Source organism: Bradyrhizobium sp. SHOUNA76 (assembly GCF_023006445.1).
Taxonomy (GTDB): Bacteria; Pseudomonadota; Alphaproteobacteria; order Rhizobiales; family Xanthobacteraceae; genus Bradyrhizobium.
The window spans coordinates 1-57,671 of record NZ_JALBHA010000006.1 but is presented as its reverse complement, the minus strand read 5'-3'; the positions used below and the strand labels follow the sequence as shown (position 1 = coordinate 57,671).

At 59.4% G+C, this 57,671-nt stretch carries 51 protein-coding genes and 3 pseudogenes; 35 read left to right on the top strand and 19 right to left on the bottom strand.

Features of this window, described 5'->3' with window-relative positions; translation table 11 throughout:
- Positions 1–137 precede the first annotated feature (137 nt).
- Genes MOV74_RS02205 through MOV74_RS02185 form a run of 5 tightly spaced genes read left to right on the top strand, consistent with a single transcriptional unit; the run spans position 138 to position 4,053 of the window.
- On the top strand, positions 138–905 hold the full coding sequence (locus MOV74_RS02205) for an SDR family oxidoreductase (RefSeq protein WP_246917298.1): 768 nt from the start codon (positions 138–140) through the stop codon (positions 903–905).
- 13 nt (positions 906–918) lie between these two features.
- Complete coding sequence (locus MOV74_RS02200) at positions 919–1,620, top strand: amino acid ABC transporter permease (RefSeq protein WP_246917296.1); 702 nt, start codon at positions 919–921, stop codon at positions 1,618–1,620.
- A gap of 1 nt (position 1,621) precedes the next feature.
- Positions 1,622–2,386, top strand: a complete 765-nt coding sequence (locus tag MOV74_RS02195) for an amino acid ABC transporter permease (protein WP_246917293.1) — start codon at positions 1,622–1,624, stop codon at positions 2,384–2,386.
- 2 nt (positions 2,387–2,388) lie between these two features.
- Positions 2,389–3,159 carry an amino acid ABC transporter ATP-binding protein gene (locus tag MOV74_RS02190; protein ID WP_404979101.1) on the top strand — a complete coding sequence of 257 codons (771 nt, stop codon included), beginning with the start codon at positions 2,389–2,391 and terminating at the stop codon, positions 3,157–3,159.
- A gap of 36 nt (positions 3,160–3,195) precedes the next feature.
- Entirely contained in the window at positions 3,196–4,053 is an 858-nt protein-coding gene (locus MOV74_RS02185; protein WP_246917290.1) for an ABC transporter substrate-binding protein, read from the top strand.
- Between the two features lie 220 nt (positions 4,054–4,273).
- Here the strand turns inward: MOV74_RS02185 and MOV74_RS02180 are convergent.
- Positions 4,274–4,731: pseudogene (locus MOV74_RS02180) on the bottom strand (LysR substrate-binding domain-containing protein); the annotation flags it as partial.
- Positions 4,732–5,053: 322 nt separating this feature from the next.
- Here MOV74_RS02180 and MOV74_RS02175 point away from each other — a divergent pair.
- Genes MOV74_RS02175 through MOV74_RS02165 form a run of 3 tightly spaced genes read left to right on the top strand, consistent with a single transcriptional unit; the run spans position 5,054 to position 6,104 of the window.
- Entirely contained in the window at positions 5,054–5,515 is a 462-nt protein-coding gene (locus tag MOV74_RS02175; RefSeq protein WP_246917286.1) for a helix-turn-helix domain-containing protein, read from the top strand.
- Between the two features lie 2 nt (positions 5,516–5,517).
- Positions 5,518–5,853 (top strand): hypothetical protein, encoded by a 336-nt coding sequence (locus MOV74_RS02170; protein ID WP_246917284.1) that lies wholly within the window; start codon positions 5,518–5,520, stop codon positions 5,851–5,853.
- Positions 5,850–6,104, top strand: a complete 255-nt coding sequence (locus MOV74_RS02165) for a hypothetical protein (protein WP_246917281.1) — start codon at positions 5,850–5,852, stop codon at positions 6,102–6,104. The genes MOV74_RS02170 and MOV74_RS02165 overlap by 4 nt, the downstream gene beginning before the upstream one ends.
- Positions 6,105–6,447: 343 nt before the next feature.
- On the opposite strand, the gene MOV74_RS02160 is transcribed toward MOV74_RS02165, so the two are convergent.
- From MOV74_RS02160 to MOV74_RS02140, 5 genes are all read right to left on the bottom strand, one after another.
- Positions 6,448–6,702, bottom strand: a complete 255-nt coding sequence (locus MOV74_RS02160) for a hypothetical protein (RefSeq protein ID WP_246917279.1) — start codon at positions 6,700–6,702, stop codon at positions 6,448–6,450.
- A gap of 191 nt (positions 6,703–6,893) precedes the next feature.
- Positions 6,894–8,348, bottom strand: a complete 1,455-nt coding sequence (locus MOV74_RS02155) for an NAD(P)/FAD-dependent oxidoreductase (protein WP_246917277.1) — start codon at positions 8,346–8,348, stop codon at positions 6,894–6,896.
- Positions 8,349–8,420: 72 nt separating this feature from the next.
- Complete coding sequence (locus MOV74_RS02150) at positions 8,421–10,043, bottom strand: AMP-binding protein (RefSeq protein WP_258719483.1); 1,623 nt, start codon at positions 10,041–10,043, stop codon at positions 8,421–8,423.
- A gap of 70 nt (positions 10,044–10,113) precedes the next feature.
- Complete coding sequence (locus tag MOV74_RS02145; protein WP_246917273.1) at positions 10,114–10,908, bottom strand: SDR family NAD(P)-dependent oxidoreductase; 795 nt, start codon at positions 10,906–10,908, stop codon at positions 10,114–10,116.
- A gap of 84 nt (positions 10,909–10,992) precedes the next feature.
- Positions 10,993–12,252 (bottom strand): ABC transporter substrate-binding protein, encoded by a 1,260-nt coding sequence (locus MOV74_RS02140; protein WP_246917271.1) that lies wholly within the window; start codon positions 12,250–12,252, stop codon positions 10,993–10,995.
- A gap of 223 nt (positions 12,253–12,475) precedes the next feature.
- On the opposite strand from MOV74_RS02140, the gene MOV74_RS02135 reads away from it, so the two are divergent.
- Complete coding sequence (locus MOV74_RS02135) at positions 12,476–13,687, top strand: ABC transporter substrate-binding protein (protein WP_246917269.1); 1,212 nt, start codon at positions 12,476–12,478, stop codon at positions 13,685–13,687.
- A 115-nt stretch (positions 13,688–13,802) separates the two neighbouring features.
- Here the strand turns inward: MOV74_RS02135 and MOV74_RS02130 are convergent, their stop codons facing one another.
- From MOV74_RS02130 to MOV74_RS02120, 3 genes are all read right to left on the bottom strand, one after another.
- Positions 13,803–15,431, bottom strand: a complete 1,629-nt coding sequence (locus MOV74_RS02130) for an AMP-binding protein (RefSeq protein ID WP_246917267.1) — start codon at positions 15,429–15,431, stop codon at positions 13,803–13,805.
- Between the two features lie 103 nt (positions 15,432–15,534).
- Complete coding sequence (locus tag MOV74_RS02125; protein ID WP_246917264.1) at positions 15,535–16,293, bottom strand: glucose 1-dehydrogenase; 759 nt, start codon at positions 16,291–16,293, stop codon at positions 15,535–15,537.
- 11 nt (positions 16,294–16,304) lie between these two features.
- Positions 16,305–17,087: an alpha/beta hydrolase gene (locus tag MOV74_RS02120; protein ID WP_246917261.1), complete on the bottom strand. Its 783-nt coding sequence runs from the start codon at positions 17,085–17,087 to the stop codon at positions 16,305–16,307.
- Positions 17,088–17,304: 217 nt separating this feature from the next.
- On the opposite strand from MOV74_RS02120, the gene MOV74_RS02115 reads away from it, so the two are divergent.
- From MOV74_RS02115 to MOV74_RS40950, 3 genes and pseudogenes are all read left to right on the top strand, one after another.
- Complete coding sequence (locus MOV74_RS02115) at positions 17,305–18,075, top strand: LuxR family transcriptional regulator (RefSeq protein WP_246917258.1); 771 nt, start codon at positions 17,305–17,307, stop codon at positions 18,073–18,075.
- 421 nt (positions 18,076–18,496) lie between these two features.
- On the top strand, positions 18,497–18,745 hold the full coding sequence (locus tag MOV74_RS02110; protein WP_246917256.1) for a hypothetical protein: 249 nt from the start codon (positions 18,497–18,499) through the stop codon (positions 18,743–18,745).
- 162 nt (positions 18,746–18,907) lie between these two features.
- Positions 18,908–19,144, top strand: a pseudogene (locus MOV74_RS40950) (ABC transporter substrate-binding protein); the annotation flags it as partial.
- A gap of 512 nt (positions 19,145–19,656) precedes the next feature.
- Here the strand turns inward: MOV74_RS40950 and MOV74_RS02105 are convergent.
- From MOV74_RS02105 to MOV74_RS02095, 3 genes are all read right to left on the bottom strand, one after another.
- Complete coding sequence (locus tag MOV74_RS02105; protein ID WP_246917253.1) at positions 19,657–19,980, bottom strand: hypothetical protein; 324 nt, start codon at positions 19,978–19,980, stop codon at positions 19,657–19,659.
- 564 nt (positions 19,981–20,544) lie between these two features.
- Positions 20,545–20,934: a hypothetical protein gene (locus tag MOV74_RS02100; protein WP_246917250.1), complete on the bottom strand. Its 390-nt coding sequence runs from the start codon at positions 20,932–20,934 to the stop codon at positions 20,545–20,547.
- A 200-nt stretch (positions 20,935–21,134) separates the two neighbouring features.
- On the bottom strand, positions 21,135–22,817 hold the full coding sequence (locus tag MOV74_RS02095) for a tannase/feruloyl esterase family alpha/beta hydrolase (protein WP_246917247.1): 1,683 nt from the start codon (positions 22,815–22,817) through the stop codon (positions 21,135–21,137).
- Between the two features lie 375 nt (positions 22,818–23,192).
- On the opposite strand from MOV74_RS02095, the gene MOV74_RS02090 reads away from it, so the two are divergent.
- From MOV74_RS02090 to MOV74_RS02075, 4 genes are all read left to right on the top strand, one after another.
- Complete coding sequence (locus MOV74_RS02090) at positions 23,193–25,115, top strand: AMP-binding protein (protein WP_246917244.1); 1,923 nt, start codon at positions 23,193–23,195, stop codon at positions 25,113–25,115.
- 273 nt (positions 25,116–25,388) lie between these two features.
- Positions 25,389–26,288, top strand: coding sequence for a LysR substrate-binding domain-containing protein (locus MOV74_RS02085; RefSeq protein WP_246917241.1), 900 nt, complete (start codon positions 25,389–25,391; stop codon positions 26,286–26,288).
- A 245-nt stretch (positions 26,289–26,533) separates the two neighbouring features.
- Positions 26,534–27,409 (top strand): tripartite tricarboxylate transporter substrate binding protein, encoded by an 876-nt coding sequence (locus tag MOV74_RS02080; RefSeq protein ID WP_246917238.1) that lies wholly within the window; start codon positions 26,534–26,536, stop codon positions 27,407–27,409.
- A gap of 60 nt (positions 27,410–27,469) precedes the next feature.
- Complete coding sequence (locus tag MOV74_RS02075) at positions 27,470–28,441, top strand: tripartite tricarboxylate transporter substrate binding protein (RefSeq protein ID WP_246917236.1); 972 nt, start codon at positions 27,470–27,472, stop codon at positions 28,439–28,441.
- Positions 28,442–28,486: 45 nt separating this feature from the next.
- On the opposite strand, the gene MOV74_RS02070 is transcribed toward MOV74_RS02075, so the two are convergent.
- Positions 28,487–29,257: an SDR family oxidoreductase gene (locus tag MOV74_RS02070; protein WP_246917234.1), complete on the bottom strand. Its 771-nt coding sequence runs from the start codon at positions 29,255–29,257 to the stop codon at positions 28,487–28,489.
- A 359-nt stretch (positions 29,258–29,616) separates the two neighbouring features.
- Here MOV74_RS02070 and MOV74_RS02065 point away from each other — a divergent pair, with 359 nt between their 5' ends.
- Genes MOV74_RS02065 through MOV74_RS02040 form a run of 6 tightly spaced genes read left to right on the top strand, consistent with a single transcriptional unit; the run spans position 29,617 to position 35,008 of the window.
- Positions 29,617–30,876, top strand: coding sequence for a Rieske 2Fe-2S domain-containing protein (locus MOV74_RS02065; protein ID WP_246917232.1), 1,260 nt, complete (start codon positions 29,617–29,619; stop codon positions 30,874–30,876).
- A gap of 11 nt (positions 30,877–30,887) precedes the next feature.
- Complete coding sequence (locus MOV74_RS02060) at positions 30,888–31,394, top strand: aromatic-ring-hydroxylating dioxygenase subunit beta (RefSeq protein ID WP_246917230.1); 507 nt, start codon at positions 30,888–30,890, stop codon at positions 31,392–31,394.
- 5 nt (positions 31,395–31,399) lie between these two features.
- Positions 31,400–31,807: a rhodanese-like domain-containing protein gene (locus tag MOV74_RS02055; protein ID WP_258719482.1), complete on the top strand. Its 408-nt coding sequence runs from the start codon at positions 31,400–31,402 to the stop codon at positions 31,805–31,807.
- Positions 31,808–31,861: 54 nt separating this feature from the next.
- The gene (locus MOV74_RS02050; protein ID WP_246917225.1) at positions 31,862–33,031 is read left to right on the top strand and encodes a thiolase family protein; all 1,170 of its coding nucleotides are present in this window, start codon (positions 31,862–31,864) and stop codon (positions 33,029–33,031) included.
- Between the two features lie 2 nt (positions 33,032–33,033).
- Positions 33,034–33,450, top strand: a complete 417-nt coding sequence (locus MOV74_RS02045; protein ID WP_246917222.1) for a Zn-ribbon domain-containing OB-fold protein — start codon at positions 33,034–33,036, stop codon at positions 33,448–33,450.
- Positions 33,451–33,457: 7 nt separating this feature from the next.
- The gene (locus tag MOV74_RS02040) at positions 33,458–35,008 is read left to right on the top strand and encodes a class I adenylate-forming enzyme family protein (RefSeq protein ID WP_246917219.1); all 1,551 of its coding nucleotides are present in this window, start codon (positions 33,458–33,460) and stop codon (positions 35,006–35,008) included.
- A gap of 246 nt (positions 35,009–35,254) precedes the next feature.
- On the opposite strand, the gene MOV74_RS02035 is transcribed toward MOV74_RS02040, so the two are convergent.
- Positions 35,255–36,046 carry an SDR family oxidoreductase gene (locus tag MOV74_RS02035; RefSeq protein WP_246917216.1) on the bottom strand — a complete coding sequence of 264 codons (792 nt, stop codon included), beginning with the start codon at positions 36,044–36,046 and terminating at the stop codon, positions 35,255–35,257.
- 237 nt (positions 36,047–36,283) lie between these two features.
- Between MOV74_RS02035 and MOV74_RS02030 the strand changes: the two genes are divergently transcribed.
- Positions 36,284–37,459 carry a trans-acting enoyl reductase family protein gene (locus MOV74_RS02030; RefSeq protein WP_246917213.1) on the top strand — a complete coding sequence of 392 codons (1,176 nt, stop codon included), beginning with the start codon at positions 36,284–36,286 and terminating at the stop codon, positions 37,457–37,459.
- A 434-nt stretch (positions 37,460–37,893) separates the two neighbouring features.
- On the opposite strand, the gene MOV74_RS02025 is transcribed toward MOV74_RS02030, so the two are convergent.
- From MOV74_RS02025 to MOV74_RS02015, 3 genes are all read right to left on the bottom strand, one after another.
- The gene (locus tag MOV74_RS02025) at positions 37,894–38,877 is read right to left on the bottom strand and encodes an NAD(P)H-binding protein (protein WP_246917209.1); all 984 of its coding nucleotides are present in this window, start codon (positions 38,875–38,877) and stop codon (positions 37,894–37,896) included.
- Between the two features lie 254 nt (positions 38,878–39,131).
- Positions 39,132–39,839, bottom strand: a complete 708-nt coding sequence (locus MOV74_RS02020) for an SDR family NAD(P)-dependent oxidoreductase (protein WP_246917206.1) — start codon at positions 39,837–39,839, stop codon at positions 39,132–39,134.
- Entirely contained in the window at positions 39,836–40,435 is a 600-nt protein-coding gene (locus MOV74_RS02015) for a 2-hydroxychromene-2-carboxylate isomerase (protein ID WP_246917203.1), read from the bottom strand. Before MOV74_RS02015 ends, MOV74_RS02020 begins: the two co-directional genes overlap by 4 nt.
- Positions 40,436–40,652: 217 nt before the next feature.
- Between MOV74_RS02015 and MOV74_RS02010 the strand changes: the two genes are divergently transcribed.
- The 9 genes from MOV74_RS02010 to MOV74_RS01970 all read left to right on the top strand — a co-directional run bounded on the left by MOV74_RS02010 (position 40,653) and on the right by MOV74_RS01970 (position 50,840).
- Positions 40,653–41,501, top strand: a complete 849-nt coding sequence (locus tag MOV74_RS02010; RefSeq protein ID WP_246917200.1) for a TetR/AcrR family transcriptional regulator — start codon at positions 40,653–40,655, stop codon at positions 41,499–41,501.
- A gap of 34 nt (positions 41,502–41,535) precedes the next feature.
- Positions 41,536–42,492: a Phenylacetic acid catabolic protein gene (locus MOV74_RS02005; RefSeq protein ID WP_246917197.1), complete on the top strand. Its 957-nt coding sequence runs from the start codon at positions 41,536–41,538 to the stop codon at positions 42,490–42,492.
- Entirely contained in the window at positions 42,489–42,800 is a 312-nt protein-coding gene (locus tag MOV74_RS02000; RefSeq protein WP_246917194.1) for a metal-sulfur cluster assembly factor, read from the top strand. The genes MOV74_RS02005 and MOV74_RS02000 overlap by 4 nt, the downstream gene beginning before the upstream one ends.
- Positions 42,801–42,810: 10 nt before the next feature.
- The gene (locus tag MOV74_RS01995; RefSeq protein ID WP_246917191.1) at positions 42,811–43,065 is read left to right on the top strand and encodes a phenylacetic acid degradation b; all 255 of its coding nucleotides are present in this window, start codon (positions 42,811–42,813) and stop codon (positions 43,063–43,065) included.
- Positions 43,065–43,835: a Phenylacetic acid catabolic protein gene (locus MOV74_RS01990; RefSeq protein ID WP_246917188.1), complete on the top strand. Its 771-nt coding sequence runs from the start codon at positions 43,065–43,067 to the stop codon at positions 43,833–43,835. Before MOV74_RS01995 ends, MOV74_RS01990 begins: the two co-directional genes overlap by 1 nt.
- A 241-nt stretch (positions 43,836–44,076) precedes the next feature.
- Positions 44,077–45,660: a class I adenylate-forming enzyme family protein gene (locus MOV74_RS01985; protein WP_246917185.1), complete on the top strand. Its 1,584-nt coding sequence runs from the start codon at positions 44,077–44,079 to the stop codon at positions 45,658–45,660.
- 73 nt (positions 45,661–45,733) lie between these two features.
- Positions 45,734–46,936, top strand: a complete 1,203-nt coding sequence (locus MOV74_RS01980; protein ID WP_246917181.1) for an ABC transporter substrate-binding protein — start codon at positions 45,734–45,736, stop codon at positions 46,934–46,936.
- Positions 46,937–47,295: 359 nt separating this feature from the next.
- Positions 47,296–48,504: an acetyl-CoA C-acetyltransferase gene (locus MOV74_RS01975; RefSeq protein ID WP_246917178.1), complete on the top strand. Its 1,209-nt coding sequence runs from the start codon at positions 47,296–47,298 to the stop codon at positions 48,502–48,504.
- A 119-nt stretch (positions 48,505–48,623) separates the two neighbouring features.
- The gene (locus tag MOV74_RS01970; protein WP_246917175.1) at positions 48,624–50,840 is read left to right on the top strand and encodes a 3-hydroxyacyl-CoA dehydrogenase NAD-binding domain-containing protein; all 2,217 of its coding nucleotides are present in this window, start codon (positions 48,624–48,626) and stop codon (positions 50,838–50,840) included.
- Positions 50,841–51,007: 167 nt separating this feature from the next.
- On the opposite strand, the gene MOV74_RS01965 is transcribed toward MOV74_RS01970, so the two are convergent.
- Complete coding sequence (locus MOV74_RS01965) at positions 51,008–52,114, bottom strand: AraC family transcriptional regulator (RefSeq protein ID WP_246917172.1); 1,107 nt, start codon at positions 52,112–52,114, stop codon at positions 51,008–51,010.
- Positions 52,115–52,890: 776 nt separating this feature from the next.
- Positions 52,891–53,298, bottom strand: coding sequence for a tautomerase family protein (locus MOV74_RS01960; RefSeq protein ID WP_246917169.1), 408 nt, complete (start codon positions 53,296–53,298; stop codon positions 52,891–52,893).
- A gap of 215 nt (positions 53,299–53,513) precedes the next feature.
- Here MOV74_RS01960 and MOV74_RS01955 point away from each other — a divergent pair.
- From MOV74_RS01955 to MOV74_RS01945, 3 genes and pseudogenes are all read left to right on the top strand, one after another.
- Positions 53,514–55,136, top strand: a pseudogene (locus tag MOV74_RS01955) (long-chain-fatty-acid--CoA ligase); the annotation flags it as partial.
- Between the two features lie 260 nt (positions 55,137–55,396).
- Positions 55,397–56,269: a 3-methyl-2-oxobutanoate hydroxymethyltransferase gene (panB, locus tag MOV74_RS01950; RefSeq protein ID WP_246917163.1), complete on the top strand. Its 873-nt coding sequence runs from the start codon at positions 55,397–55,399 to the stop codon at positions 56,267–56,269.
- A gap of 414 nt (positions 56,270–56,683) precedes the next feature.
- Positions 56,684–57,487, top strand: coding sequence for a glutathione S-transferase (locus MOV74_RS01945; protein ID WP_246917158.1), 804 nt, complete (start codon positions 56,684–56,686; stop codon positions 57,485–57,487).
- Positions 57,488–57,671 lie beyond the last annotated feature (184 nt).

Below are 57,671 nucleotides of genomic sequence, written 5' to 3'. Positions count from 1 at the left end.
ATCGCGCCGGTGTCGCGGCTGATCACCGACGGCCCCGGGCGTGGCCCATCATAAGCGCACCTTATCCCGCCAAAGTGATTCCATCTTGGCGGCGGAACTGCTCCATCGGTAGCCTCTGGAGAACAGCGAGGAGTCAGATGCCATTTTCCGACTACAGGACGGCTCTCGTCACCGGCGCCTCGTCAGGCATCGGCCTCGCCGTCGTTGAGCGCCTGGCGCGCGAGGGGTTGCAGGTGCACGCGCTGGCGCGCAGCGCCGATCCGCTGAAGGCGCTGGCAGAGCGCGTCGGCTGCATTCCCCATGCCATCGACGTTCGCGACCTGCCCGCCATCACCAAGCTCGCCAGCAGCGTCGAATTCGACGTCCTCGTCAACTGCGCCGGCGTCGACCGGCCCAAGAAATTCCTGCAGGCCGATGCCGAGGATATCGAGCTGCTGCTCGACGTGAATCTGCGCGCCGTCCTGCATCTGTGCCGCCTCGTCGTGCCCGGCATGGTGGCGCGCGACCGCGGTCACGTCGTGAACATCACTTCGATCGCCGGCGCCTATAATTTCGGCGGCAACTCGACCTACCACGCCACCAAGGCGGCGGTCAGCATGCTGTCCCGTCAGCTCCGGATCGATGCCTTCGGCAAGCGCGTTCGCGTCACCGAGATCTGTCCGGGGCGGGTCGCGACCGATATCTTCGCCCACGTCCACGGCGACTCCGCCGCCACCCGCGCCGCCTTCATCGAGGGATTCGAGCTGCCCGCGCCGGAGGACATCGCCGACGCGATCGCCTTCGCCATTGCCGCACCGGTGGCGGTGAACATCGGCCATATCGAGATCACGCCGACCCTGCAGGTGCCCGGCGGACTGTCGACGGTCCGTCCCGAGCGCCCCGCCAGCCCTCCAGCCGTCACCTAGAACGGAGGCCGCGATGAAGGGCTTCGACCTCATGGCGATCCTGCTGAACCCCGAGTTCAGCCGCATGCTCGTCCACGGGGTGAAGATGACCTTCATCATCTTCGCAGCCTCCTGGCTGCTCGCCATGAGCCTCGGCATCATCCTCCTCGCCATCCGAATGCTGCCAAGCCGGATCGCCGACGCCCTGGTCGAGGCCTACGTTGCCTATCACCGCAACGTGCCGACGCTGGTGCAGCTGATGCTCTGGTACTTCGGCGTCTCCAGCCTGTTGCCCGAGCGGCTACAGGTCTGGCTGTCCGATCAGAACGGCGAGGCAATCTTCGCGGTGATCGCGCTCGGGCTGTGTCAGGCCGCGTATTTCAGCGAAGACCATCGGTCGGGCTTGCGCGCCGTGCCAAAGGGTCAGTGGGAGGCCGCCCGCGCGCTGGGTCACAGCTATCTTGGCGCGATGGCTTACATTCTGCTGCCGCAGGCGGTCCGCAACGCTATGCCGGCGCTGGTGAACCATACGGTGTCGCTGTTCAAGAACAGCAGTCTTGCCATGGCGATCGGCGTCACCGAACTCACGCATGCGGTGAAGGAGGTCGAAAACCAGAGCTTCCGCGCTTTCGAGACCTACCTGATCGCGACCGTCTTCTACCTCGCGTGCTCGCTGCTCCTGATGTGGCTTGGCTATTATTTCGAGCGGCGCAGCCGCATGGCGGGAGCGCTCTGACATGACGCTCCTGTTCAACATGATAGGCATCGTCAGCGACAACTGGCTGCTGCTGCTGGTCGGTCAGTTTCCGAACGGTCCGCTCGGCGGAATTGCCGCGACCCTGATCCTGTCGATTCTCGGCATCGCGCTGGCGTTCCCGCTCAGCGTGGCGATGGCGCTTGCTCGTTTGTCGCCCTGGCTCGTGCTGCGCTGGCCGGCGACGGCGCTGGTCTACGTCGTTCGCGGCGTTCCGCTGCTGCTGATCATCCTCTGGGTCTATTTCCTGCTGCCGCTCCTGATCGGCGAGAGCGTTCCCGGCTTCGTGACCATGCTCGCCACCCTCGTCATCTACGAGGGGGCGTTTCTCAGTGAAATCGTGCGGGCCGGAATCACGGCATTGCCGCGAGGGCAGATGGATGCGGCCCGGGCGCTCGGCCACAGCCACCTCGGTGCGATGCGCTACGTGATTTTGCCGCAAGCGCTGTTCAACATGATCCCGAGCATCATCAGCCAGTTCGTCTCCACCATCAAGGAGACGACGTTGGGCTACATCATCAATGTACCGGAGCTGACCTTCGCGGCGGGACAGATCAATAACCGGCTGCTGACCAAACCTTTCGAGGTCTATTTCATACTCGCCATCATCTATTTCATCGTGTGCTGGACTCTCACCAAGCTGGCCAGCACGCTCGAGCGTCGGATTGCCGCCCGCCGCGCCCAATCCACGAATGGCCTCGCAGCCCCCGCTCTGGCGGCCGCGTCGGCCGGCGCCTCGAGGACATGATCATGTCGCACCAAGCCCCGAGCAATACGGCAGCGCCGATGATCGAATTCATCGGGATCAACAAGTTCTACGGTTCGCTGCCGGCCCTCGTCGACATCAACGCCGAGGTGAAAAAGGGCGAGGTGGTGGTGGTATGCGGCCCCTCGGGCTCAGGCAAGTCGACGCTCATTCGCACCGTCAATCGGCTCGAGGAAATCCAGTCGGGAGTGCTGCGCTTCGACGGACAGGATGTCCACGCCAAGATAGGCAGCTCGACGATGAACCACCTGCGCAGCCGCATCGGCTTCGTGTTCCAGAGCTTCAACCTGTTTCCGCATCTCAGCGTGCTGGACAATGTGATGCTGTCGCCGGTGAAGGTGAACGGCATCAAGCGGAGCAAGGCGCGGGAGATCGCGCGTCAGCTGCTCGACCGGGTCGGGCTTTCCAGCAAGGCGGAGAACTATCCGGCGCAGTTGTCCGGCGGCCAGCAGCAGCGTGTCGCGATCGCGCGCGCGCTGGCCATGGAGCCGCCGGCGATGCTGTTCGACGAGCCGACCAGCGCACTCGATCCGGAAATGGTCGGCGAAGTGCTGTCGGTGATGCGGGGGCTCGCTCGCGACGGCATGACCATGATGTGCGTCACCCACGAGATGAATTTCGCACGCGATGTCGCCGACCGTGTCTGGTTCATGGATGCTGGGCGCCTGCTCGAATCGGCGCCGCCCAGTGCGTTCTTCGGCTCGCCCCAGCATCCGCGCGCGCAGCGCTTCTTGTCGGACCTGCGGGCGCGATGACGACGCTCGCCTTCAATGCAAAACAGGGAGTTTGGAATGTCGATTGGTACTGAGATTGGAAAATGCACGCTCCGCGCGGCAATCGTCGCCGCCGGCCTGAATTGCCTCGCCCCGGTGGCGATGGCCGATCAGCTGTCCGATATCATGCAGCGCAAAGAACTGCGTTGCGGCACCTTCGCCGACGTACACCCGTTCGCCGCGCCGGACGCGAAAACGCGCGAGATGGTGGGCTTCGATGTCGACCTGTGCAGAGCCATCGCCAAGCGCTGGGGCGTAGAAGCGAAGATCAGCCCGCTCTCGGTCGAGGCGCGGGTGCCCGAGGTCAAGCTCGGCCGCGTCGACATCACGGTCGCCAATCTCGCCTATACGCTGGGCCGCGCCGAGCAGATCCAGTTCTCCGACCCGTACTACCTCGCCAAGGAGATGCTGGCGGTGAAGGCATCGGACCCAGGCGCCACGAAGGCCGACTTCAAGGGCAAGCGGCTGGCCTCGACCAAGGGATCGACCTCCGAGCTCGCGATCAAGCTGAACGAATCGGACCCGCTCACCTTCGTCGACACCGGCTCAGCCTATATGGCGGTCCAGCAGAACAAGGCGGTTGGAATGGTGGCCAACACCATGACCATCACCAAGCTCGTCAACGAATCCAAGTCCGCCGGCCAGCCGCTGAAGATGATCGAGGAGCCGATGGCACTGCAGCCGATCGGCATCGGCATGAAGAAGGACGAGCCGGCGCTGCTCGCCAAGGTCAACGAGACACTGCTCGCGCTCGATCAGGCGGGTGAGATCAACCAGCTCTGGGACAAGTGGCTCGGCCCGACCACCGAGTTCAAGATGACCCGCTCTGACAAGGTCGTGCCGCTCAGCCAGCTCAAGTTCACGCCGCTCCCGTGAGCCGTGCCGCCGGGATCGGCGCCTCGTTCCCGGCCACCGAACGATGAACAAGCGGCTGAAGCGATCAAGGAGAATGGATTCGTAATTGCCGATTTCACTCGCGATGGCATTCCTGTACAGCTTTGCCTTGACGGTGACTCCCATGCGCTGAACGAGCTGGTTCGGCCCGAAAGTGGTGGAGGTCGAGAGGCAAATGAGCCGTTCACCTGCCTAGTTCCGATTAGGTTCGGCCAGACAGTTGGATCTCAGCGCGATGAACGACGCCTAGTTGCTCCACGACCCAGTCTGCGAAAGCTCGCACCGCCGATCTCTGTCGGCTGGCGGGGGATAGATGAGGCGATGACCGACGTAGCGGATAACATTGGCGCATTCCGCCAATGGCGCGACTAATCGTCGACTGGACAGTTCGCGGTCGGCCAACAGCGTTGATTCCAGCGCCACGCCAAACCCTTCGCAGCTGTCGCAATCGCGAGAAAGCTACCATCGAAGCATGCCGTGTAGCGCAGGCGCTTCCACCCCGTTCGCCGCGAACCATTGATGTCACGGTACTTGCTTGACGTCCGAACGGATGAGCGTGTGTTCCAGCAGGTCAGTCGGCTTCTTTATCGACCTTGCGAGTGCGGGCGCGCAGAGCGGGGCAACCGTCTCCTCCACCAGAGGGACGACCTCGACCCCTTTGATATGCGAGGCGCCGCCAAGTTGCGCGATCAGGCGCGTTGCGAGCTCGCGTCCAAGCTGACGCAAGGCCGTTTGGAACGGCATTAGAAGCGGCGCTGCAGCGGTGGAGGGTGTGGCTGTACTAGTGCCTTGAATTCACATGGTCTTTTTGATTCGAAGAAGATAGATTTTGGAATTTATTCCTAGTGAGGGAACCGAAACCATCCTTGACGGAGGTGAGGGTGTCTGGGCGGATTGGAACTTCAGTTAGTTCGTTTATTTCACTTGTTGCGTTTATTTCGAATGTGGCGTGCCACGTAAAGCTGTACAGGGAGAAGATTCGATGACCATGCCAGCCTACGCCGAAGAGCTGGGGGGGGGGACTCGCCTGCCTTCCGCGAGCGAGAAGGCGGCAGCCAACCAGCTTCGTCAGATTCTCGCATCGCATGCGGCGGGAGACGCCAAACTGCGCGTGCTCGACGACGCGCAACAGGCTGCCGAGATAACCTTGTCGCCGGCCCTCTCAAGCCTCTTGATGGAATTGCTTCGGCATATCGGTCGCGGCGATGCGGTGACGCTCGTGCCTGTGCATGAGATGTTGACCACGCAGCAAGCTGCCGACATCCTGAATGTCTCACGTCCGTTTCTAGTCTCGCTGCTTGAGAAGAACGAAATTCAGCACGTGACGGTGGGGCGTCATCGCAGGATTAGGGCAGAGGACTTATTCGCATATAAGCGCACGCGCGATGAGAAGCGAGGCAACGCGCTTGCGAATCTCGCCGAGCGCGACGCGGAGCATCTGTAAGCTTGTTTGCAAACCGTTTCACCGCATTCGTGGATGCGTGCTCGCTTGCAAGCGCGCTCAAAAGGAACCTGCTCCTCTCCTTGGCGGAGGCAGAATTTTTTCGTCTCCGCTGGTCGACCCGCGTCCTGGGTGAGACTGAAGCAGCTATCGAGGAAATCTTGAGCGGCAAAGGCTTTGACGATGCAAAGGCGCGCGCGAAGCAGGCGCGCGCCAGTATGGAAGCTGCCTTCGAGCCATGGTTACAGATTTTGACAACTTCTTGCCGGTTGCGGCGGGTGTGCCCGATCCCGCTGATCACCACGTTGTTGCTGCGGCCGCCAAGACGCAAGCCGCAATGATCATCACTGAAAGCCTTAAGGACTTCCCGGCGACAGTACTTTCCGACCTGAACATGGAGGCGAAATCCGCCGACGCTTTCATTGCGGATACCATCGCACTTGACGAAGCGCGCGCTGTTGCAGCTATTCGGCGTATGCGCGAACGTTTCAAGAAACCGGAAATGACGCCAGCGGAGCTATTGCTCGTGATGGAGGCTGCGGGACTGATCGAGACGGTTGACGTGCTAAGGCCACATGTCGAATCTCTCTAGCCGATGACGATTTAGTAACTAATTTGACGCAGCTTTCGGTAGATTCTGGCGCCAAGTCAGCTTCGGATATTCCATAATGCAGGTTATTCGGATCAATAAACTCGTTGCTAATCAACAGCATCGCTGGTGTTTCGTCGCGTGGCGTCCAAGGGTCGCCCCTGCCGTCTGATCTAGCCAAAGCCATCACTCGACGGCTGCCAGCGCGGTGTTGTGGCTTCAATCAGGCATCAGAGGACGCTCAAATCGTGCTCGAGGCTTCGCGTCCACGCGACAACGGCTCTGACGACGGCGGCCGGTTGTTCAGAAGGAAGGGCGTGACTCGCGTCTGGCACCACGACCACGCTCACGCGACCCCTAAATTCCCTTGCAGTTCGCCTATCGTATCACGCGGTCGAAATGGATCATCCGCCGCTTGCAGATTGAGTATCGGCGCAATGCCGCCCGCCCACCAAGAGCCTCGTTTTGTATTCAGGCCGGCGGACCGCTGGCTCTCCATGACCTCCTTGTGCCATCCCTTGATCCAAGGCGACGCATCTTGACCAGGAGCGAAGAAGGCGAGCTCGGGCGACTCAATCGTGGTCGCAATGGTGTCGTCCACCCAGTGGACCTGCACTAGTCGATATGTAACGGCGAAAGCAGAGTAAACGCACGCCGACACTGCGCTGCGCGCGCCCACCTGCCGCAACTGCCCCGTTGCCAAGGCGAGCTGCACCAATCTACCTAGAAGTCGGATCTTGAAGCGCTCGGGGCACTCGCCATCTTGTCGATGACGATGAACGAAGAGTAGGCCTATGCAAGCTCAAAGTCCTCAAGCATAGGCGCGTGCATATCACGCTCAAATTTCTCATAGGACCACGGATAGGAGGCCACATTTCCGTTCTTGTCGATATACCAGCTTCGGCAGCCGGACGCCCAAATGGAGCCAGCCACCTTCTCCCTGAGCGCATCATTGTAAGCTTCCGTTGCAACTGATCTCGGCGAGATTTCTCGTGCCGAACCCGACTGCAGCAGAGACACCAGTTGAAGAAGGTAGGCCAACTGGCGTTCGACCGTCATGAGGAACGAGAAGTTTCCGATCGGGCTGTGCGGCCCCCCCAACATGAAGAAGTTCGGAAACTTCGGAACGGCGATCGCCCGGTACGCGGTGTTGCCATCCGCCCACTCTTCACTCAGCGCGTTGCCGTTGCGGCCGATGACGATCATCGGACGGAAGAGCCGATGTGGATCGAATCCCGTTGCCAGCACGATGCAGTCCAGTTCATGCAGACGCCCATCCGTGGTGCGTACCCCGCCTGCCTCGATATGACTGATCTTCGTAGTTACAAGCTCGGCATTCGGTTTCTGGATCGCGGGATAGAAGCGGTCGGAGATGATCAGGCGCTTGCAACCCATCTTGTAGTCCGGCGTCAATCGAGCCCGCAGTACCGGATCCACGATACTATCCAGATTGTCCTGGCAGGCTTTCGCCATCGATTCATAGACTTCCGCATTTTCACCCGCGAGCGCCGCACAGAACGTGCCGTTAAATACCTGCGCGAGCTCTCGGTATTTTTGGTCCATCGATTTGGGGTCGGCGCGATAGCGCGCCTTACGTTCCTCCGAAATCGGCGCATTCGGTTGCGGCATGACCCATTGTGCCGTGCGCTGAAACAACGAAACCTTTGTCACTTCATCGACGATGGCCGGCAAAATCTGGGCGGCAGTCGACCCAGTGCCAATGATCCCGACGCGCTTGCCTTGCAGGTACACACTGTGATCCCAGCGCGCAGTATGAAAAACCGGGCCTTGAAACTCCTTTAGGCCTTCAATATCCGGATAGACGGGATGGTGGAGAACTCCTGTGGCCGTGATAACGACGTCAAATGCACCTTGATCGCCCCGCGTCGTCCGGACGAGCCACTGGCCATCCCTGTAAATCGCTTCGATCACCTCGCTGGAATACTGGATGAGTTCATCGATCCCGTGGCTGGTTGCGACGCCCTTCAAATATGCCTGAATCTCAGCGCCGGGAGCATAGCGCTGGCTCCAATCGGGGTTTGGGGCAAAAGAGTATCGGTAGAGATGCGACGGCACATCGCATGCCAGCCCGGGATAAGTATTGTCCCGCCAGGTACCGCCGAGATCGTCGGCCTTTTCAAAAAGCACCATGTCGGTGACGCCGATATCTCTTAGCTTTTTGGCGGCCATGATGCCAGACGCGCCTGCGCCGACGATGGCTACCCGCAACTTCCTGACCTTACCCATACCTGGTCCTTCCGGCATTTCGCGCCAATACAGATTGTTTCATTTCGCCAGTACGAAGACCGTCGGGCGCGATCAATGCGTCTTCAACGTATCGCGAAGCTTTTGCTTCTGGACTTTTCCGGACGCCGTCATCGGAAGCTGATCGATCAGAATGACGCGGCGCGGAATCTTGTAGCTCGCCAGTTTGCCGCGACAGAAATTGATCACTTCCTCCGGATCGACCACGACCCCAACCCGAGCAACCACGAACGCAACTGCGACCTCGTTCAATCTGGAGTCCGGACATCCCACGACCGCGACTTGCGCGATCTCGGGAAGTTGCGTCAGAAGAAGCTCAACTTCGGCCGGCGAAACATTTTCACCTCCGACCTTCAGCATGTCCTTGTAGCGTCCGACAAACCGAAGATGTCCGTCTGGACGGATCAGTCCGGCATCGCCGGTGTGCAGCCAACCGTCCTGGTCAACCATCTTCGCGGTCGCCTCGGCATCCTTGTAATATCCAAGCATGCAGCAATCGCTGCGTTGCAAGATCTCGCCCTGCTGCCCCTGTGGAACGTCATCTCCCGTCTCGGGATCAACGATCCGGATTTCGACCCCGGGCATGGGATAGCCGGAAGCCATGCAGCGCTTGTCCTCGTCGTCGTCGAGGAAGCTCAAGGTTTGACCGCTCCACGTCTCGGTCATGCCCCAGCCGGACAGCGTCCGGCATAGTTGCCGTTGGGTCTCGACGGCGATCGGAATCGAATTCTCCAGGCCAGCGGCGAAACAGCCGGTGCGAAGCGTGCCCAGGCCGACCTTCGGAGACCGCTTTTTCGCCGCTATCAAATCGCTGAAATGAGTATCGTACCCGTACAGCATCGTGACGTGCTCGCGCTCAATGAGACCTAGCGCCGCGGCTGCGTCGAAAGTCTCCATCAGCACCTGTTTGGCGCCGGTCAGAACGCTATGCAGCACGATGTAGCCGAGCGAGAACAGGTGGAATAGCGGGAGATAATTGAGCTGCACATCGGCAAAGGTCATGCCGAACAATGCGGCTCGCTGCGCGCACATGCCGATGCCGACGTGGTTGAGCATCACGCCCTTCGGATTGCCCGTAGTGCCGGACGTGTACATGATCATGGCAACATCGCCGGGCTTCACCGCCTTCAGGCGCGCGGCCAGTTCGGTTTCGGCGACGTGACGCGCGCCTGACATGAAATCTGCCCATGACCAGGAGCCGGGCAAATCACCTTCGTCGACCATGATGATTCGATTGAGCAGGGGACACGCCGTCGATCGGATATTTTTCCCGGTCCCGATGTGAACGGGTCCCAGCACGTCCCTCACCATCGCTCCAAAGTCGATGGGGCCACCGCGATTAACGGTAATCAGGGTGACGCAGTCGCTTTGTCGCAACGCATAGTTCAGGTCGTTGACCCTGTATCTGGTATTCAATGGAAAGATGACGGCGCCGATCTTGATGACTGCGAAGAAAATGAACAGGAACTCGGGCCGATTGGTCACCCAGACCGCGACATGCTCGCCGTGCTTCACCCCCGCGTTGATGAGGGCCTTTGCGACCTCGTTCACCTCGGCATCGAACGCTTCATAGGTCCAGCGGCGATCATTGAATACCAACGCCTCTCTGTGAGGCCATTTCCGGGACGCTTCGGCCGGCAAGGCGCCCAACGTCAATTTCGTCAACCCGTCGCTCATACCTACGCCTTCGAACTCTTCCATAAGCCGGACGAAGCCGGGAGAGGCCCTTCCAAACGCCGTCGCTCCCTCAAATTGCGTAGCCGCCGTCCACCATCAGGGTTTGCCCGGTGATGTAGGAGGCTGCATCAGATGCGAGGAAGTCGACGGCAAGCGCGATGTCCTCGGCAGTACCAAGGCGACCCAGCGCCAGCGTCTGTTTGGCCGATGCTATGAAACGATCGTCGAAATCGCCCTTGGCCACCAATTCATGGTACATGCCATCGCTGAGGACACCGACGCCAACCATGTTGGCCCGAATCCCATTGCGGCCTTCCTCCGCCGCGATCCCCTTGGTCAGGGATTCGAGAGCGGCCTTCGGCGCCGAGGAAAGCACGTCTCTCTTGGCATAGCGACGGATGGCGGGCGTGCCCAGACAGATCGCAACGCCACGCGTCGCCCGCAATCCCGGTATGGCGTGATAGAAGAAATTGTACGCCCCGAAGACGTCGGCGCCGAGCGTGCTGACGAAACGGTCGGGTTCGAGACTTCCGATGAACCGCATGTCGATATATGGACCGGCCGCGTAGACCGCCGTATGCAGGCTTCCAAGGTCTTTCTGGACATCCGCATGAAACGCGGCGACCGCTCCGGCATCCCTAAGATCGACCTGGAAGGCGGCCGCGCGACGTCCCGACTTGCAGATCTCGCTCACGAGCTTGTCCGCAGCGGATCGGTTTCGATTGTAGGTCACGGCGATATCGGCGCCGGACGCGGCTAGCGTGCGCGCGATCGCCTGCCCTATGCCCCCCGATCCGCCGGCGATTGCCGCGGCTCCGGCGGCATAGCGCGCCGCGCCGTTCGATCCTTTTCGCGGTCCCGTCATTGCATGATCCTCAACTCGAATTCAATTGACGCCTACGTGGCTCTTGTCGCCGGTCCGGCGGCCGCCGCGCATTCGCCGGCCGGTCTATTTCGCGCACACCAGTTCGCCCATCGAGCGCCAGGCGCCGTCGGCGAAATTCTGCATTTGCAGGCACTTGATCAAGCGATGCTCGGTCGGGGTCGACGACAGGCTGATTCCCGGTAGCACCAACGGCGGCGCATAGTCGGAGAAACTGTTCGCCAGCCGCATGATGTTCTCGCGTGTCAGATCGTCTCCCGCGTCTTTCAGCACGTGCGCGACGGTATTGCAGATGGACCATCCCCAGGCGACATACACTTCGTTGCGATTGGCGGTCGGATAGTATTGGTCGATCCAGTTGCGCCACTGCGCGATTTCCGGATCGTTGGCATTGGCAGGATCGGAGATATCCTTGAAGAAGCTGCTGGAGATCAGCTTCTCGTCACCCTTCAGGTCGGCATTCTTCAGAACGGTGGCCGTCGAATTCGCCGTATAAGGCACGAGGATCGTCGGCTTCCAGCCCAGTTCCTTGATTGCCTTGAGGGATTGCGCCACGAACTTGCCGGTCGCGGCGAGGTAGATGACGTCGACGCCCGCGGCCTTGATCTGAACGAGTTGGGAACTGACGGTCGGTTCGGTGCTCTCATAGGATTTGGCGGCGACCAGCATTGCCGCTTCCTTGTCACCGAGGCCATCTTTCAGGCCGGCCAGGAAATCGCGCCCGTAGTCGTCGTTCTGGTACAGGATACCGACCTTGGACGACGCCATTTTTTCGCGGAGGTAGCGGCCGAAAATGGCCCCTTCCTGCGAAGCGGCAGGCTGCCAGCCCATCATCCACGGATAAAGTTTCGCGTCCGACACCTTGGATGAGGGCGTCGCAATGAAGAGGTGCGGGATGCGCTTCTGAGCAAGGTAGGAGGCCGTGGCGATGCTGGTCGGTCCGCCTATGCTGCCCATCAAAAATAGCACCTCATCCGACTCGACGAGCTTGCGTGTCTGCTCCACCGTCTTGGGCGGACTGTAGGCGTCATCATATGCGATGAGCTGGATCTTGCGCTTGTTGATCCCGCCATCGGCATTGATCTTGTCGAAGCACCGGCTCAGCGCTTCGCCATAGGGTCGATAGATCGAAAGAGGGCCGCTGGACGCTGCAACGTTGCCGATCTTGATAGTAGCATCGGTCGCCCCGGCATCGTACCGCGGCTGCGCGTCGGTCCGTGCAGAAGTCATCCAAAGGGCAACACAAACACCGACGAAGGCCCGACAGCTCCGCGCAAAATCTCGCTTCATGACCGACCTCCCCCCGAAAATGTTGGCGTGCAGCAAACCGCGCCGCACCTCCCTTATCGTCGAAGAGATATCCCGGCTGCGTCCTCAGGTCCCCCCTCGGAAGGCGTAGGTTCATTGAGGCGTCCAAGCGCCTAGCGTCTGCGCTGTCGGAAACGGTTGCCACACTCGATGCTCCACTCAGCCATCTCGTCGAGGCTGCGCTGTTTGCTGCACGGCGATCGGCTCCCCGGCTTCAAAGAAGAAATGCGGGGAAAATTTCATGCAGTTGTACGACGCACCAAAGATCGTTGTCTCATTGCTCTCGATCCTTATCTGCACGGCAACTCACGCGCAGATTGCAGGAGAGAGGGTCAAGCTCGGCGTGCTCAGCGATTTCAGCGGCCCGTACGCATCATGGGGCGCAAAAGGTTCCGTGGTCGCTACCGAAATGGCGGTGGAGGACTTCAAGAAGGCCTACCCCAACGCCTCCTTCAAGATCGACATCGTTTCGGCCGATTTTCAACTGAAGGCCGACCTCGCCGTATCGATTGCAAGGAAATGGGTCGAAGAAGGCGTCAATGCCATCATCGACATTCCGCACTCGCCTTCGGCGCTCGCGGTCAATGCCGCGCTCAAGGGATCGTCGACCGCCCTTCTGGTCAGCGGCTCGGGCCATAACGACCTGACCACCAAGGAGTGTTCGCCGAACACTGTACACTGGACCTATGACCAAGCGGCGATCGGTAAGCCAACCGCTTCCGCAATGTCGGAAGGGGGAAAGAGCTGGTTTTTCGTCACGGTGAACGCGGCCGGCGGCAAGGCCCTCGAGGATTCCGCCCGTGAGGTCATCCTCGCCAGGGGCGGAACGATTGCCGGCTCAGTGAAGACGCCGCCTAACAATCCGGACTTCGCGAGCCAGTTGCTGCGGGCGCAAGCCTCCAAAGCGGACGTGGTTGCAATCCTGCAGGGTGGCGACGACACCATCAATGCAGTGAAACAGGCGCAGGAGTTCGAGATTCCGAAAGGTGGCCAAAAGCTCGTTCTGCTTTGGGCATTGATTCCGGATATTCACGGCATGGGTTTGAAGGTGGCCCGGGACCTGATTTTCACCGAAGCGTTCTATTGGGATGCCGACGAGGGGACTCGAGCGTTCTCGAAGCGGTTCTCCGAACGTTACGACGGCAAGGTCCCCACCGCCGTACAGGCAGGCACTTATTCAGTCGTTACCCATTATCTCAAGGCTGTATATGCCGCCAGGTCCAATGCCGGCCCTACCGTGATCGCAAAGATGAAGCAATTACCGGTCTCGGATCAAGCCTTCGGTACCTCCACACTGCGCGAAGACGGACGCCTGTTACATGATCTGTATCTGGTCCAGGTGAAGACACCGGAGGAGTCCAGGGAGGCCTGGGATTATTACAAGATTCTTCGCAAGGTTCCGGGCATCGAAGCATTCCGGCCCATGTCCAAGGATTGCGTCCTGGTGAACTGATTTTGAGACGCAGCGGAAGCGAGGAAATATTGGTGGCACGGGTGGAGCACGCCCGTGGCATCGGCCTGCGCCGCTTGGTCATCCGGAGATCCGCACCGAGACCGATTACTAATGATTACCCCGCCCCCGACAGCCGTTCGCGACGCAACGTGATTCCGGCTGTTTCCCTGTCAAACGTGTGGGCCGTCACGCCCTCGGTGCGCAAGAGATGCTTTTGTACCTTCTGTGTTGGCGTCCGCGGCAGTTCGTTCACGATCCGGATGTATCTCGGGATCATGAAGCGGGTCATGCGCGCCGATAAGAATGCAATCAGCTCGGCCGGGTCTATGGTCCGCCCGGCAACTGGAACAACCACGGCAAGCACCTCGTCCTCGCCGAACTCGCTCGGTACGGCAACGACGGCGACCTCCTTGATGTCCGCATGGGCCCCTACTTCGGACTCGATCTCGAAGGACGACATGTTCTCGCCGCGACGCCGGATGGCGTCCTTGCGACGATCCACGAAGAAGAAGTTTCCGTCGGCATCGCGACGAAAGGCGTCGCCGGTGTGAAACCAGCCGTTACGCCAAGCGGCCGCCGTCGCCTCCGGATTCTTGTAATAGCCATGATTCATGGCCCATGGCGCATCGGTGCGCAGGATCAGTTCTCCGATATCGCCGTCCGCGACCTCGCAATCGTTCTCGTCGACGATGCGAACCTGTACGCCCGCGCGAGGACGGCCGCAGGTACCTGGCACCAGCGGATTGCGATCTGAGATCAGCGGCGTGGATATTTCGGTCATATTGTAGACGGTGTAGACCTCAACCCCGAACCGTTCGGCGAACGCACCGACGTCTCCGATCAGTGGAATGACGACGGCAACACGCAGTCCATGGTTCCGGTCATCGGGTGACGGTGGCGCCTTTGCCAGAAACGGCGCCATCACCCCCATGAGTCCGACCACAGTCGTTCCAGTGCGCCTGATCGTCGACCAGAACGTTTCTGTACTGAAACCCTCCACCATGGCGATCGAGGCGCCGCGAATGAGCATGGCGTATACGCAGGACGTTCCTCCTACGTGAAACATGGGGAGATTGATCATGAAGCGGTCGTTCTCACCGGCATATTGCCAACTCGATGGGCCGCAAAGTGCGTACAGATGCGCATAGGACGAAAGGACCGCTTTCGACGGCCCTGTGGTGCCTGACGTCAGGATGATGGTCTGGGTGTCCCAGGGCTCAATCGGTCGGGAGAGTGGCAGTAAGCTTTCGGCTGGTGCACGCAGTGCTTCCGGGCCGTGGATGACAACATCGGAGAGTTTGCATTCGGAAATGTCGACGCCGCCGATAAAAACCGCCTTTTCCAGGTTGGCACAGCTGATCCCATCCAGCCGCGGCGACAAACCCCCATGCGCGATGATGAGTTTCGCATCTGACAGCCCAATCGCGTGTTCGAGGAGTTGCCCCCGATACTCGGTGTTGAGCGGCATATAGACCGCTCCGATGTAGTTGAGCGCGAACCAGACTCTGAGAGCGTCCAGTCCGTTGGGCAGCCACGACAGCACGTGATCATCCTGCCGAACGCCAAGCGCCTGGAGGCCCGCCGCAGTCTCCCTGACCAGGCGCAACATGTCTCCGTAGGTCAGGTTCTGCCCTTCCTCGATGACGGCAAAAGTGGCGCTGGGCCTTTCCCTGCCATGTCGTTCGAGCAGGTCACGCAGCACGCATTCATCGGCCAGGGGCACGCGCGAATCAGCGGCGATCATCCAGTCCTCCCAAGCGTGCCGTTGTCATTCTATTTGTGGCGCACGCGAAACGAAATGTTAGCTCTATTTTCAGGGATCGAGGGGCAACACGTTCGCGAGACTCTCAGCTCGTCTGCCCGCCATCCACCACCATGGCAGTGCCGGTGACGAACGAGGCTGCGTCCGAAAGCAACCATGCGGCGGCTTCTCCGATTTCATTGGGACTACCCAATCTACCGTTTGGCTGGCTCGCCAAAAATGCCCGATGAGCTCGCTCGTTGCCAGCGACGACGTCCTGCAACATCGGCGTTTCGATGACACCGGGGCAGATCGCGTTGATCCGCGGGCCGGTTCGTGCAAACTCCAGGGCCGCCGATCTCGTGAGGCCGATCACGGCATGCTTGCTCGCACTGTAGATCGGCATTTTCGCCGAACCGCGCAGACCGGCGGTAGAGGCGGTATTTACGATCGAACCGCCACCGCCCTGCTGCTGCATTTGACGAATTTGAGCGCGCATGCACAGCCACACGCCCTTGAGGTTGATCAACAGGATGCGCTCGAAATCTGCCTCACTTCCGTCCAGCAGGCTCCCGAGTCGTTCCGGTGATGCTGCGTTGTTGAAGGCACCATCCAGCCGGCCATAGGTCTTTGCAGCGAACACGACGGCCGCTTCGACCTGGCCCTGATCCGACACGTCCATGCGGACGAACTCGGCGATTCCGCCGGTCCGCCTGATATGTTCAACGGTCTCGCCGCCATGGGCGTTGATGTCGGTTACGACGACCTTTGCGCCGCGTTCGGCAAACACGACCGCCGCGGCGCTGCCGATGCCTGATGCCGCCCCGGTCACCATCACGACTTTCCCAGCGAGTAGTCCGGCCATTCTTTCTCCTTTCAGGCTGGCGCCGTATTGCGGGCGCCGTGCGCGGCGATAAAGCTGGCGATGCGGCCGATGGCGTCCCGGCCTTCCGGAAGTATCGGCCAGTACAAATGCCAAACGTGGAACATGCCCTTCCAGACCGAAATTTCGCTGTCGACCCCGGCCGACAACAGGGTTTGGTGCATCAGGGCTGCGTCGCCGAAGAAGCATTCCCGGTCGCCGACCTGGATCAAGACCGGCGGCAGGCCTGATAGGTCCGCAAACAACGGCGATGCGCGTGGATCGGTCGACGCCTGGCCGGCCAGATATCGGCTGACAAAATAGTCGACCACCGCACGCGATAGCGTCGGATCCACGGAAACCAGCTTGTCGAAGCTTTCGCTTTCCGTGCCGAGGTTGACCCAGGGGCTCATGCCCACCAATGCGGCCGGCAAAGGCAGGCCTTGCTCGCGCGCGGCTACCGCCGCAGCGAAGATGAGCCCGCCGCCGGCGGAATCACCCGCAAACATGATCTTGGCGTCGCCATGCTTGAGGAGCACCGCACGATAGGCAGCGAGGACATCGTCGAGCGCTGCCGGAAAGGGCGCCTCCGGCGCAAGGCTGTAGTCCAGCGTATAGACCTGTGCTGCAGCTTCCTTGGCGAGCAGCGCCGCGACATGCCGATGCGATGCCGGCGACCCCGTGACGTAACCGCCGCCGTGAAGATAGAGGACGACGGGGCCGTTCGCGTCGGCAACGATATGCTCGGCGGCGACGCCACCCAGCCGCGTGGAGGTGACATCGACGCCGGCCGGCACCGAAAACATGCTGGCGAATCCGTCGAGCCGCGTTCTCAATTTCTGCTCGGAACTGGACAAATCAAGCGGATGAGCCCGCAACAGGGCGACCACCGCCTCTAGTTCAGTGCTTGGCATACGTTTTCTCTTTGCCTTAGAATAAGGCACCTTCCGCCGATGGGACTAACCCGTTTCCGTTGCGGAAGCGCCCCTCGGAAACCGTAGGACTTGCCCAGTCGTGCCGTGCACTGCCGTCGATTCGACCGAATTGCGCCGTGCCGTGCGGTGCCTCGAACTGGCACCGGACTTCGACGCCGCTCAGCAGGCCCTCAAGGATATTGCCCGCACCGTCGGCATGCCGGTTCTGGCGTGGTCGGCCGACATTTCCCGGCCAAGCTTCAATCCGCACATCGATGCGTTCCTCCGCCGCGAGGGTTGGTCTGACGAGATCATGAAGCTCTGGTGGCAGCGGAACGGCATGCTCAAGAATCCCCTTTACGTCCGGTGCAGGATCCGCGCCCTGCCCTTCCTAACTTCGGAACTTGAAAAGGTGCCCGTCGGCCGTCCGGAACTGAGACAGATTGTCGATGCCATGCGGCTGATGAACGTCAAATCCCTGATCACGACGCCGGTTCATCTGCCTCGCGGACAGGTCGCCATGGTATCGTGGGGCGGGCCCTTGTCGACTTCAGAGGCCAAGGAGTTGCTGTCGCAAGCCACGACCGAGCTTCTCGCGGCAGGGCACCATTTCATGCATGCCTACCGCAAAATGATCGGTGCGCTGCATACGCGCGAAGAGGAGCTGAGCAAACTGACGCTCCGCGAGTGGGAGTGCCTGCGACTTACGGCCCAAGGCTGCCGCGAGGCTGAAGTCGCCTCGTTGATGGGGATGGCGCCGACAACGGTCCGGTATCATCTCGATAATGTCATACGCAAACTGGACGCCACTAACCGGACACACGCCGTGGCCATCGCTGCACAGCTCGGGATTTTGGGCCCGCTCAGTTAGCTGTGAGTTTGCTGAGCATATTCAAACGGCACTCACGGTCCCGCATCTTATCAGATGCATCCATCGATTTCCTGGTTTGAGCTACGGCGAAAAACTGGCGTGTCGCCATCGCGGCTATTGGCATGCCTGGCGCTGCGGGGAAGGCATATCAAACAAGGAACGAGGGCGGTTCTAGGATGCGATCAGGCGCCACTCGACTAGGCTACCTCAGCCCTGTTGAGTTCGGGAGCAAGGTGAGATTAGCTTACCCGCTGTCCATCAATCCGGCAGCAGCTCAGGACAACAGCTCAGGTTTCGGGCTGTTGAGTTTCCATTGCAGCATGTTGGAAAGCTAAGGGACGATCATGATGGAGTTGCTAGGCGCCCCTTGCATCACCAGAGGGTTTGGCAGCGCTGCAATGCATCGCGCGAGCAATCCTTGATGCTGGAGACTTCAGCTGGTCAATCGAAGCTTCGCTTATCGCGACCAGAAGGCGACCCGCACTTACCTTATGGGCCGCGCTATCTGACATATGGCATAAGCCTGCTGGTTTTCGCAAATATACTAAATGCCCTGGACCGGCAGATCGTTAACGTTCTGGCCGAGCGGATAAAGCAGGATCTTCAACTCGCAGACTGGCAGATCGGCGCGATCGGTGGCCTCCCATTCGCACGGTATTTGGTATTGTAATTGGCCGGCAGGCGGAACGCCGCGATCGTCGTCTCATCATCAGCATATCATTGGCGACTTGGTCGGCTTTCACCGCGCTCTGCGGCCTTGCTCAGAATTTCGTTCAGCTCCTGTTGCTGCGCGTGGGAGTGGCGATCGGTGAGGCCGGTTGCACGCCTGCCGCTCACGCTCGTCGCGGCCCAGGCAACGCCGATCAACAGCAATGCCGATATGGCCAAGTACGTGATTGGCGTTCCGCGGTCGTCCACGTAGGATACTCAGGTTACCAACAACGCTCCGGCGGGCACCGAAATCCGCAGATTTGACGACGACGCGGCCACGATCCAGGCGCTGCTCTCCGGTCAGGTCCAAGCGGTCGGTGCGAACTTGTTCTATCCGCAGCGTCTCAGCGCACGCCGGACCGTCGGATTGTCCGATTAGCGTGGCTCCGCGCGAGGTCGCGATCTGGTCAGAATTTGAGTATCGGCATCGTCATGCTGTAACGGCTGCTCGGATACGTTCGTCGTATCGGACGCCAGCGGCTTCTTCATCTGCGGGGTCCCACACCGAGAGGACTTGCACCGCAACGGGTACCAATACACCCAATAGTTTTTGTCGCGCGAGGAGGCGCGCCGGATCGCGAAGGCGATCTCTCGGTTGCCGGAGCTGCTGAAGAGGCCGCAGTACTGACTTGGGAAAAATACGGGGCTGCCCGGAGTCCGGGGTTATGTGATCTCTTCTTACAAAACGATTTTGTAAATTTTTTCTGGAGGACCGGTCGACGTGCAATTTCGCGCGCCGTATCAGTGACTTCGCGGCGAGCGTTAACGCCGGTCAAGTTTTTAGATGCCCAAGTGTGAATCAAAGTCGTTGCGAGTCTTCGAATCTGTGTCCTTATGAATCTTGGGTCGGACGCGCTGATCAACGTGGACTCACGAGGAGGCGACCGTCTGGCAGATGTAGATCGGGCGCTCATCCTGGTCAGCCGGCGCGATCGAGGGCGAGGAACCATACGCAAACTCCAAACCTGACCGTGGCGGGGAGACGGCCCCGGCTTCAGGGCGCTTCCGCGCCGGGGGGATGCCGGCGCCGAATTCCGCGCCGGTCGCCTTGCAGCCGTTCTTGGAGAGGAACGGCGCGTTGTTCTTCTCGATGTGAATGCGCCCGTTGACAGGCTCGACGCTGGCGGCGAGCTCGATGAGCTTGCGCGCGGCAACTTGAGGATCTGCGAAGGGGCGGTTCTCGACGTGCTTCATGCACTGGCGCCGGCGAGCTTGTCGCGCTCGATGCGAGCCAGCTCCTTGGCCTTAGCCTCGGCCTCGCTACGTGCCAGCAGGTCCGGCCGAAGCCGTCGGCCCGGCAGGTCGTCCCAATAGAAATAGACGCTCAGCCGGCCGTCCGCGAAGCGGACCTCATAGCTTCCGGTGCCTGGAACGGCTTAGTGCTTCTTAATCGTGAGGATGCAGTATCAATAGCTACGGGCCTAGTGCTTCTGTTCGAAGCGCTCGCGAAGTTGCTATAAGGAAAAATCCGCTCCCCGGCTCAGCCGGTAAGGAAGATTGGGCCGCTTAGAAGCAGCGTCCAAGTCTGGCGGAGGAAATAGTTTCCAAGGAGAAGCCGGGATGCTTTCGCATTCCGGCTTTCGGCTTTGAAGGGCTACTCGTACCACCACCATCACACCCCTCACTTCATCAAGGCGGTAGACCGTCCTATAGGCGCCCTCTATCGCGTACATCTCGAAGGCGCGGCTTCCCGGATATTTCTTTTTGCCGACGCTGACGATGGGAACGCCCCCCTTCCTCATCTCGGCGATGCGCCCGCTAGGGCAAGCGCCCCGAAAGAACGACGCCGAGGATCTGGTTCGACGTTAATTGAAACATTGACGACGCGGCAGCCGTCTCCTTGGAGGCGGGCAAAGAGCGGACAGGCTCCATAGTCCGCCGAAAGATCAGCACATCGAGGCCTTCCGGACTCGTTCGCATGACGAAATCATAGTTTGCGAGAAGGCGCGCGGCGACCTGGTGCATGTGCCCGCTGTATGTTCCGGTCACGGACGAGTCGAGCGGACTATCGGTCCGGTAGCGCAGATTGAATTTCCTTTGCATGGCATCGAGCAACCGTCCGAGCGGGACGTCACGGGCATCCAGACGCAATACCGCTTCATTCCCCTCGATCAACAGCTCCTCACAAACTGCCTGTCTGCTGCTCATCAACAGCGATCCAGATAGAACCAATGTCATCAGGACGGCGTTCGGAGACGACCATATTCGGCTCCGTCGGATCACACGCATCGACGAACATCCATGGCCAACCTCGACGAGCCTCGATCCAGACAAGGCCTGTGTGCGCACTTCATGAGCGAAAGTATGGGCCGGGAGCACCGCTGATGGCGGGCTCCCGGCCGCGTTGGTCAGCGATTGTCGGCCCGCTCGTCGCGGCCGTGATGGCCGTCGTGATCGCCTTCGTCACGCGAGCATTCGAAGCTTGACGCATCGGTCGTGCTTGCGCCACGCCCTTCATATTTCGCCGTCTTCGGGAAGGGGCACAGTGGCCGCTGGAACGCGACGCCTTGAGTCCGATCGTCGTTACGGTACTTCGTCGCGATTATCTTTTCCGGAGCTCTACCGAATTCGACCCAGCGATCGAGAGCCGAGAGAATATCACTCTCCGGATCGGAGGGGTTGGGCCCCGTCGCACCGCCTTGGCCGAATGCGTTCGCGCCTGGTCCGCCGCCACAATGAGCCATGCCCGGCACCATGAATAGCCGATAGAATTCGCTGGTGCGCCTCGGTCCACCCATAGCTTCGTTGACTGCCTTGAAGTAGTCGATGTCGCTTTGCGGAGAAATCGCGGTGTCGGCCCAACCTGTATATTGGATCAGTTTGCCACCGCTTTGCGCGAAAGGCTGCAGATTTGGGTCGACCGAGTTCAGGATCGCGCCAGTTCGGATGCGAGCCTGGCGGAGATTCTCTTCGATGCTGAAGGTGTTGGGATTCCATCCGGAATTGGGAAACACCATGTTTTGGAAGTAGCTGTTTGTGAACAGGCCCTGCAGACTTAGAGCCGGGTTGCCGGGACCAAGAATCCAGAGCGGCCAATTGACGGCGACGTTTGCTTCACCGCCTGGGCCGTAGCCCGGGAAAATGCGCGGCGGCCCCGAGAAGATCTTCTGGATTGCCTCTATCTTGTCGGGTGCGAGACAAGTTGCCGAGTTGGTCGCCCTGCACGATAGCTTTTCCAGCTTGAACTTGCACGCCAGCGGGTTGTTCAGAAACTTGTCGGCGCTCAAGCCGCCGTCACGGCCGGCGCATTGTGCGAGCACGGCATTGCTTACCAGGTCGACATCCGCCTGGGAGAGGTCGCCGGCCTTGGTAGCGGATAGAGCTCGCTCGTTCCACAAGAAGCCGGTGAAAAGGTTGGTCCAGTTGTTTGCGGGTGCGCCTGCAACGATGCCGTCGAAATCGCGAGGAAAACGTTGTGCCTCCATCAATGCTTCGCGGCCTCCGTCCGAACAACCCATGAAATAGGATCGCCTCGCGCCGGCGGATTTGAAGGCCTTGATGATCGCTTTGGAGACGTCCGTCGTCTCCTTCAGAGCGCGATAACCGAAGTCGATCAGCTTTTCCGGATGCCCGGCCGCCCAGCTTGCGTCGACAACACTGGCCTGATGCCCGTCATCGGTTGCTGCGACGGCGTAACCCCGCTGCAGTGGGTCGGCCATTTGCTGATAGGAGATCGCGCCGCAGAAGCCACCGCACCCGACCTGGAGATACTTCGAATTCCATCCCGTTTCGGGGATCCAGACCTCGAAACCGATGTGCGAGTCGCTCGTGGGCGTGGTAAAGCCCGCCACCCGGCAGAAGTCCGGTAGGCCGGTGATGGATTGAGGCGGAGTCGTCGGCGTGACGAACGTTCCGGCCGGAACACTCTGTGCCGTCGTTATCGTCGTATTTGGTCGATGAAAGCTGCTCGCCAGCTGCGAACAACTCGTCGTCGCCGACGCCGGTGATGCTGCGAACCCGATCACCGTACCCACGATAGCGGCCGGCAGGTACCTTGAAGCTCGTCGTCCACGTCGTTCAGTCTCGATCATCTCTCACCCTCCCTTGCTGTGGAATCATTTTGGAGCCGCCAGCTTGACGACGTGACAGCCGCACGTGAGCGCTTGTGCGCCGGTCACGCCGCCGCGTTCACAAATTGGCATTCGGGCAAAGTTTATCCGCGGCCCGCGCTGCTGCGCACGCTCGTCCCTCCCTTGAACGCCTGCGGTGAGCAGGCTTCCCGATCGATTGCACGATCGATGTTTTTAGGTCCACATGATGGACCTTGATTGAATGTCTCTCGATGTTACGAAGCGCGAAAACGTCTCGCAAGACAACGCGCCAGCCGAGGGCTTCTATTTCATCCGCCGCTGGTCCAGCATGTGGACTTCGCAGTGACGGAAGTGATTGCCCGGGGAGGGGTGCACATGCCTGACGCAGATGCCGCCGAAAGCGGAACGGGAACTCAAAGCCTCCAGAGAGCCGTCGTTCTGCTGCGGGAGGTGGCATCGCATGGCAATCGTGGTGCACGATTGACCGATCTGGTCGCCGACTCCGGACTGAGCAAAGCGACCGTTCGCAGACTGCTCGCCGCTCTTATCAGAGAGAGCCTCTTGGAGCAGGACGAAAGCACGCGTCGCTACTATCTCGGAGCTGACACCTTCGTGCTCGGCACGATCGCTGCGGCACGCTTTGGCACGCACAATCTCAGTCCGAACGCAGTTGCTCGACTGTCGGCTCTGTCGCACGCCAAATACGTCGGAGCTTCGATTCCGCTTGCGGCGCTGCTCTGTGATCGGCACAAGACTTCGGAACGGGGATCGGCGGTGGCCCTTGTTTACGAAAGCGCAGCCGGCCACACCTCCCGCCTGACTTATGCGGAGTTGTCGGACTATTCGCGGCGTTTCGCAGCAGTCCTGCGTGGCCTCGGAATAAGAAAAGGCGATGCCGTCGCAACTCTCCTTCCGAAAGGTCCGGAGTTGCTCATAGCGATGCTTGCAACTTGGCGCTTGGGCGCCATTCACGTTCCTCTGTTCACAGCCTTCGGAAGTGCGGCGATATCCTTTCGGCTAACCCATAGCGAGAGCAAAGTATTGATCACCACGCGTTCGCTGCGAAGCAGCGCGTTGGACGTCGCGGGTGGTTTGCGCGTCGTTGTTGTCGAGGGTTATGGCGCCGTGCCGGGGCCCACCAAAGACCGATCATTCTGGTCCAGTCTTCATATGGCTACCCCTCTGGAGAGCGTTACCAGCCTTCGCGGAGAGGATCTCTTCGTTCTCCTGTACACAGTGAGTATCGGAGGGACGCCCAAGGGCATTCCTGTTCCGGTGAGCGCTTTGGCTGGAATCGAGGAGCACATGCGCCTCGGGCTCGATCTGCGCGATGACGATGTCTATTGGAATCTCAGCGATCCGGCCTGGGGTGGCGGCCTTTACTACGCGATCATAGGCCCACTTCTGCTCGGGCGGGCTACCGTGCTCTGCGATGGGCCCTTTGACGCTGGTCAGATCTATCGTGTGCTGGCGAAACACAAGGTTACGAACCTGGCGGCATCTCCATACTGGTACAACGCCATGCGAAGTTTCGACAAGATTCAGCCTGCCACAGGTGAGCTCCGTCTCCGCGTGGCCTCGAGTGTCGGAGAACTCCTCCCGGACGAACTGATAAATTGGTCCGCCGAACGGCTGGGCGTACGACTTCATGACCACTATGGGCAAGCTGAAACGGGCGTGTTCGTATCCAATCACCAGGCGGTGACACTACAATTCCGCCGCCCGCCCGGGTCGATCGGCCATCAAGTCCCGGGTTTTAAAGTGGTCATCCTGGACGCTGGCGGTCGCGAATGTTCGATAGGCCAAAAAGGCGAAATCGCCATTGATACTGAAAAGTCGCCCTTGCACTGGTTCGACCGATATCACAATGAAACCGAGGGCACGACAGTCAGGTATAACTTCGGCCGTAGGTACTACCTCACGGGGGACATCGGCCGAATGGACGCGGAAGGGAATGTCTATTTCCTGGGAATGAAGGAAGATGCGATCAGCAGTAGCGGCTATCTGGTCGTACCTAGCCAACTCGAAGCGGCATTGACTTCGCATCCAGCCGTGGCGCAGGTCGTAGTCGTCGGAAGGCCCGATAGGCTGCGCGGTGAAGTCGTGAAGGCGTTCGTTGTTCTCAATTCCGGCCGAAGACCCTCAGCTGACGTCGCGGACGAGATTGCTCAACACGCCCGGGGGCAGCTGCCGCCATATTCGCTGCCGCCTGAGATAGAATTCGTGACAAGAATGCCGAGCGCCCTCGGACGGAGATCCCGTCGGCCGGCCGAGAGTGGCGTCATCTGGCGCAAATGAGGTCTGGGACAAACGTTGCGCTTCTCGGCCACTGCCGAATTTGGTGCGCCCGTCGGGCAGTGGGCTTGTGAACGTCGACCAGGCGACCCCGTCAGGGCTCTCCTGCCTATGGGCGCATTCGGGACGCTGAGTTCTTTCTTCCTTACTGTGACCGGCTTGACCTGCTCCACGATATGGCCCCGTTCAATTTGGCTAGGCGTTATTCAACGGAGAATGAGCTTGGTCGGGTGAACGTTACACTCGTAAGGTCTAGGCTGCCACGGGAGGCTGAGAGTGGAATTGCGTCGCTTGAAATACATGTCCGTTCTGGCCGAGGAATTGCACTTCGGAAGGGCAGCCGAGCGTCTGGGCATTGCGCAGCCGGCACTCACGCAGCAAATTCGGGCTCTCGAGCGCGAACTGGATGTCGAGCTCTTCCACCGAACGAAGAGATCCGTGAAGCTCACCGTCGCCGGTCGGGTCACGCTGAACGAGGCGATCAGGACCCTTCAGCAAGCTGAAAAGACCGCGCTAGTGGCGCGCCAAGCAGGTCGCGGCGAACTGGGGCACATCGAAATTGGATACGTGGGGTCAGCTATTTTCACGGGCGTCCTGTCGAAGGCAATCGCCCGGTTTCGCGTAGGCAATCCTCTCGTGGAGTTTCGCCTGAACGAGGTCGGGATCGTCCAGCAATTGGACGACGTCAGCAGTGGCCGCCTTGATCTTGGCATCCTTCGTCTTCCCGTGAAGTCGGTGCCGACCGGCGTTGGGATCATGTCGCTGCATCGCGAGCCGATCATCTTGGCGATCCCGCGCGGGCACCGGCTCGCGCGGCAAAAGAGCGTCACGCTGAGCGCGTTGAAGTCCGAGCCATTCGTCGCCGTGCAGATTCAGGAGGGCAGCGGTTTCAACGCGCAGGTTGCCCAGATATGCGCCGCGGGCGGATTGTCGCCTCAGATCGCGCAACGCGCGGGACAATTCACGGCTCTTGCCGGACTGGTCGCGGGCGGTCTCGGTGTGGCGTTCGTGCCCGATTCACTTCGGAAGCTGCGGATTGACGACGTGGTGTATCGGCCGTTGGCGAAGATCAACCAGCAGTCCGATCTGGCCATGGTCTATCGCAAGTCAGAGCGAGCCCCTGCCGTCGTCGCATTCCTCGATCAGTTGAGAAAGCTGGCGCGGCCGTCACCCTGATGATGGTCGCGGCTAATACGATCTTCTTATTAAATTGGAGGGAATCATTATTGGCTGCAACAACGCTCCGCTCGGTAGTCTCCTTTGAACGCCTCTAAAGATTGGCGACAGGGAGGATGACTGAGGGGGTCAAAGTGGCGGTAAGGTCCATCACCCGGCGAGACGCGCTGGCTTTGACATTGTCTGCAGCCGCCGGAGTACGATCCGTCCGGGCAGAGGGAAGATTGTCGGAGCGTCCTCTTCGAATGGTCGTTCCCTATTCGCCGGGCGCTTCCACCGACACCGTGGCGCGCCTCGTCGCTCGTCATATGGGCGACTATCTCAAACAATCGATCGTCGTGGAGAACAGGTCTGGCGCCGGGGGAACGATAGGTACGGGAGAAGTCGCCCGATCGGCAGCAGATGGCTCCACGATTCTGTTGGGCAATCTCAGCACGCTGGTGCTCAGCAAATTCCTGTTTCGAAACTTGAACTACGCGGTGGATCGAGACCTCGTTCCGCTCGGCCACATCGCCTATATCCCGAACATTCTCGTGGTGAACAGGGACGTCCCGGCGACGAACCTGCGGGAGTTGATTGCTTATCTGAAGGCGAGTCCTGGCCGCTACAGCTTTGGCAGCGCCGGCCAAGGCACCATCATGCACTTGTCGGGAGAGCTCTTTCAGAGGCTTGCCGGCGTCGAGATGATTCATGTCCCGTATCGCGGTACGCAGCCGGCGCTGCAGGATCTCATCGCCGGGAATATCATGATGATGTTCGACAACGTCCCAGGCACAATCGGCCTCATTCAGTCGAATACGATCCGTCCGGTTGGAGTATCCACGGACGTCAGGGTGCCGGCGCTGCCAGGCGTTCCAACGATCGCCGAGGCGGGCCTTTCAGAGTTCATCAACAAAAGTTGGTTTGCGGTATGCACGCGCGCTGGGATTCCCGCAACAGCGAGAGCCGAGCTGGAATCTGCAGCTCTTTACGCGGTGAACCATCCAGAGACCAAAGCCCGGCTGACTGATCTCGGAGCGATCCCCGCTCCAATGAACGGCTCGGATACAGAGAAATTGTTGAAGAGTGAGTCCGACTATTGGGAGCCCTTTGTGAAGTCCTTGAACATAACGCTGGACTGACCGGAGACTGAACGCGGCGCCGAACTGCCATTCTATTGATCAGTCAATGTGGAGCACGCCTTGAAAAGATTGGTCCTGGGTTTGCTTGCTCTTGCGCTCGTCGGTCAGGTGAGCGCCGCCCCAGCCGAGATGTTTCCGGCGCGGACTGTTCGACTGATCGTGCCGAACCCTGCCGGAGGCTCAAACGACGCCGCAGCGCGCTTCCTGGCGGAAGCGCTCAGCGAGCTTTGGCAACAAAATGTTGTCGTAGAGAACAAGCCGGGAGGGGGCGGAAATATCGGGACCCAGGCCGCCGCGTCTGCGGCGGCAGATGGATACACCTACCTGGTCTCCTCGCCCGGTCCAATCGTCATAAATCCATTGCTTTACAAGAAGCTGCCGTTCGATCCGCCGAGAGACTTCACGCCCGTCGCACTGCTCGCAACCGTTCCAATCGTGCTGATCGTCAATCCGGGACTGCCGATCTCCACGCTCGACGAGCTCTTGGAGTTCGCCAGGAAACAATCGGATGAACTCAACTACGCTTCCTCCGGAATTGGATCGACGCATCATTTGTCGGCGGAATTGTTCAAGAAGATGACGGGCCTCAAGCTCAGGCACGTGCCGTATCGCGGCGCCGCGCCGGCCATGAACGACATTATTGCCGGCCACGTTCCCATTCTCTTCGACAATCTACCTACCGTCATTCCGCAGGTGCAGGCGGGCACCGTTCGCGCTCTGGCCGTTGCAAGCCCAAAACGTCTGGACTCACTGCCCGACGTGCCGACGTTTGAGGAGGCCGGATTGGCTCACTTCGAGGCATCTTCGTGGTTCGGCGTGTTGGCGCCGGCGGGAGCGCCGACCGATATCGTGTCAAAAGTGACAGCCGACATAGAGCGGGTCATGTCGAACCCGCGCTTTCGAAAGAGCCTTGAAGCGACGGGCGCGCAAGCGGGTTCGGTCTTCGGTGCGGAGTTCGGCCGATTCATGAAGGATGAAACTGAAAAATGGGGAGACGTTATCAAGAGTTCGGGGATATCCATCATAGAATAGGCGACACGAGTTTACCGGTTGTAGGCCGTCCTGTGCTGGCAATCGTCACCATTTTTCGACCCACGGCCGAAGCACCACTTCGAACGCCCAGGTCGATCGATGTTGGCGATGCAGGTGCAGATAGGTTTCGGCGATATGATCGGGGTCGACCATGTTGTCGTCGACGGTCGTTCCGGCCAGCCGGTGAGCGCGGGTCCCGTCCTCCTGGGTCCAGCCGATGGCGGCGTCAATGGGCACATTCGCAACGTGGATACCTTGCGGCATCAATTCCCTCGCCATGCTTTGTGCGAGCCCCGATTTGGCATGACATGCCATCGCGAACGCACCGCTCAATGGGAAGCCTTTGAGCGCGGCGCTGGCGTTTGTGAAGATGATTGTGCCTTTTGCCCCGTTGGCGTCGGGCTTGTTTCCAAGCATGACCTTGGCGGCCTGTTGCCCCACCAGGAATGCACTGAATGCAGCGTTGCGAAGCGTTTCCAGCGCCATGCCTGGGTCCGCTTCGATCACGCTTTTGCGGAAAATGCCGGGGACGCGGCCATCAATGTTGTGAACGACAAGCCTCGGTGTCCCGAGGTCCTGCACGATCTTCGCGAACAACCGATCTACAGCGACCGGTTCGCTCGCATCGCAGGCGTAGCGATGCACCCCATGCATCTTCTCGAGCTTCTCAAGGACCGCTTTTTCGGGATTCCTCGCCGCTACGGCAACACGCATGCCATTCTCTGCGAACAATCTCGCGCAACTTGAACTAATGCCCGGACCGCCGCCGACTATGAGCGCAACGTCTTGAACGGAAGATTGAGTGGACTGAGCCATGTCGTTTGCTCGCATGCGTGCTTGGTTGATCAATTCCAAATCGGAACTATATGCGCGTGTTGGATTGTCGCCAAATGGAAAGTTTGGAAGATCGAGAGCGGATACAAAACCGAGACCTCGTCGCCACTGCTGGATCGGCCATCGGGGCAAGGCGCAAGGGCAAGCGACGACTTTCGCCACGGCTTCAAACCGAGAGCCTCTCTGGGGCCGTCGGGTTTGCGCCCAACCGGTAGAGTCCGATGCCGATTGGTGATAGCGAGTGCTTATCAATACAGCGAAATAATGTATTGGAGCTCGGCGAGAGCGACACCTAGTATCCCGCAAAGTCCCTCAAGTGGACGAAGCGGGAGCAATATCTCATGTCGCCGACGGCTCAAGCAGAACGCAACAAAGCATCGGAATTCCGATGGCCGCCGCAGGGCGTAACCCGCGCGCCATACCGTCTGTTCACCGACCCCGAAATCTACAAGCTGGAGCAGGAGCGGATCTTCAGGGGAAAGACCTGGAATTTCCTGTGCCTGGACATCGAGATCCAGAATGCCGGCGACTACCGGACCACGACCGTCGGCGAAACGCCGGTTGTCGTTACGCGCGACCGCGACGGCAAGGTACACGCGATGGTCAATCGCTGCGCGCACAAAGGCGCTCTGGTTTGCCTGAAGAAGAAGGACAACGTCGCGAGCCTCTCGTGCGTCTACCACGCTTGGAATTACGAGCTCGACGGCAAGCTCAAGGGCGTCGCTTTCCGCAACGGTGTGCGTGGTCAGGGTGGCATGCCGGAGGATTTCGATCCGGCGCAGCACCGGCTCCGCCCCTTGAGGGTGGAGTCGTTCTGCGGGATGATCTTCGGGACCTTTGCGGACGAGATCGAGGACGTCGAGGCGTATCTCGGTCCCGAGATGGCATCGTTCATCAAGCGAAACCTCGGCCGACCGTTGCGCATCCTCGGAACGCACAGCCAGATGATCCACAACAACTGGAAGCTATACGCCGAGAACCTGCGCGATTCCTATCATGCGACCCTGCTGCACACGTTCTACACAACCTTCAAGGTGAACCGCCTCGACATGGACGGCGGCATCACGCTGTCCGAGCGGAAATGGCACCATCTGAGCTTCGCGCGTCGCACGAAAATGCAGGAGGCGGCCGAATATGCGGATGCGAAGGTGCATTCGGCCAACTACGAATCTGCTCTGGATGGCCCAGGCTTGCTCGAGGCCTGGGAGGAGTTCGACGACGGCATCACCCACAGTATCCAGACCGTCTTTCCCAACATGTGCATTCAGTTCACGCTCAATTCTCTGGCGATCCGCTTTTTCGCCCCGCGCGGCGTGGATCAGACCGAATTGTTCTGGATCTATCTGGGCTACGAGCGGGATACCGATGAACAGTCGAGCATGCGGGTGATGCAAAGCAATCTGACCGGTGCCGCCGGCCTCGTCTCCCTGGAGGACGGCTGCATCAACGAATTCGTGCAGCGCGGAACGCGCGCCGATCCCGACCAGTCGTCGTTCATCGAGATGGGGGGGCGTGAAGTCGAATCCGAAAGGAATTCGCGCGCGACGGAAACCGCGGTTCGCGGCTTCTGGCACGGCTATCGCCACATCATGGGCTTCTGAGGAGAGGCGAGATGCACAAGGTTCTCGACAAAGCCTCCAAGCAGATGGTCGCACCGACGCGAGACCAAGTCGTGGATTTGATCGCAGCCTACGCACATTCGGTCGACGACATGAGGTTGGATGCGTGGCCGCAGTTCTTCACGTCAGACGCGCTGTACCACGTGACGACCCGCGAGAACCATGAGGCGGGACTTCCGATCGGCGTCGTGCGTTGTGTCGGAAGGGGTATGATGCAGGACCGGGTGAAGGCATTCTATTCGGCCAACATTTTCGAGCCACATACCTATAGCCACATCATCGGACGATCGGAGTTTCTGGAGCAGACATCGGATATGGTGGTTTCGGCTCGGTCGAACTTTCAGATCGTGCGAACCATGGAAACCGGTCGCATGGACTTGTTCGCGGTCGGCAGATATCTCGACGAAGTCGTGATCGAGGATGGTCAGCCCCGCTTCCGGAAGCGAGTGGTGATCCTGGATTCCCGGAACGTCGATATTTTGATCGTTATTCCGTTGTGACACCGATGACGACGGAAATTTCGCCGCGACAAGCATGGGACTTATTGGCTGCCGACAAGCACGCGCGGCTCGTCGACGTGCGGACGGAGCCGGAATGGGGCTATGTCGGAGTGCCGGATCTTGCGGATCTCGGAAAGGCGGTTGCCAAAATCTCCTGGCGTGTCTTTCCGGAGATGCGCGTCAATCCCGAGTTTATCGGAAAATTGAAGGCGACGTACGATCCGGCCAACCCGGTGATTTTCATGTGCCGCTCCGGCGGCAGAAGCCTCGCTGCCGCGAAGGCTGTCTTCGAGGCAGGGTTTGCGCGGTGCTTCAGTCTCGCCGGCGGCTTCGAGGGCGATGCCGACGAAGAAGGACATCGCGGCACCAAGGTCGGTTGGAAGGCGGACGGACTACCCTGGAGACAACCGTGAAATTGCGTTCCGGTGCGCCGGCGCAGCGGCAATTCCAATTCCGAGGAGATCAGCTTGGCGAAGAAGCGTGACATCGTCATAGCGGGCTATTCCGAAACTCCTGTCGAGTTCAAATCCGGGCGCAGCGCGTATGACTTCGGCGGAGAGGCTCTAGCGAAGCTTCTGCAATCCACGGGCATCCCAAAATCCGAGATCGACGGCATGGCGGTCGCTGCGCCGCTCAGCGAGTGTCCGAATCCGTTTTTCCCCGTGTATATGGCAGAGGCGTTGGGGCTTTCGCCGAAATGGCTGAATTATAGCGGCACCGGGGGATGCTCCGCCACGGGCGGCATCGCGAGGGCTGCTTCAGCCATCCGAGACGGCTTGTGCGAAACCGTCGTTGTTCTTTGCGCGGATGCCCCGAGCACGGCCTGGCGAGCGAATTACGGAGCATATCGAGGGGAGTTTCAGGAACCCGTGGGTGTTCAAGGACCTCCCGCGAGCTTTGGTTTGTTGATGAGCCGATATCATCATCAATATGGGATCAAATCGGAAGCCCTTGGAAAAATCGCGGTCACACAGCGTGAACACGCGCTCCATAACGAAAATGCGCTTGCGAAGTTCAAGACGCCTCTCACCATGGAGGACTACTTCAACTCCCGTGTGATCGCAGACCCGCTTCGATTGCTGGATTGTGTGATGTTCTGCGATGGGGCGAACGCCTTCCTGGTTACGTCCGAGAAGCGCGCGCGAGCGCTGGGCTTGAGCAAGATGGTCTACCCCACGGCTTACGCCGAGATCACCAATCTGCACGGTGACCGTTCGTGTCCCGACATAACGGAGACGGGCTTTTCTGTCATCGCTCCCCTGATCTACAAACAGAGCGGTTTGTCTGCCCGGGACATCCGGATGTTTCAGCCGTACGACGATTTTACGATCGCCGTCATGATGCAGTTCGAAGACTTCGGCTTCTGCGAGCGCGGGCAGGGCAGCGACTTCACTCTGGGTACGGATCTCTCGCGCACCGGCACATTGCCGCTGAACACGGGAGGCGGTCAGATCTCGGCCGGGCAACCAGGATTGGCGAGCGGCGGGCTCAATCTGGCCGAGGCTGTTCGACAGATGTTCGGAGAAGGAGGCGGTCGACAGGTGAAAGATCCCAAGAACGCCCTGGTCACGGGAATCGGTGTCATCCCATTTGCGCGCAACTGGGGCACAAGCGCAGCCCTGATCCTGGAGGCCTAGCGATGGTTGATCAAGCGGTCGCGCGCCCCGTTCCGAAGGTCTCGGTCTATGTCGACACCGCTCCGTTCTGGGAAGCCGCGAAACGCGGAAAACTCGTGCTGCAGTTCTGCAAGGACACCAATCAATTCCAGCACTATCCGCGCCCGGTCAGCATCTTCACCGGGAGCCGAAATCTGGAGTGGCGCGAGGTTTCGGGAAAAGGAGTGATCTATGCCTGTACGGTAATTCGCGTTCCGGGTCCCGGGCTGGAGGGCCGCTTACCGCTATCGGTCGCGACGGTCGAATTGGACGAAGGGGTCAGGATTCTCGGCAACATCGTCGACACGGATCCAGACAGGGTCTCGATCGGGCAGCGCGTCGAAGTAAGCTGGGACCGCCTCTCGGAAGACGTACAGTACCCGGCGTTCCGGATCGTTTGAGGCTTCGATGCGGCTCGACACGATCTTCCGAGCACAAGCGGTCCGCTATCCCGAAAAGACCGCACTCGTCTGTGGAAGCGATCGTGTCAGCTACAGCGAGCTCGACCGGCGGATACTCAATCTAGCGACCGGCCTGCTCAAACTCGGCGCAAAGACCGGAGACCGGCTGGTCATCAATCTGCCGAATGGAATCGAACTGGTCGAGCTTCTCTATGCGGCGTTCACGATCGGTGTGATCGTGGTTCCGGTATCTACGCGGCTGACGCCCCTCGAGCTGCAATACATCTGCCGGGACAGCAAACCGTTCGCGGTCGCTCTGGAGGCGGACTTCGCTCTGCGCGCTGAAGTCGCGAAGGACCTTCCGGACGCGGTCTTCATCTCGACCGGGGCGAAGATCTTCGGCGCGATCGGCCTGGCCGAGTTGCGCGCCAACGATCCTGCTCCTCTGCATCCCCTGCCGTTTGCGGACGATGCATTGGTAATGTACACGTCAGGCACGACCGGTGCTCCGAAGGGAGCAGTTATTACCCATTCGAACCTCATCGTGCAGAACTATTTCGTGCACGCCGTCGAATGGGGCATTTCGAGCGACGACAACTATCTCGTTACAACGCCTCTGGCGCATCGCGCCGGCTTGGCGCGACTGGCGAACGCCCTGAGTCTCGGGGGGACCTTGGTGATCCTCAAGACGTTCGATCCCGTCGCGGCTGTCCGGGCGATCGAAGACGAGAAGATCACCGTGGTCGGAATGGTGCCGACCGTCTGTCGCATGATGCTGCCTGCAATCCAGGAAGACCCGTCGCGGTGCGCCTCGTTGCGGTGCATTGTCGTGACCGGGGAGGCGTTCCCGGTGGAGCTGAAACGGAAGTTTCTGTCCTTGCTTCCGCACGTCCGCCTCGTCTCCTTCTTCGCCATGACGGAAGCCGGGGCGGTAACGTCGCTCGCGCACGAGGAACAGTTCGTCCGGCCCGAATCGATCGGACGCCCGACACCGGGCGTGGAGATCAGGATCGTCGATGATCGCGGGGCCGACACCGTACCGGGACAGCCGGGCGAGCTACTCGTTCGATCGGGCGAGCCGGGGCGTTTCACCGTCATGCGGTGCTATTACGAACGGCCCGAGGAGACGGCGACGGCGCTGCGCGACGGCTGGTTGCATACCGGCGACATCGCAAGATGCGACGAGCTTGGATACCTCTATATCGTGGACCGCAAGAAGGACATGATCATAAGCGGCGGCTTGAATGTCTACACAAAGGAAGTCGAGCAGGCCCTGCTGACCAACCCCGGCATTGTGGACGCCGCCGTCGTCGGTATTCCAGACGATGTCTACGGCGAGTCGGTTGTTGCGTTCGTCGAGCGCTCGGCGGATAGCTCGTTGACAATCGAAGATGTGATCGCAACCGCGCAAGGGCGAATCGCTGGTTACAAGAAGCCCAAACACGTCTTCCTGGTCGATGACCTCCCGCGAAACGGTACCGGCAAGGTCTTGAAACACGAGCTGCGGCTGCGCGCAGAACGATTACTGCGTCTGTCGCCCGAAGCAGCCCGGGGTTGATCATGCGACAGTCGATGCGCCGATCGCCGTTCGGAAATCAACTGTCGAGGCCTTGAAGGTTCCTCACTCTTGAAGAGTGGGTTCCTGAATCTTGAATAAGAAGCTCCTTGAGTCCCGAACAACGGGTGTCGAGCGTCAATCCGGTGAACGTCGCGAGCGGCGCGGCGAAGCACGAGAGGCGGCTTCGACCCGACAACTCGTGGAGCATCTCATCCAAGATAACAGCTGATCGGTTATGAGGGCTCGCTAGGATGAGGACAGTACAGCCGTTAGACCGCCGTCCACGCTTAGGATCTGACCGGTGATATGTTTGCCGGCTTCGCTGGCGAACAACAGGGCGGCGCCTTTCAGGTCGTCTTCGTCACCGATGCGCTGCAGAGGTACGCCTGTCGTCAGCTTCTCCATGCCGACCTGCTCGATCGTGCCCTTGGTCATTTTCGAGGGAAACATGCCCGGCGCCAACGCGTTCACCGTGATGCCGTAGCGCCCCCAGCCGCCGGCGAGTGCTCTGGTGAAGTTGACCACGGCGCCCTTGCTCGTGTTGTAGGCGATCGTTTGAGTCGTGCTCGTGCTGCCGAGGAGGCCGGCGATCGACGCCAGATTGATGATCCGACCATATCGGTTCGGAATCATCGAGCGTTTTCCGATCTGCTGGCTCAGGAGGAAGAGGGAGCGAATGTTGAGATTCATGACCTTGTCCCACGCCTCGATAGGGTGATCTTCGGTCGGAGCCCCCCATGTCGCTCCCGCATTGTTGACGAGAATATCAATTCGCCCGAGCTTGCCGAGGGCCTCGTCGACGAGACGTGAGATGTCATCGTCCCTGGAGTTATCCGCTGCGATCCATTGTGCTGAGATTCCACGGCCGGCGAGATGCGCCTGCGCCTTTTCAAGGTCCGAAGCCTTCCGCGACGACAATACGATCTCCGCTCCCTGTTCGCCCAGTGCTTCGGCGATTTGAAGCCCAAGCCCGCGGGAGCCTCCGGTCACGAGGGCTTTCTTTCCAGAGAGATCGAGCAAGCTTTTCAAGCTGACCATTTTGAAGACCTGATGTTCTGTTGGAGGGGGCATCCGAACCTCAGCCGCAAGGGGCAGCCGAGACGCGGCATACTTTACATCAATGAAACTTACTGTATAGTCAGAATGTTTTCTCGATGCCGGGAAAATTGATGAAAAACAACGGTTCAGCCTCATCGGCAGGATGAGTCATTTCGTGAGTCGTGAGTTCGTGGCCGTAGGTGAGGCCGCGCCTCCGAGCACTGATGGAGCGAGAGTATGGTACGCGATAGCGCCTGCGATCTGATTGTTTTTGGCGCCAGTGGCTTCACCGGTCGGCTCGTGGCCGAGTACCTCGCGACGAGATACGGAAAGAAAATCAAATGGGGAATGGCGGGCCGCGACCTCGAGAAGCTCGCCACCGTCCGCGCCGAGATCGGCGCGCCCGACGATACATTGCTGATCAAGGCTGACTCGGACGACGAAGCGTCGCTGCAGGCGCTGGCTCGGTCGACGCGCGCCGTGATCTCCACGGTCGGACCCTTCCAGCTTTTTGGATCGAAATTGGTGGCGGCATGCGCTCGCGCGGGCACGGACTATCTCGACTTGAGCGGCGAAACCGTCTGGATGAGGAGCATGATCGACGCCCATGAGGACGAGGCCCGATCGAGTGGGGCGCGCATCATCTTCTCGTGCGGCTTCGATTCCGTGCCGTTCGAACTCGGCGTGTTCTTCCTGCAGGGCGCCGCCAGGAAGGCGTGGGGAGAGCCCGCCGAGCACGTGAAAGGCCGGGTCCGGGTGATGAAGGGCACGTTCTCGGGCGGAACTGCAGCCAGTTCACGCGCGACGATGGCCGCCGCGATGAGTAATCCGAAGGTGCTCGACCAGCTCAAGGATCCGTTTCTTCTGACGCCCGGCTTTGCTGGACCGAAGCAGCCGCATGGAATGAAGATTGAGTTCGACGAGGACCTCGGCGCCTGGGTGGCCCCCTTCATCATGTCGCCGATCAACACGCGCAACGTTCATCGCTCGAACGCTCTCATGGGGCACAGCTACGGGACCGGTTTCGTTTACGACGAGATGATCGTCGCCGGTCCCGGCAAGCAGGGCGAGATGACGGCCGCCAAGATTGCGGAGGATAACAGATCGTTCGGCGGCGAAGGCAGTCCGAAGCCAGGTGAGGGCCCGTCGAAGGCGGAACGTGAGGCCGGTTGTTACGACATCCTGTTCATCGGGAGTAGCAAGGATCGCGGCAAGATCTCTGTCGCGGTTCGAGGTGACAGGGACCCAGGTTACGGATCGACGTCAAAAATGATCACGGAATGCGCGATCTGCCTCCTGCAGGACGCGAGCGACGTCGCTGCTGGCATTTGGACGCCTGGCGCGGCGATGGGCGAGAAGCTGATACCTCGGTTGGTTCGAAATGCCGGGCTCACCTTCAAAGTCGAGAGCTGAGAAAGGACGAACGCTGGGAAAATTGTTGTTCAGGAAAAATCGGGGGCGGCTCATGGAATGTGGTCTATTCGCGATCGAATTCTTTCCCGATCCGAGCGTCGATGAAATCAGAGAAGGTCAGCTTCTCGCGTTGGCCTTCGGATTGCCTTTCGCTGTCATCGTGCAGCTTGTTCTTTGGATTGCGCTGTGAAGTGGGCGCGCGGGTCTCCCAGACTGGCCCGGGATCTCTGATCCCGGGCCATTTTTTTTCGGGGGGCTCTTCGACGCCGCGCGGATCCAACCACGATTGTCGGAGGATCAAGATCGCCTGGCTTGGCCTTGTAGTTCGAGCATATACCTCGGGCCGCGGAAATTCCGATTGGTTTCCATCAGTGCCTGCGCGCCGGCTTCGATAAAGCTGCCCGCCTTCCCGCGCGGCGGCGCGTCCCATCGATCTATGCGTTCTGCAGAGCTTCGCGAATCCGCGGCGATCGCTTCAAAGCCCATTGTATGTCCTTCGGAGTACGCCCAAGCAACCGCTCGAGCTGGTCGTCAACGATGTCATAGCGTCCGCCCGCGACCAAGTGGACGAGCGCCCTTATGTGGCTTGCGACATGCGGATTGCGGGACGCATAAGCGCTGTTGACGTAAGTCTCGATCCAGGCGTCCGCCGCCTGAGGAACGTAAGAAATACGCCGGCCCAGCACCGCGGCATAGTCCTCCGCAACCCCGTGCATGTCTTTCAACGTCGGACCGGTCAACGCATAAGACTTCGAAACATGCCCCGACGGATCCATCAAAATCTTCGCGCATACTACTGCAACGTCATAGGCCGCAATGGGCGCAACCTTCTGCGACCCAAACGGCAGGTGCAGCTCATTTGCACCGAGGAGCTGCTTCAGGGGAAACCACGACAGGATGGGATTCTCGACGAACATCGTCGCTTGAACGTTCACAACCGGCAGGCCTGACCATTTCAACGCCCGCTCCGAAGCCCAGTGAGCCCGTTGTTGCCGCGACCAATCGCCAATCAAGCCGCCCAGCCAAGCGCGTCTTGCATCGTGCGAAGTCGACATTCTGTCGAAGGTCATGTAGCACTGCTCGTATTCCGAAATGTTCACGAACACTTCGGTATCCCCTTGTTCTTGTGCGGCTGCAGCCATCAGGATGCTGGCGTCGGTATAATAGGGGTTCAAGCTCATGCTGAAATAAATTCGTTGACAGCCCTTCACGGCGGCGACGACGTCGGCGAGATCGAGAAGATTCCCGACAAATACTTCTGCACCGGCTTCCCGCAGCGCTTCGGCCCGTTCGTCGTCCCTTTTGACAAAGGCACGTACTGGATATTGCTGCTCCAGCAGCATGTGGGTGATCGTTTTACTGACCGAGCCAACTTCTCCGCCGGCGCCGGTGATCAGGATTGGACTTCGCTTCGACATGAATCGTCTCCCAAGGTCAGCAGTCGGTCTCCGGCGCGGTTAGTGTTGCCTTGAGCCGCAAAATGGTTGGAGTTCCCATCCCATCTCGCTTGGCAAGTTCGCCCGTGCCTCCGAAGAAAGTGCTTCAGGCAATTTCTTCTCCACGGTCTGAAAAAGTAGGTGGCTATGGTCGAGGGCCGGACCGGTCGCTCAGCAATGGCGACGGTCCGGCATTTTTCAGATCGGCATCGCGATCGATTGTGAGATGAAGCGGATCACCACTTCTCGCCGTAGGGGCGGAGTTCGTAGTTGAACGACCATGCCGAGCGAGGCTGATGGCAAATGTGCCAAATCTCATCGGCAATCGTTGTCGGTTGAGCGAAAAACTCTTCCGGCTTGTCGTGGAACATCTTGCGAGCCCACGGTACGTTGATGACTGCGTCGATCATCAGAAAGGCGACATGGACGCCCTTCGGGCCCAGATGCCGCGCCATCGATTCGGCAAGGATGCGTTCTGCCGCCTTCGACGGCGCAAAGCCGGCGTAGCTCTCGACCCCGCGATAGGCTGAGGTATTGCCGGTCGCGATGATGGCACCGCTTTGCGCCTTGATCATCGCAGGAGCGACCGCTCTGGCAAGGTAAAGCAGTCCCATGGTGTTGACTTTGAAGTTCGTCTCAAGAGCCGCGGGATCCACTTCCAGGAAATTTCCGAACGTTCCGCCTACGGCATTGTGGATGGCGATCGCGGGCGCGCCGTGGTCACGCGTGATTTTTGCGATGGTTTCGCTGACCTGGTCCTCCTGCGTGACATCGCAGATGTAGGCGGAGGCGTCCGGCAGCTCGGCTTGCAGCTTCGGAATGCGCTTCTCCGAGCGCGCAATGAGAGCGACGTGGTAGTCGCCGCGAGAGAAGCGGCGGGCGAGTGCGCTGCCTGTACCGGGACCAACACCGGTAATAACACAAACTGGTTTTGTCATGATCATGCCTGCGCTTTTGCTGCTGCTTCAACGAATGGGAGTCGATCGTTTCCGAAATAGAGTTCCTCTCCGATCCGAAACGTTGGCGTACCAAACAGGCCGGCTTCTTCGGCTGCCTTGTTGCGGGCCTTCAGTTCCTCGGAGGTCTCCTCCTGAGCCATCAGTTCGAGGATGCGATCGGCAGGAAGCTCGTTCTTCTTCAGGAAGTCTCTGAGGATGTCGACGTTGCCGAGGTCAAGCACCTGGGCGTAGAGGCCCGTGAACACCTTCGATACGAAATCGGGCCCCACCCCGAGCTTGATCGCGGCGATGGCCCCGCGAAGCAGGAAGTTGAGGTCGATGTGCCGGAAGTTCTGGTTGGGCTCCCAGCCGACGCCGTACTTTTTGACCCAACGTTGCAGATCGCTTTTTGCGTATTTTCTCTTCGCCCTGCACTCCATTGTCGTCGGGGTGTTGCCGGTCGCTTTCATCAGATCCAGCACATTGATGGGCATGTAGACGACGGTTGCCTGCGTGTCTGCGGCCAGCTTCTTGAGCTGACTCTGTGCGAGGTAGCTGTAGGGGCTACCGAAGTCGAAATAGAATTCAATCTGTTTGGTCATCCCTGGTCCTTTCTCCCTTGTCGATCGCTCGTTTTGGCTCAATTTGCTGCCGAACAGCTGCCGAGCCGGGCCGCTGCTTTCGTGTATCTCACTGGTTTCCAAGACGAAAATCTGGTGTCTCCTGCCCTCAAAGAAAGTTATTGACTGGTAAGTAAGTTAATTGTAGATGAGTATCAATGTCAACTGCTAGCCGCTTCGAAGAAGACTTCGCTGGGCCATGAGCATGTGTATTTCCGCATTGTCAGGAGTTGTCGACGCTAGCCATGGCATTGGCGAATGCGGCAATCGTGCGTCTAGCGGTGCATTAGGGTTGCACGAGGCTTTACCTCGCGAGTCGAGTGATAATACTTTCGAGCGCATGAAAAAGCGCAAGAAACGACTGACAAATTCCGAACATCGCGAGTTGAGCATGTCGGCAGTATTGGCTGCCGCCGAGTTTCTCTTCGTGACCCAGGGCTACAACGGCACGACGACGGAGCAGATCGGGCAGCTCGCAGACCTGACCAAGGGCAGCGTCTACTTCTATTACGGCAACAAGGAAGGTGTCCTGCTTGAGCTGCTCAATCGCGTGCGAGCCAACGTCATGGAGCCATATCTTCAGATCCTGCAAGATCAAAGCCTTTCGCCCGTCGAGCGCATGACGAAATATCTGGAGAGGGCCGGCGAGGTCGCCCTTGACCATCCGGGCTCGATGTTGCTGCCGATCGTCGTCTCTATAGAGATGGCCGCAACTGAATCCGAGGCGGCGCGCAGGGTAAAGGCTGGCTACAATCGGATCGCGCGAGAAGTGCGAACTGTCCTGGAGCTTGGGCAGGCTTCTGGCATGTTCCGCTCCGATCTGAGCAGCAGCGATATGGCTCGGGTCCTGATCTCCACCGGCGATGGCATCATGCTCGAGTGCCTCCGTCAGAATCTCCGCATTGACGTTCACCGTCTGGTTCGCGCGCTGAAGGCTGTCGTGCTTACCGGTCTTCAAATCGCGTCGGAGGCGCCGAGAGACATCGAGGCCGATGATGGCCCCTCCGTTATCGATGTCTTGCGAGGCAATCTCCAGGACCACGCATAAACAATCAACGAATTCTAACAGGGAAGGTCCGACCATGGCTCAAGCGGCGCTCGCACGCGAAATCCCGGAAGAGGCAACTGAGGTCGCTCTACAGACCCGAATCAAGGCTGGCGCAACGCTGGAAGATATCAGCGAGATGACGCCGCGCTATCGTGACGTGCTCGTCGCGACTATGGCGATCGCGGCCGATCTGGAAATCATGACGTTGCCTCTCGACTTCGATGCCATCGCGTTTGCGCCCAGTATCAACGATCGAATTGCCATCGCGTCTGCGCTGCAAGACGAGATGGGGCATGCCCAAGTCATGTTCCGCATGCTCGAGGATTTCGGCTTCGACTCCTATCACCAGGTGTTCGAGCGTGATCCCAAGAATTTCAAGACGTTCTTTCTGCTCGAGTTTGGCAACTTGAGTCCGATCGATGTGGGGCTAGGCCACCTTGTCGGCGATCAGGCGGGATACATCACGACGTGTGATCTCGAGGAAAATTGTTCATTCGGTCCATATAGCCGGTCCCTGCGGAAGGTGAACTTCGAGGAAAATTTCCACGTCAAGCGCGGCGAGTACATGATCCGCCACTACATGCAGCAGGGGCCCGAGATACGGAAGCGTGTTCAGGAACGTATGGATTTCTGGTTTCCCTTGGGTGCCGAGTGGTTCGGCGCGACGGACGATGTCAAGTCGAGAACCGACCAGCTCCATTACAAGATTCGCGGTAGCAGCAACGATCAGCTCAGGCAGATTTGGCTGCAGCGCCTCGTTCCTTTCTGCGAGCAGGTTGGTCTGAAGGTCCCGGCTCACTTCGATAGCGAAAGAGGCATTTACGTCCTCGATTACCAGATGCCGATCCTGCTGAATCTGGAAACTTTGAAATGGGATTTCCGTACGGTGCCATGGCCCGAGAAGCTGGCGCAGTGGAAGAAGGGCGGCCCATTGAAGCTGCCGGGCCTGAGCCGGATGCAGATTGAGCTGTGGGGGCAAGACCTGTGGTGACGGAGCAGGCGGTCCGGGAGGCGCTTCTCGCGGTGAATGACCCGCATATACCGGTCAGCATCGAGAGCATGGGGATGTTGCGGGCAGTCACGATATCGGAAACCGGCGTGGTCAATGTCGAACTCGCCATCCCGTGCCTGGCCTGTCCTGGCGTGTCGATGCTGAAACAATCGGTCAAGGACGCCGTGGGCGGCCTAAAAGGCGTCAGCGAGGTCAACGTCCTCGAAGGCTGGCACCACGATTGGACCACTCAATCCATTGAGCCCAATGCACGGCAACTGATGCGCCGCTTCGGAATACAAGTTTAAGGGTGCGATGATGAAGAAGGTTATCGACAGACAATTGGAGTTGGGCGGCGACAAGCCCGAATTCTACGAGGTATTTGCGCGCAGAGATTCCGCAGAACCACTCACTCATATCGGTTCGGTCGAGGCCCCCAACGCGGAACTGGCGGAGGCGCGCGCCTGGTTCGTCTACGACCACCATACCTGGCGGGAGATGTGCATCGTTCCGCTGTCGGCAATCGTTACTATTACCGAACGCGGCAGCAAATCGAAGGTGAAGGTGGTGTGATGTCCGTCATCAATTCAATCGAAGATCTTTCAGAAGCGGACCGGTGCCTGCGGGACGAACTGTATTGCATCGCGGACGCCAAACTGGTGCTCGCCGGCTGGTACATGATGGTGTTGCAGAACGGGCGCTCCATCGCGGACTTCACGTCCATCTGCGCGATGATGCAGGGGCAGTATGGGCATGCCCGCGCGCTCTATCAGCATCTGGGGCGTTTCGGAGTCACGCTCGAGGAGGTCGAGTGGACGCGTGGTGCGAAGGATATCCGCTCGCCCAAGCTGCTCGACCGGCCGCCGCAATCGTGGTCTGATTTTATCGCAACGATATTCATGGCTGAGCAGGCCATTTCCACGCAACTGAGCGCTTACAGGACAAGCCTGGCCGACAGAACCCTGGCACGTCTCGCTGACAAGATCCTGAAGGAATCGCGCTTTCACCTCAGCTATTCGGTGGGCTGGATCAAGGCGCTGCGCAAGGATTCGGCGTCCACGGTAGACGAAGACGCCCGTCGCCGCTTGGTCGACGCTTTGGATTGGTGGGGCGACGCGGACCGGCCGGACGTGGTTTTCTCAACCGGCTATCGGGATACGTCGGATTCGGACCTTCGCGATCGCTTCCTCAAAGCGATCGGCGCAACCTTCGATGTTCCGGACGGAATTGTGGGCCCTGCAAAGTCGTGGCAGCCGTCCATCCGCCGCAACGGCCGTCCCGGGATCCCGGAGAATCTGTTCGAGAAGATCGGTTTCAAGAATCGCGAATTGGCGATGCCGTGAATCGAAACGAGCCAACGTTCGACTTGCCGGTAGATGCCAGCAAGGTCGTTTGTCCGCACTGTGAGAGCGATGTTGTCGATATCGAATCGCCTTTCGGTGGAAGCGTTTCCGAAGTCTTGTTTCGATGCCGGAAATGCAAGTCGTTCTTCCATTGGGTGAAGTGGCAGCCTGAGCCATCACGTTAGGTGCGGTCGGAAAACCAAAGAGCAGCACAAGCTGCCAGAACGAACAAGGGGAGGTCATGGTGCTGGATCGAGCCATTTCGGTTTCGGATGTTCTTCGGGCAACGGCCTGCGCGACGCCGCAAAGAAGCGCCGTCGTCGATGAGGCGGGGTCGCTGACCTACCGCGAATTCGATGAGACGGTCGACCGCCTTGCTGCTGGACTTCAGCGGCTCGGAGTTGGAGCAGGCGACAGGGTTGCATATTTGCTGTGGAATCAGCGCGAGCTGCTTCTATCCTACTTTTCGATCGCCCGGCTCGGTGCGCTGACCGTTTCTCTAAACTTTCGGCTGACGGCCGAAGAGCTCGCGTATCAGCTCTCGGCAGCCAAGTGTAAAGCGCTCATCGTTGATGAAGAGCTCGCTGGACTGGCGTCTCAGGCCATCGCGACCTCTACGCTCTCGATCCGACTGATCGTGTGCGGCAGCGGCGTGGGGCCCGATCAGCTTCGCTTCGACGATCTGCTAAGCGGTACCGCAGACATGTCCTCCTTCCCGATCGTGAGCGCAGATGCTGATAGCGGCATCTGGTTCACATCGGGCACGACAGGCCGGCCGAAGGGAGCAGTGGTTAAGCACCGATCTGCTCTGGCTGCCGCGATGCTCGGCGCCTGGGCTATTCGGATTTCGGAACCCATCAGAGTCTTGGGCGTCGCTCCCCTTTTTCATCGAGGAGCGATGGAAAACGTTGCGCTCCCGGTCGTGATGTGTGGTGGCACGCAGTTTTTGTTCAAGAAGCTCAACGCTGCACAAACGTTGGAATACCTGGAGAAGCTCGAGATCAACACCGCGTTCATCGTCCCGACGATGGCCTGGCAATTGCTGCGCGAACTAACTGCCGAGACGAAGCCGTTGCCTCATCTCGCAAACTGGCTTTCAGCGTCCGCCCCGTTGCCGCCGGTACTTGCGGAGCAAATCACCAAACGCTTCGAATTACCCAATGGAGTTATTAACACTTACGGCATCACCGAAATGCTGTTCGTTTCGACCTGTCCTCCGTCGATGCTGTCGAGGAAGCCAGGCAGTGCCGGGCTCCCGGCACCTGGGACGCAGATCGCCATCTACGACGACAAGCGCGGGGTCCTTCCTCGTGGCGAGATCGGAGAAATTCTCATCAGCGGGCCGACGGCATTCTCGCGCTATCTCGACAACGAGCAAGCGACGCGGGACGCGATCATCGATCTGAATGGGCAGGAGTGGTATCGCAGCGGCGATGTCGGTGTTCTCGATGAGGACGGATACCTTGCTATCAAGGACCGCAAGAAGGACATGATCATCTCCGGTGGAGAGAACGTCTATTGCGCCGAAGTCGAATTGGCGTTGATCGATCATCCATCAATCCGGGAAGTCGCGGTGATCGGAATTCCCGACGAAAAGTGGGGCGAAATCGTTGTCGCTGCCATCGTCAAGGCGACAGATGCAGCCGTAGATCCGGACGACATCGTAAGGAGCTGCGCGTCCCTCGCGAGCTACAAGCGGCCGCGTGAAGTGGTCTGCCTTGACGCATTGCCGCGCAACAGCTTCGGCAAAGTACGCAAGGATCTGGTTCGGGAGATGGTCCGCGAGCGGCTCCCTTCGTCGACGCGCATACGCCGCGCGTCCTAGTCAAGGAGCCGATCTTCTCGAACCGGCTTGAGGTTTAAGAAGACACGTAGTTTCACATTTTTGGAGTGATGTCATGTTCAAGCTCTTCAGGCCATTTATTGCTCTGATGCTGATGTCGTTCGGGTCCGCTGCGTATGCCGCCGATGCACCGGGTGTGACGCCGTCTGAGATCAAGATTGGCGGAGTCTTTCCTTTCAGCGGACCGGCCTCGCCGTACGGTGTCATAGGTCAAGCCATTCTTGCCTATGCCCAATCGGTCAACGACCGCGGCGGCATTAACGGCCGGAAAATAAACTACATCATGTACGACGATGCTTACAGCCCGCCCAAAGCGGTGGAGCAGGTGCGCAAGCTCGTCGAAGGCGACGAGGTCGCCTTCATCTATGGTCAGCTTGGTACCCCGGGAAACACGGCGGTCGCCAAATATCTCATTGCGAAGCGCGTGCCGAGCATAGGCATCATCACCGGGTCGAACAAGTTCACGAACGTCTCGGATTATCCGCTGACGACGACGAGCATCGTCAGTTACGATACAGAGGGGAAGATCTATGCCAAGTTTCTGACCAAGACGATGCCGAATGCGAAGTATGGCATCCTCTATCAGAATGACGATCTCGGCAAGGATTACGTCAACGCTTTCAAGGCGATCTTGAAAGGCGCTTTCGAAGCGAAGGTTGTCGCCGTCTCATATGAGGTCAGCGATCCAACGGTGGATTCTCAAATCCTGAACTTGAAGAGTTCAGGGGCCGATGCGCTGCTGGTGGCGGGGACGCCAAAGTTCGCGGCGCAAGCCATTCGGAGGGCTGCCGAGATCGGCTGGAAACCCACGATCGTACTGAACTACCCCTCGGGTTCGGTTAGCGCGACCCTGAAGCCGGCAGGTCTGGAAAGGGCGGTCGGTGTGATCGTCGGGCAGAACCTGATGGATCCGGTCGACACGCAGTGGGCCAACGACGCTGGGATGAAGGGCTATCGAACCTTCATCGAAAAGTACATGCCGGGCGCCGACTTCGCCGACACCAATATCCAGTACGGTTATGCGCAAGCAGCGTTGCTCGAACACCTGATCAAACAGTGCGGGAGCGATCTTTCCCGCGAGAATATCATCAAGCAGGCGAAGAGCCTGAAGAATGTCATGCTACCGACGCTGTTGCCTGGCATCAGCGTCAGTACGAGCGATAAGATCAACATGAATTACACCCAAATGAAGCTGCAACGCTGGAGTGGTACAGCCTGGGAGCTTTTCGGCGAAGTCCTTGACGCTTCCTCAGAGTGAGCAGGGACGGAAGGTCGGGCTCACGTGCCCACACGGTGGCGGCTCCCGGCAGACCTGCGCAATGAGCTGAGCCGTGATGCGCCGGCGCAGGGTCGTCACGCACCGCTGAACACCGAACGAAGATCAGACCTGCCGCACCGAGAGCTAGGTGTGCGGCTGGAGCGAAACTCGCCGATCAAGACTTGAAAAAAACAAGGTAATATACGAAAGCAACTTATGTAGGTTTGCAGCATCTACTTTGATCTGAGTGAGAAGGGTCGGTGTCGGCCGCGCTCTCGCGAGTGACTCAAGACAGCTTGATTTGCGCTGGGACAATTCCTCCCGGACCGGGGAGGTAAACAAGGCAGGAGAGGCCAGAGATGCCTGAGGCATATATCTACGACCACGTTCGCACGCCGCGCGGCAAGGGAAAGTCCGACGGCTCGCTCCACGAAGTGACGGCTCTCGCGCTGGCGGCCGTTCCGCTACAGGCGCTGAAGGAGCGCAACAATCTGGCGCCTGACAGCGTCGATGACGTCGTGCTCGGCGTTGTGGATCCGATCGGCGAGGCAGGGGGCGACATCGCGCGATTTGCTGCGCTGAAGGCCGGCTTCGACAAGTCAGTGCCCGGTATTCAGGTCAACCGCTTCTGCGCGTCGGGCCTCGACGCCGTGAATATTGCCGCGGCGCAGATCATGTCGGGGCAGCACGAATTGACCATCGGCGGCGGCGCGGAGTCCATGAGCCGCGTCGGGATCATGTCCTCCGGTTCGGCATGGCCGACGGATCCTTCTATGGCGGTGCCGAGCTATTTCATGCCTCAGGGCGTCGCAGCGGATTTGATTGCCACCAAGTACGGCTTCTCGCGCGATGACGTCGATACCTACGCCGTTCAGAGCCAGGAGCGCGCCGCCCGGGCCTGGGACGAAGGTCGGTTCAAGAAATCGGTCGTGCCGGTGAAGGACGTCAATGGCATCACGATTCTCGCAAAGGACGAGCATATTCGCCCGGGAACGACAATGCAGTCGCTCGGCCAGCTGCAGCCATCATTCGCCACGATGGGTGCGATGGGCGGCTTTGACGCCGTTGCCGTGCAATCGCATCCGGAAATCGAGGCGATCAATTACGTGCACCATGCAGGCAACTCGTCGGGTATTGTCGACGGCGCGGGAGCCGTTCTTCTCGGTAGCAAGGATGCTGGCAAAAAGCATGACCTCAAGCCACGTGCAAAGATTCGCGCGTTCGTCAATGTCGGCTCCGAACCTGCGATGATGCTGACCGGTCCGGTCGATGTGACCAGAAAAGTGCTTGATCGTTCCGGCATGAAGCTGTCGGACATCGATCTGGTCGAACTGAACGAGGCGTTTGCCTCCGTGGTCCTGCGACTGATGCAGGCGTTCGAAATCGACAGGGACAAGATCAACGTCAACGGCGGCGCGATTGCGATGGGCCACCCACTTGGCGCGACCGGCGCGATGATCCTCGGTACGGTTCTCGACGAACTCGAGCGTACCAACAAATCCACCGCTCTCGTGACGCTGTGCATCGGCGGCGGAATGGGTACCGCGACCATCATTGAACGGGTCTGAATTGTTCTCTTCCCTGTAAGGGGAGGCGACCCAGGCGAAAATCCTAATCATGACGTCCTTAGGAGCACTCGCGAGGAGCGAGGCACCCCTGGATGACGACAAGGAATTGGAACGATCACATGGCCTACAAGAATTTCAGGATTGAGACAGACGTCGACGGCATTGCGCTGGTGACGTGGGATATCCCCGGAAAATCGATGAACGTCATCGACGACACATCCGGCGCCGAGCTTGCGGCGATCATCGAGCAGATGACATCAGATGTGGCGGTCAAGGGCGTCGTTGTCACATCCGGCAAGGACGCGTTTTGCGCCGGCGCGGATTTGACGATGCTTGAAGCGATGAACCGTACTCACGGGGAGATGTTGAAGTCGCAAGGCGAGGAAGCGGCGAACAAATACGTGTTCGGTGAGGCGCGCAAATTGTCGCAATCATTCCGAAATATCGAGGTTGGTGGCAAGCCGTGGGTTGCCGCGATCAATGGAACGGCGCTCGGCGGCGGCTTCGAACTGGCGCTTGCCTGTCACCACCGCATAGCGTCCGACAATCCAAAAGCCCGTGTTGGGCTGCCGGAGGTCAAGATTGGAATTTTCCCCGGGGCCGGCGGCACGCAGCGCTTGCCGCGCCTGATGCCGACCATGGACGCCGTACAGATGCTGTTCAAGGGCGAGGCCATTGATGTCAAGAAGGCCCAAGCCCGCGGTATCATCGGAGAGGTGGTGCCTGCTGGGGATCTGATTCAGAAGGCGAAGGACTGGATCAAAGCCGGCGGCAAGGCGGTCGCGCCCTGGGATCAGAAAGATTTCAAGCTGCCTGGTGGTACGGTCTACTCGAAAACGGGTTTGCAGTTCTTCCAGCCTGCGACCGCGATGCTGCGCCGGGAGACTTACGACAATTATCCGGGCGCACGGGCAATCCTGCAGTGCGTCTACGAAGGCCTGCAGTTGCCGATGGATACGGCGCTGCGCGTCGAGTCGCGGTACTTCTCAAAGATTTTGCGCTCGAAGGAAGCGGCGGCGATGATCCGCTCGCTCTTTATATCGATGCAGGATCTGAACAAGGGTGCGCGCCGTCCGCAGAAGGTGCCGCCGACAAAGGTGAAGAAGCTCGCAGTCATCGGTGCAGGTTTCATGGGCGCCGGCGTCGGCTACATTTCCGCTCAGGCGGGAATCGATGTGGTGCTGATCGATCGCGACCAGGCCTCGGCCGACAAGGGCAAGGGCCACGCCCAGGCGAACGTCGAGGCGGCAGTTTCCAAGGGGCGCATGAATCAAGCCGACGGCGACGCGATCCTCTCGCGCATTACCGCCACCGCAGATTACAACGCGATAAGCGATTGCGACCTGGTGATCGAGGCGGTGTTCGAGGATCGGAAGGTCAAGGCAGAGACCTACGCCAAAGCGCAGCCGCTTTTGAAGAAGGGCGCGATCTTTGCGTCGAACACCTCCACGCTGCCGATCAATTCGCTGGCTGAGGAGTTCAAGGATCCGTCTAAGTTCATCGGGATCCACTTCTTCTCTCCAGTCGAGAAGATGATGCTGTCGGAAATCATCGTCGGCAATGACACTGGAGACGTGGCGCTGGCCACCGCACTCGACTACGTGCGCCAGATCAAGAAGACGCCGATAGTCGTCAACGACTCTCGTGGCTTCTACGCCAACCGTTGTGTGATGCTCTTCCTCTTCGAAGGATATGAGATGTTGCTCGAGGGCGTGCCGCCCGCGATGATCGATAACGTCGCCAAGATGGCCGGCATGCCGGTCGGGCCGCTCTCACTCAGTGATGAAACCGCGCTCGATCTTGGGCTTAAGATCTTGAGGGCCACCGAAGCCGATGTCGGCACGCAGGCGGTCAATCAGGATCACAAGAAGTTGCTGGTCGAAATGGTGGAGAAGCGCGGGCGCCTCGGCCGAAAAAATGGCAAGGGCTTCTATGATTATCCCGACAAGGGAAAGGGACAAAAGAAGCTATGGTCGGAGCTGACCGTGATGCAGCCTAAGCGGCTCGATCCGGATACGCTCGACGTCGAGGAATTGAAGCAGCGGTTTCTCGTGGTCCAGGCCGTGGAAGCCGCGCGCACCGTGGAAGATAACGTCATCACCGATCCGCGGGAGGCCGACGTCGGCTCGATTCTCGGATTCGGGTTCCCGCCATTCACCGGGGGCACGCTGTCCTACATCGACTTCATGGGAACGAAAAAGTTCGTCGAGCTGTGTCTGAAGCTGGAAAAGAAGTATGGTTCGCGCTTCACGCCACCAAAGCTCTTGATCGAAATGGCCGCTAAAGGCGAAACGTTCTACGGTCGCTTTACACCGAAAAAGGCGACGGCGGCATAGCGGCGTCGATATCCGTCTGAGCTCGCAGCGGGGCAACCGTCAATCCGGTGCCCCGCTTGATCGAACGGCCCGTTTCATTGTCGGGCGAGAGGGAATGTCTTCCGCTAAGCCGCCTTGAATTATCGAAAGAGCCGCTCTTTCGTTCGCGGGGTGACGGAGCGAGCACATCACACTGTCACCAAGGAGCTTGGCCGTTTGACGACCCCCATCCGGGTCGCTCCGACAGCGTTCCTCGTTCGGGGAAGCGGCCGATGAGGCGATAGATGCGAATCTCGAATTCCAGCCAGGTCACTGTTCCGCTGCTCCCTGATTTGGCGGGGCGATAGTCCACACCACTGCGATACGGCGCGGGAGAATGAGCTCGATTCCGAGAAGCCGAGAAGGTGACCGATACGAGAAACACCGACATCTGTCTCGGAGAGCATGATTAGAGCTTCAGCCATCCGATAGGCATCGAAAGGTTCAGAGAAGCTCGTGCCGGCTGAACTTAAACGGCGCTGGAGCGTGCGAGGTGAACAGCCGACTTCGCTGGCGACGGAGTCGATATTGGCTGCACCCGGACCGAGCTTTGCGACCGCTGCCTGCACCCTTTGGCAAAGGGCATCCATTTGACGGAGAGCGCCAAGCAAAGTCTCAGCGTAAGCGATATTGATGTCGCACAAGGATCGATCCGCTCCGGATCTTAGTGTTTTCAGTGCCTTGGCATCGTAGTCGACGGAAGCGTATCGCGCGCCAAAGCAAACGTCGCATTTAAGGGTTTCAGCGAACGAGGCCTGATCGGCCTCTGGCCGACCAACGAGATGAACAAGCGTAGGCTGCGGACCGCTCGCGACGATACAAGCGATGATCGCATCGGTATGAAGCACATCCATCGATACGGCGTCCCAGTTCGGTTTATACAGCATCCGAACCGCTCCTCCCGTGGATTGCGTCGTGAGCTGGCCGCCCTCGCTCAGCAACGCCTGATAGCGCAACAGGTGCTGAATAGATTCGCCAAACGTAGGGCTGTGCGCTGTGATGACCGCGATCACATTGGTGGCGTGTATAGGCAGGGAGCTGCCGACCTTGACCCCGAGCAGAGGATCATCCGAAAGAAGCCGGGCGCGGCCCCAAATGGTTCTTGTTGGAGAGAGCTCAATGCGGCTCGTGTCGGGAAATCTGCCGTCCACGATGCCGCGGACACCGAGCGTCAGTCGTGTTCTCTCCAGGCCCTGTCGTTCAAGGCCGTCGAGAATTGCGTTGAACCAGCATGAGGCTACGGTAAGAGCTGTCAAGACGATGGTTCTCCCCGCGGAGCGCGGTCGAATGATATCAGTATTTTGACAAGCATGGCCATGCTCTTCTTATCGGCCTTCGGATTTTCTCGTAGATTCTCGGTCGCAGCGACCACGTGCGCGAATGACAGTTCGGTAGTGGCCTGCTCCAGGGGGACCTTCCACGCGATCGTTGCGGGTCGCAGGAGCAGTGATGCGGTCGCTGCAGGCGAGAGGGACTGGAACGCGGTGGCCGAAAGCCGTCATAAGTTGTTAAGCTATCGCCGGAGGGGACTGGCAAGGCGGCAAGTGGCGCGCTACCTGCGTCCAGGGCGCCGCGAAGCTCCCGTGGACAAAAGACGACAGTATGCGGCAGGCCTTTCGCGGCCGAAGGCCTTCCATCCGAAGCGTTTGCGGTGCAATCGAGCCTTTCGGCCGCAACGGCAGGCTGAGCTGTCGCGTGGACTGGCGGCGGATGCAGTGCCTTTGGCTGTGCAAGTTGGTGCGCGGGGCACCTTTCGTAAGCCGCGGGGATCAATTCGCTCTTTTGCGGCCGAGCTCCCAGGAGCGCCCAGTATCGCGGCCAGCGGATTGGCCGCGGCCGCCGGCACGATGCAATCGCACTCAAATGACCTCAAGCGCCGTTCGCAAAGTCCGCGACGGTGAGTTCGGCGGTCTCGTGCTGGGGTGCGGCCTACGGATCAATAGGCCTCGGCTTCGCCCGCGTGGTAGCGCTTTCCGACATCTCGTTCACATCAGATAGCCACACACGTGGCCGTTTCAATTCCCGTTCGGCGTCAATGCCCTTTGGAAGCCAGGACCTTCTTCATCCAAGCCTCTTCCTCCCCGACCTTTGGAAGAATGAATCCGGCCTCCATCACGTTGTCCGGATTTACTTCATCGAGACCAGCGATGATGTCGGAGGTTGGGACATCCAGCACACGCGATACGAGTGATGAGTATTCTGCAAGGAGTTTCGCTTTGGCCTCGGCGTCTCGTCCTTCGCGAATGGTTGTCGCTATCAGCAGTCTCTTTGCCGGCGTCCCGCCCACAAACACGCTCTCCGATTCTTCGAAGACGACGTTGACTAGCCATCTGGCTCCGCCCGCCACACGCAAGTGCATTTCCACCAACGCTTCGGCGATCTCATGCTTCTGTTCGGAGCTGATCGCGCCGCGTTCACTCATGATCCTGTAGATTGGCATGTCGTCTCCTGCCGCCTTGCCGCTTTTTGAAGTTGTGCGGAAAGATATCACGCCCCAGCAGCGCGGGTTCTATGGCCGTACGCGCCAAAAAATTGACGTTGTGCGCCAACTCTTATGTTTCGTTTTACCGTCCGACGATCGCATGCTCCAATCGAGGTAACAGACATTGATCGCTTCCGATTAAACGGAAGTGGCAGGATTTATCGGAGGAATCCATGTTGGGCTTAATGCAGGACTGGCCTTTGCTGTGTCAGCGGATCATTGATCACGCCGCAGCTTGCCACCCAAATCGCGAGGTGGTGACTCGGTCGATCGAAGGGCCGATCCATCGGACCAATTACGGCGAAATCAGAAAACGTGCGCTAAGAGTTGCCCAGCGGCTGGATCGCGACGGCATTGTGCTTGGCGATCGGGTAGCGACATTGGCCTGGAACACTTGGCGACACATGGAGCTCTGGTATGGGATCATGGGGATCGGCGCCGTTTGCCACACCGTGAATCCCCGCCTGTTTCCCGAACAGATTGCATGGATCATCAATCACGCAAAGGACAGAATTCTCTGTACTGACGTCACATTCGTACCGCTTCTCGAAAAGCTGTCGGCACACCTCGGATTCGTTGAGCGCTTCGTCATACTAACGGATCGCGAGAACATGCCGAACACGTCCTTGCGGGGAGCCATTGCGTATGAGGACTGGATCGATAGCGTCGACGGCGACTTCGCCTGGAAGTGCTTCGACGAGAATACCGCCGCTGGCCTGTGCTACACGTCGGGCACCACGGGGAATCCGAAGGGTGTCCTGTATTCTCATCGGTCAAATGTACTTCAGTCGCTGATGACCGCCCAAGTAGACGTGATGGGCCTGAGCTGTAACGATACCGTCCTTCCGATCGTTCCGCTATTTCATGCCAATAGCTGGGCATACGTATTCCAGGCGCCAATGGTGGGCAGCAAGATTGTCTTCCCTGGCGCGAAGCTCGACGGCCCATCCGTATATGAGCTGCTCAGGGACGAGAACGTGACGTCGACGGCAGGTGTCCCGACGGTCTGGCTCATGCTTCAACAGCATATGGAATCGGAAAACTTGCGGCTGCCGTCGCTCAAAAATCTGACTATCGGTGGGGCGGCGCCTCCACCTGCGATGATCGAAGGATTTGAGCGAATCGGAATCGCTGCACGGCAGGGCTGGGGTATGACGGAGATGGGGCCTGTCGGTTCGATCGGGTACCTGAAGCCGCCATTCGAAAAGCTGAATGGCGCCGAAAGGCTTGCCCAGCTTTCAAGCCAAGGTTTTGCACCGTTTCTCGTCGAGATGAAGATCACCGACGACGCCGACGCGAAACTTCCCCGCGACGGAAAAGCATTTGGTAGACTGAAGGTGCGTGGCCCAAGCGTCGCCAAGGCGTACTTTGGCTTGAATGACCAAATTTTGGACGAGGAGGGCTACTTCGACACAGGAGACGTCGCAACGATCGACGAGCACGCGTACATGCGCATAACCGATCGATCTAAGGACGTTATCAAGTCAGGCGGCGAATGGATATCGTCGATCGCGATCGAGAATGTCGCCGCCGCGCACCCTTCCGTGCAGGAGGTTGCGGTGATTGCCGTCCCACACCCGAAATGGGGCGAAAGGCCGCTTCTCGTGGTCCAGATCAAGACGGGGGCGGAGGCGTCCAAAAGCGCCATTCTTGCGTATCTCGAGGGCAAGATCGCGAAGTGGTGGATGCCTGACGACGTCGTGATGGACTCAATCCCCCATACGGCGACGGGGAAAGTCAAGAAGTCAGAGCTTCGTGAGCGCTACCGCAATCACCAACTTCCCGGCGCATCGGCTTCCTCCCGCCCGCTGCCTGATAGCGAAACGTCCAAGTCAGGGCGAGCCAGCCGGCACAGTTGAGATCTGTCACCGCGCGAGCGGTGACGATCCGCAATTCATGGATGAATTGCGTGGCACCACAAATTGATCTGTTCAGCCTTCTTCGGGCCAAATATTCACGCGAAGTGAAAAGCCTGTGCTTGGCTTGCCCGCTCTCAGTGCACTCCAGAGCGCTGGACCGGTTAGGGCAATCGAACGAAGAGATGGGTGCGACGTAGATGAGCCATACTCCCGAGGGGCCCGTCCGGCGAGTTACGATTCCGATGCTCGAGTTTTGGAAGCGGGATGGTCGACGACTGGTTATGACCACCGCCTACGACGCGGTGGCCGCCCGCATAGCTGATCCCGTCGTCGATGTCATTCTCGTCGGCGACAGCGTGGGTAACGTTTGTCTCGGATACGATAATACGCTGCCGGTCAGCATGGCCATGATGAATCACCACCTCGAAGCAGTTGCACGAACGAGGCCGAGAGCCCTGCTGGTGGCCGATATGCCGTTCCTCAGTTTCCATCTCAGCATCGAAGACACGATACGCAATGCCGGCGGGTTTCTGCAGCGTGGAGCCGACGCCGTGAAACTCGAGGGCGGAGCGAAGCGTCTCGAAATGGTTCGCGCCTTGGTCGATTGTGAGATTCCGGTTATGGGCCATCTCGGCCTGACCCCGCAGAGCGTCAACGTGATGGGCGGATTCAAGGTGCAAGGTCGGAAGGCGGACGATGCTTTGCGGCTGCTCGACGATGCTCACCGTCTGCAGGAGGCTGGTTGCTTCGCGCTCGTTCTGGAGGGAATACCGGCCGAGCTGGCAGCCCGAGCGACGGAAACGCTGACGATTCCTACGATCGGTATCGGAGCGGGGCCGGCCTGTGCGGGCCAGGTTCTTGTGCTCCATGATCTGCTCGGCCTGGTCGAAGGCCGTCGCCCGAGGTTCGTTCGCACCTACATGGACGGCTTTGGCCAGTTGCAAGAGGCACTCTCACGCTGGGCTGCGGATGTCCGGGATGGCGCATTCCCCTCTGCAGACGAGTCCTATCGTCTTCCTGAAGGCGCGGGCCCTGCCATCGCCAACTGGACACCGTCTCGCCCGACTTGAGGCGGATCAGACCTCGCGACTTTCTGCGCGATGAGGAGATCTGTCGAAATACGGGTGTCGCGATTCTCTTCGCGGCGGAGGTGCAGTGGGCGAGGCGAGGAATAGTGCTGCGGTTTCCATCTGGTCCATGACCGGCGTCTAATGCATCATGCGTTCGCGCCATGTTTTAGCCTAGTAGGTCTATGGTTCGTGCGAACGCGCTATCTTCGACACGCATTCCGGTCGTAAAGAACGACAGCGGTACGTGGGATTGCATCGCTCCGCGCTCACAGACGAATGCCTGCCGGATCCAGATCCGCGGTGTCCTATTCATTGGTGAGTAGGGCGATATGCAGATTTTTGATTGCCCAGATTTCCGCTAGGCCTTTAGTCCTTTGAAACGTCCCAGCGACCGCTTCTGTTAGTGGCTTTACAATGGCTGACCTTCGCATTTTTTCGTATCTGCCGAACCCAAGAGTTTGGAAGGCGACCATTGCGGGCAGATTCGCCGGAGTTGAAATCGAGATCAAAGGCGCTCTGGCGAAAGAATTGAAGAGCTGGCTTTGGGATTACAACGCCGCCCCCGTGGCTTCCTACGAATGGCACGCTTACTCGCCACTCGCTCGAACTGGAAGGGTAGGGCTGACAGGAGAGCGCCTGTTCAAGACAGAAGCGTTCATGGATGCCCACCCGTTCGGCAACGTTCCTGCGGCGTTCGCTCCCGGCGGAAAAATCGGCATCTTCGAATCGAATAGCATCATGCGAGCGGTGGCACGCCTGAGCAAGACCGATTTCCCTCTCTATGGGCAAGATGCTTACGAGGCTTCAAGGATCGACAGCTTCCTGGATGTGAGTCTGATTTTTGCGCGGGACGCTCAGATCTACCTTCTCGCGCTGTCGGACGGGACACTGGACGCGACGGTCCACGCGAGAGCTCAAGAAGCGTTTTCGATCTACGCGTCGGGACTTGAGCAAGCGCTCTCGTCCGCCAGCCAGGTGCTGGTCGGCGACAACATTTCCCTCGCCGATATCTGCTTCGCCACTGAGTTTGCTCTTTTCATGAACGAACATTCTCGACGGCGTCAGCTGGAGGAGATGGGCCTAAGCAGAATACTTCACCGTGGTGTCCGAAACGAGTATCCGCGCATGATGAGACACTTCGGTCGTCTGTTGAAGCACGAGAATTTCTCTGCAGACCTTGGATCATACGTAGATAAGCTGTCCGCAGCGGCAGCCTGACGCGACGGCATGCAGTACTGTCCACAACTCGACTCGCCGCGTTCGCCGTGGGTTTATGAAATCGTACTTGAGGGCGCCGCCGGAGGGCCTATGAAGATCGCCGTTGCCAAGGAAATCGATCCGTCGGAGCCGCGGGTCGCCGCTTCGCCTGATACGGTGAAGAAGTTTAAGGCGTTGGGCGCCG

Excerpts from the sequence above, each read along its gene's own strand:
- MOV74_RS02205 (WP_246917298.1), top strand. The coding sequence starts at position 138 with ATGCCATTTTCCGACTACAGGACGGCTCTCGTCACCGGCGCCTCGTCA.
- MOV74_RS02200 (WP_246917296.1), top strand. The coding sequence starts at position 919 with ATGAAGGGCTTCGACCTCATGGCGATCCTGCTGAACCCCGAGTTCAGC.
- MOV74_RS02195 (WP_246917293.1), top strand. The coding sequence starts at position 1,622 with ATGACGCTCCTGTTCAACATGATAGGCATCGTCAGCGACAACTGGCTG.
- MOV74_RS02190 (WP_404979101.1), top strand. The coding sequence starts at position 2,389 with ATGTCGCACCAAGCCCCGAGCAATACGGCAGCGCCGATGATCGAATTC.
- MOV74_RS02185 (WP_246917290.1), top strand. The coding sequence starts at position 3,196 with ATGTCGATTGGTACTGAGATTGGAAAATGCACGCTCCGCGCGGCAATC.
- MOV74_RS02175 (WP_246917286.1), top strand. The coding sequence starts at position 5,054 with ATGACCATGCCAGCCTACGCCGAAGAGCTGGGGGGGGGGACTCGCCTG.
- MOV74_RS02165 (WP_246917281.1), top strand. The coding sequence starts at position 5,850 with ATGATCATCACTGAAAGCCTTAAGGACTTCCCGGCGACAGTACTTTCC.
- MOV74_RS02155 (WP_246917277.1), bottom strand. The coding sequence starts at position 8,348 with ATGGGTAAGGTCAGGAAGTTGCGGGTAGCCATCGTCGGCGCAGGCGCG.
- MOV74_RS02150 (WP_258719483.1), bottom strand. The coding sequence starts at position 10,043 with ATGAGCGACGGGTTGACGAAATTGACGTTGGGCGCCTTGCCGGCCGAA.
- MOV74_RS02145 (WP_246917273.1), bottom strand. The coding sequence starts at position 10,908 with ATGACGGGACCGCGAAAAGGATCGAACGGCGCGGCGCGCTATGCCGCC.
- MOV74_RS02135 (WP_246917269.1), top strand. The coding sequence starts at position 12,476 with ATGCAGTTGTACGACGCACCAAAGATCGTTGTCTCATTGCTCTCGATC.
- MOV74_RS02130 (WP_246917267.1), bottom strand. The coding sequence starts at position 15,431 with ATGATCGCCGCTGATTCGCGCGTGCCCCTGGCCGATGAATGCGTGCTG.
- MOV74_RS02125 (WP_246917264.1), bottom strand. The coding sequence starts at position 16,293 with ATGGCCGGACTACTCGCTGGGAAAGTCGTGATGGTGACCGGGGCGGCA.
- MOV74_RS02110 (WP_246917256.1), top strand. The coding sequence starts at position 18,497 with ATGCTGGAGACTTCAGCTGGTCAATCGAAGCTTCGCTTATCGCGACCA.
- MOV74_RS02105 (WP_246917253.1), bottom strand. The coding sequence starts at position 19,980 with ATGAAGCACGTCGAGAACCGCCCCTTCGCAGATCCTCAAGTTGCCGCG.
- MOV74_RS02100 (WP_246917250.1), bottom strand. The coding sequence starts at position 20,934 with ATGAGCAGCAGACAGGCAGTTTGTGAGGAGCTGTTGATCGAGGGGAAT.
- MOV74_RS02095 (WP_246917247.1), bottom strand. The coding sequence starts at position 22,817 with ATGATCGAGACTGAACGACGTGGACGACGAGCTTCAAGGTACCTGCCG.
- MOV74_RS02090 (WP_246917244.1), top strand. The coding sequence starts at position 23,193 with ATGCCTGACGCAGATGCCGCCGAAAGCGGAACGGGAACTCAAAGCCTC.
- MOV74_RS02080 (WP_246917238.1), top strand. The coding sequence starts at position 26,534 with ATGGTCGTTCCCTATTCGCCGGGCGCTTCCACCGACACCGTGGCGCGC.
- MOV74_RS02070 (WP_246917234.1), bottom strand. The coding sequence starts at position 29,257 with ATGGCTCAGTCCACTCAATCTTCCGTTCAAGACGTTGCGCTCATAGTC.
- MOV74_RS02065 (WP_246917232.1), top strand. The coding sequence starts at position 29,617 with ATGTCGCCGACGGCTCAAGCAGAACGCAACAAAGCATCGGAATTCCGA.
- MOV74_RS02060 (WP_246917230.1), top strand. The coding sequence starts at position 30,888 with ATGCACAAGGTTCTCGACAAAGCCTCCAAGCAGATGGTCGCACCGACG.
- MOV74_RS02055 (WP_258719482.1), top strand. The coding sequence starts at position 31,400 with ATGACGACGGAAATTTCGCCGCGACAAGCATGGGACTTATTGGCTGCC.
- MOV74_RS02045 (WP_246917222.1), top strand. The coding sequence starts at position 33,034 with ATGGTTGATCAAGCGGTCGCGCGCCCCGTTCCGAAGGTCTCGGTCTAT.
- MOV74_RS02040 (WP_246917219.1), top strand. The coding sequence starts at position 33,458 with ATGCGGCTCGACACGATCTTCCGAGCACAAGCGGTCCGCTATCCCGAA.
- MOV74_RS02035 (WP_246917216.1), bottom strand. The coding sequence starts at position 36,046 with ATGGTCAGCTTGAAAAGCTTGCTCGATCTCTCTGGAAAGAAAGCCCTC.
- MOV74_RS02030 (WP_246917213.1), top strand. The coding sequence starts at position 36,284 with ATGGTACGCGATAGCGCCTGCGATCTGATTGTTTTTGGCGCCAGTGGC.
- MOV74_RS02025 (WP_246917209.1), bottom strand. The coding sequence starts at position 38,877 with ATGTCGAAGCGAAGTCCAATCCTGATCACCGGCGCCGGCGGAGAAGTT.
- MOV74_RS02020 (WP_246917206.1), bottom strand. The coding sequence starts at position 39,839 with ATGATCATGACAAAACCAGTTTGTGTTATTACCGGTGTTGGTCCCGGT.
- MOV74_RS02015 (WP_246917203.1), bottom strand. The coding sequence starts at position 40,435 with ATGACCAAACAGATTGAATTCTATTTCGACTTCGGTAGCCCCTACAGC.
- MOV74_RS02010 (WP_246917200.1), top strand. The coding sequence starts at position 40,653 with ATGAGCATGTGTATTTCCGCATTGTCAGGAGTTGTCGACGCTAGCCAT.
- MOV74_RS02005 (WP_246917197.1), top strand. The coding sequence starts at position 41,536 with ATGGCTCAAGCGGCGCTCGCACGCGAAATCCCGGAAGAGGCAACTGAG.
- MOV74_RS01995 (WP_246917191.1), top strand. The coding sequence starts at position 42,811 with ATGAAGAAGGTTATCGACAGACAATTGGAGTTGGGCGGCGACAAGCCC.
- MOV74_RS01990 (WP_246917188.1), top strand. The coding sequence starts at position 43,065 with ATGTCCGTCATCAATTCAATCGAAGATCTTTCAGAAGCGGACCGGTGC.
- MOV74_RS01985 (WP_246917185.1), top strand. The coding sequence starts at position 44,077 with ATGGTGCTGGATCGAGCCATTTCGGTTTCGGATGTTCTTCGGGCAACG.
- MOV74_RS01980 (WP_246917181.1), top strand. The coding sequence starts at position 45,734 with ATGTTCAAGCTCTTCAGGCCATTTATTGCTCTGATGCTGATGTCGTTC.
- MOV74_RS01975 (WP_246917178.1), top strand. The coding sequence starts at position 47,296 with ATGCCTGAGGCATATATCTACGACCACGTTCGCACGCCGCGCGGCAAG.
- MOV74_RS01970 (WP_246917175.1), top strand. The coding sequence starts at position 48,624 with ATGGCCTACAAGAATTTCAGGATTGAGACAGACGTCGACGGCATTGCG.
- MOV74_RS01960 (WP_246917169.1), bottom strand. The coding sequence starts at position 53,298 with ATGCCAATCTACAGGATCATGAGTGAACGCGGCGCGATCAGCTCCGAA.
- panB (WP_246917163.1), top strand. The coding sequence starts at position 55,397 with ATGAGCCATACTCCCGAGGGGCCCGTCCGGCGAGTTACGATTCCGATG.
- MOV74_RS01945 (WP_246917158.1), top strand. The coding sequence starts at position 56,684 with ATGGCTGACCTTCGCATTTTTTCGTATCTGCCGAACCCAAGAGTTTGG.